Genomic DNA, 51855 nt, shown 5'->3' with positions numbered 1-51855 from the left:
TGTAAGCGTAGCGATACGTTGAGCTAACCAGTACTAATGACCCGAGAGGCTTAACCTTACAACACCGAAGGTGTTTTGGTGAGAGAGACGACGGTATTTGGCTTGTTCGATGGATTGGTTCCTGTGGTTGCACGGTAGTGTGACGGCGGGGATGAAAAGAATTTGCCTGGCGGCGACAGCGCGGTGGTCCCACCTGACCCCATGCCGAACTCAGAAGTGAAACGCCGTAGCGCCGATGGTAGTGTGGGGTCTCCCCATGCGAGAGTAGGGAACTGCCAGGCATCAAATTAGGGTGTAATAAGACACCGGTTATCGGATTGACTCCTCTGATAACGTACAGAATCGGTGGTGCGGTAGTTCAGTCGGTTAGAATACCGGCCTGTCACGCCGGGGGTCGCGGGTTCGAGTCCCGTCCGCACCGCCAACATATAAAAGCCCTGAGCATAAGCTCGGGGCTTTTTGCTATTATTTTTAACCCATCCTCTGATTGGCGATCGTTTTTACTACGTAATCGATCTTTTTAAAGCCATCATCTGCTGCATTACATACTATCATCCGCGATACCGAATTTTTCATCTGACGAGTTATACCCATTGAAACTCGAAGACAAAAACCCTATAACGATTAACAGTTCACCGGTTATAAGCAGGAGCAATGTGCGTAAGAAAACCTATGCCATGAGGTACGTTGCCGGGCAGCCTGTTGAACGTATCTTTCAGCCTGCAGCAATGCATTATTTAAAACAGCAGCCCGCATCTTCGGGGCCTCTGATGCCAACGGAGGATCGGTTGCGGGTTATGGTGTGGAATATTTTTAAGCAACAGCGTACGAATTGGCTCTCGGTCCTGAAAAATTTTGGCGAGAACACCCAACTGATGCTGTTGCAGGAAGCGCAATCAAGTCCTGAACTGATTCGTTTTGCCACTACGCATTATCTTTCCGCCGAGCAGGTACCTGCTTTTGTTCTTCCTTCTCATCCTTCTGGTGTGATGACGTTATCATCTGCGCAGCCTATGTATTGCTTTCCGTTGCGTGAGAGAGAACCGTTGATTCGGCTGGCCAAATCAGCGTTGATCACGGTTTATTCACTGAGCGATGGGCGTTTATTGATGGTCATTAATATCCATGCTGTCAACTTCAGCCTGGGTGTTGAGGCCTATACAAAACAGCTTGAAACTATTGGCGAACAGCTGAAGCGTCACAAAGGACCAGTGGTGATGGCGGGCGATTTTAATGCCTGGAGTCAGCCCAGGGTGAGCGCACTTTATCGGTTTGCCCATCGAATGGGGCTTGGCGAAGTGGTTTTTTCTGACGATCAACGGCGCCGTGCATTTGGCCGGCCGCTGGATTTTGTCTTTTATCGCGAGTTGGGGGTAGCAAATTCGTCGGTGCTGGTCACCAACGCATCTGATCACAATCCTTTGCTGGTAGAGTTCGATGTTTCCTGATTCCCTACTGCGACAATAAAAAAAACCGCCGTAATGGCGGTTTTTTTTATTATTTACCGGTATCAGGAGTCTGGTGATTGTCTGTTGGTGACATAAAGTGTCAGCCTATCGCCCGGCTGGAGGTTGGCATCTTTGATGACCGTATTCCAGCGCATGACATCAGCAATGTTAACGCCATGGCGTTTGGCAATGCTTGCCAGCGAATCACCCTTGCGAACCTGATAAACAATCGAGTTCGACTTGTTGCTGTTTGCTGCGATACCTGCCGTCACGGGTACCGTTGCTTTGGCAACCTGCAATGTTTGACCCACCTTCAGAGCGCTGCCCTTGAGGCGATTCCAGCTTTGCAGATCCTGCGTACGGACATTCATTCGCTTGGCGATGCTCGATAACGTATCACCAGAGCGAACTTTGTATCCAACAGAGCGAGTCGACACTACCGGCTGTACGGCTTTAGCCGGTTGGATGGCGGCAATGTCACCGTCTGCCAGCGAGTCTTTCAACTGTCCCACATGAGACTTGGGTACCATAATGTAATGCGGCCCGTTCGGCGCAGTGACATCACGTGTGTAACCCGTGTTGTAGCTCTTCAGCTTGGTAACAGATAACCCCGCCAGTTCAGCTGCTTGCGTCAACTCCATCTGCTGACCCAGATCTACTCGCGCCAGAGCACGATTCTCATTGGGTTTCGGCAGTTCAACTCCGTATTTTTTGCTGTGTTTGAGAATATCGCTCAGCGCCAACATTTTGGGCACATAGGTTGACGTTTCATACGGCAACGCCAGCGCCCAATAATTAGTTGGACGGCCTTTCGCTTTATTCGCTTTCACCGCTTGCATGATTCGCCCTTCACCCGCGTTGTAGGCAGCCACGGTCAGTAACCAGTCGCCGTCAAACATGCGGTTCAGGCGCTGCATCATATCCAATGCAGCGGTCGTGGATGCAACAACATCACGACGCCCGTCATACCATTGGGTGTGTTTCAACCCATAATTGCGCCCGGTGCCAGGAACAATCTGCCAAAGCCCTACGGCGTTGGATGATGACCTGGCGTTTGGGTCAAAAGCGCTCTCCACTATGGGTAGCAGTACCAGTTCCATCGGCATCTTACGTTCTTTAATCTGCCCGACTATCCAGTACATGTACGGCTCTGCCCGTAATGTTACATCGTGGAGATAGCTCTTATTTTTTAAGTAACGCTGTTTTTGCTCGCGGATCCGGATATTTTCCGGAACCTCCATCTTCAGCTCGTCGCCAATGAAGTTCCACAGATCTCGTTGCGCGATGCTTTCATCATCCAGCCACCGCGTCCCGGTCTCTCGACTATCTGTGTACTTTCCTGCTTCACTTTGACCAGCCGAAGACAGACTCTGTGCATGCTGTCTGGGTTGGGAGGTGTCGTTAGGCGGCACCTGGCACCCTGTCAGCACGACTGAGGCGATAAATATCGCTTTAGTCTTCATATATGTGTCAATAGTTGCTTAAAAGACAAACAATGATACTTTGATTGGCAATTCAGTACAACAAAAACCGTCAGAATCGGTCTTTCATGGCGCGTAAGTGCGCAAAAATATGCCAACCACCCTTGTGGTCCGTGTTAATGGACAATTTTCTTTGCAAATCAATGTCATGGTAACGTAAAAAAATATTTATTCTTCGTTCCTGCCCCAGTGTGGAAGGGAGAGATGATTCTCCTTTTTCATGTAATTGCCTGATTTTAAGTAGGTAATCATGAATATCCGCATCTTCTGGCCAAACGTGGTGCGCGAACTCCAGATTGGATAATGTGTACTCATGCGCACAACATACTTGGGTTTCATCGGGTAAATCAGCCAACTTGATCAATGATTCGAACATTTGTTGTGCTGTACCTTCAAAAATGCGACCGCACCCAGCAGAAAATAACGTATCGCCGCAGAACAAATATGGATGGCTATGATACGCGATATGTCCTGCGGTGTGCCCGGGCACGAAAAAAATAGAAAATTCCGAGCCGGCCGCAGCAATGATGTCACCTTCCTGTACTGTATGTGTCACGCCACACGGTTTGGTTTCCTGTGGACCGTAAATTTGTATGCCGGGGTAGTGTTCCGCCAGTTGGCGGACGCCGCCTGTGTGATCGTTATGGTGATGGGTCAACAGGATGGCTGCAGGGAACAATCTGTGATATTCCAACGCCTGTAGCACGGGGGCGGCTTCGCCTGGATCCACAATCACGCATTGCTTTTCATCGTTGGCCAGCAGCCAGATGTAGTTGTCTTTGAAGGCCGGTACACTGATAAGATTCATGCTGCATCCTCATTTTTTGCGATTAGCCTGCGGAAGATACTAAAACATGAAGCCAGCACAAACATCCCAGAAGATCGTAGCGCCTGATAGTTGGGAAGCGATTCCCTGGGGAGAGCACTATCTTCATACGCTGAATACGGCGCTGGCCCCCTGGTGGAGTCGGATTTTTGGCTTTCATCTGCTGAAAATCGGTCGGTTGAGCACGGCGATTGACAGCCAGATATGTACGATTCCGCATCAGGTCAACGTCAGTCGTGAGCCGCAGGCGGCGCATGTCATGGCTGACCCCTACCAACTGCCGTTTGTCGAGAAATCGGTGGATGCCTGTCTGCTGGCCCATGTACTGGCTTATTCCGCCGATCCTCACCGGATTGTGCGCGAAGTGGACCGAATCTTGATTAACGATGGCTGGGTCATCATCAGCGGGTTCAATCCGGTCAGTTTGGTTGGGCTGGGGCGTTTGGTGCCCGGTATGCGCCGGCGCCAGCCGTATTGCAGCCGGATGTTCAGCCAGATGCGGGTGATGGACTGGCTGAGCCTGTTGAATTACGAGATTGTACATCATAACAGTTTGCAGGTGCTGCCCTGGCGTCAACCCGGGCAAGGCAAGTGGAACAATACGCTGCCACTGCTGGGCTGTCTGAATCTGATTGTTGCGCGCAAACGCACGATTCCGCTGACGATGACGCCGACCAAATCCCGACTGAGGAAATCGCCGTTAAATCGCCCGGTGGGGGCGACGAAAAGCTATCGTTATCGGCATGACTGACCGCCGGTCGGGAGGCTGGTTTATTATGGTTGAGGCTACTCCGGTTGATAACCGGTGTCATCAAGGGTGGGTGCGCTGGCAGCCTGGCGAGCCAGTTCATCGCAGCGTTCGTTCTCCGGATGGCCGGCATGGCCTTTCACCCATTGCCAGTGCAAGGTATGACGCTGAATAGCTTGATCCAGCCGTTGCCACAGGTCGACGTTTTTCACCGGTTTTTTCTCCGCGGTTTTCCAGCCGCGCTTTTTCCAGTTGTGGATCCAACTGGTTATGCCCTGACGGACGTATTGGCTGTCGGTGCTGATGGTCACGTCGCAAGGTGTGGTCAGGGTTTCCAGCGCGACGATCGCCGCCATCAATTCCATCCGGTTATTGGTGGTGAGCCGGTAACCTGCGCTGAGGGTTTTTTCGTGCTGCTTGTAACGCAGCAGCGCCCCATATCCACCCGGGCCGGGATTGCCGAGGCAGGATCCGTCGGTGAAAATCTCTACCTGTTTTAGCATCTCTGGTAGACTCTTATTCATGGTCAAAAGTACAAGTCTGACATAAACGAAACCGATGAGCACTGCAATTACACGACAAATCGTTCTTGATACGGAAACCACCGGTATGAACAAACTGGGGGTTCACTATGAAGGGCACAAGATTATTGAGATCGGTGCGGTCGAGGTGATAAACCGTCGTCTGACCGGGCGTCACTTCCATGTCTACCTCAAACCGGACCGGCTGGTGGACCCGGAAGCCTATAACGTTCACGGCATCAGTGATGAATTTCTGGCGGATAAGCCGACTTACGGCGATGTCGTCGATGATTTTCTCGATTTCATTCGCGGTGCCGAGCTGGTGATCCATAACGCGACGTTTGATATCGGCTTTATGGACTATGAGTTTCGGTTGCTGAAGCGCGATATCCCGAAAACCGAGACGTTTTGCACCATCACCGATAGCCTGCAGATGGCGCGCCGGTTATTCCCCGGCAAGCGTAATAACCTGGATGCGTTGTGCGATCGTTACCAGATAGATAACAGCAAGCGTACGCTGCACGGCGCGTTACTCGATGCCGAAATTCTGGCCGAAGTTTATCTGGCGATGACCGGTGGTCAAACGTCGCTGGCCTTCTCGATGGAGGGAGATACCCAGCAGCAGACGGCGCAAACGGAAACCATACAGCGTATTGCACGCCCGGCGTCGGCTTTGGCGGTATTGTATGCCAGTGACGAAGAATTGGCGGCGCATGAACAACGTCTGGATCTGATTATGAAAAAAGGCGGCAGTTGCCTGTGGCGTAACTGAGTTTGTGGCCGTTGATCACAAAGACGGCGGCACGCTGAAAATGTAAGCAAACAGAAGTGGTTAGTGATAAAAAGCGTTGACGCAACCGATGGCGGACCGTAGTATGCACCTCGCTCACTGAGCACAGCGCGGTGCGGTAGTTCAGTCGGTTAGAATACCGGCCTGTCACGCCGGGGGTCGCGGGTTCGAGTCCCGTCCGCACCGCCAACCATTCCGAAGCCCTGAATCATCTGATTCAGGGCTTCTTCGTTTCTGGGACTTAGAAATCCCAGTCTTCGTCTTCGGTTTCCACAGCTTTGCCGATCACATAGGATGAACCGGCCCCGGAGAAGAAATCATGGTTTTCCTCCGCGCCCGGCGATAGGGCAGCCAGAATGGCCGGATTGACGTCGGTCATGCTGGCGGGAAATAGCGCTTCATAGCCCAGATTCATCAGCGCTTTATTGGCGTTATAGTGCAGGAATTTCACTACATCATCGCTCCAGCCGACGTCGTCATACAGCTCATGGGTGTAATCCACCTCATTGTCGTACAGGGTTTGCAGCAAATCGTAGGCGAAGGCCTGCAAATCCCGTTGTTGTTGCGTACCCACGCGTTTTAACCCTTGCTGGTATTTATAGCCGATGTAATACCCGTGCACCGCTTCGTCGCGGATGATAAGGCGAATCAGGTCGGCGGTATTGGTCAACTGGCCGCGGCTGGCCCAGTACATCGGCAGGTAAAAACCGGAGTAAAACAGGAAGGATTCCAGAAAGACGCTGGCGATTTTCTTTTTCAGCGGATCGTCATGCTGGTAATGCGAGAGAATCAGAGCCGCCTTGTTTTGCAACGGCTGGTTACGTTCGCTCCAGCTATAAGCGTCGTCCACTTCGCTGGTCAGGCACAGGGTGGAAAAGATGGCGCTGTAAGAGCGAGCATGGACCGCTTCCATAAAACCGATGTTGGAGAGCACCGCTTCTTCATGCGGCGTCAGCACATCGGCCATCAGCGCAGGGGCGCCCTGAGTATTCTGCAGCGTATCCAGCAGGGTCAGGCCGGTAAACACCCGCAGCGTGAGTTGACGTTCGATATCACTCAATTGCGCCCAGGACGGCATATCGTTGGACAGCGCGATTTTTTCCGGTAGCCAGAAATTGGTGGTCAGCCGATTCCATACCTCCAGATCCTTGTCATCCTGCGGGCGATTCCAGTTGATGGCCTTCAGGGGCAAAAGCGGACTCATGCAGTTATCTCCGATGTTCATATATTGCATTAGGCATATTGCATCAGGCGTGTATTACAGCGAGCAGGACACACAGCCCTGGATCTCGGTGCCTTCCAGCGCTTTTTGGCGTACGCGAATGTAGTACAGGGTCTTGATGCCTTTTTTCCAGGCATAGATCTGCGCTTTGTTGATATCGCGGGTGGTGGCGGTATCGGGGAAAAATAACGTCAGCGACAGCCCTTGATCGACATGGCGGGTCGCCACGGCGTAGGTGTCGATGATTTTCTCCGGACCGATCTCATAGGCGTCCTGATAAAAGCGTTGGTTGTCGTTAGTCATGTACGGGGCAGGGTAGTAAACCCGTCCCAGCTTGCCTTCCTTGCGGATCTCGATGCGCGAAACAATCGGGTGGATGCTCGCCGTGGCATGATTGATATAGGAAATCGAACCGGTGGGCGGCACCGCCTGTAGGTTCTGATTGTAGAGTCCGTGGCGCATCACCTGCGCTTTTAGCGCCAGCCAGTCTTCTGGTAAAGGCAGCGTAATGCCGGCGCAAGCGAATAGTTCGCGCACACGCTCCGTGACCGGCTGCCACTCTTGCGACAGATAACGATCAAAAAACGCGCCGCTGGCGTACTGCGAATCGGCGAACCCGGCGAAGGTTTGGTTACGCTCTTGTGCCAGCAGGCTGGAGGTGCGCAAGGCGTGATACGTCACGGCGTAAAAATAAAGGTTGGTAAAATCCAGCGCTTCTTCTGAACCGTAAAACAACCCTTCGCGCGCCAGATAGCCGTGCAGGTTCATCTGCCCCAGCCCGATGGCGTGAGACTCAGTATTGCCGTTGGCGATAGACGGCACCGCGCCGATATGGCTCATGTCGGACACCGCTGTCAGCGCCCGCACGGCGATTTCCACTGATCGGGCCAGGTTGCCGCCATCCATCACACGGGCGATATTGAGCGACCCGAGGTTACAGGAAATGTCCTTCCCGACCTGACGATAATTCAAATCCTCCTGATACTCGCTGGCGCGGCTGACCTGCAAAATTTCCGAGCACAGGTTGCTCATGGTGATGCGGCCGGCCACCGGGTTGTGGCGGTTCACGGTATCTTCGAACATCAGGTAGGGGTAACCGGATTCAAACTGGATCTCGGCCAGCGTCTGGAAAAACTGGCGGGCGTTGAGGGTCCATTTGCGAATACCGGGATGGCTGACCAGTTCATCGTATTTTTCGCTGACGCTGATTTCCGACAGCGGCATGCCATACACCCGCTCAACGTCATAGGGTGAAAACAGGTGCATATCCTGATTGGCGCGGGCCAGCCGCAGCGTAATGTCCGGAATGACCACTCCCAGCGACAGGGTTTTGATGCGGATTTTCTCGTCGGCGTTTTCCCGGCGGGTATCAAGAAAACGCAGGATATCCGGGTGATGGGCGTGCAGGTAAACCGCTCCGGCTCCCTGGCGGGCACCGAGCTGATTGGCGTAGGAAAATGCGTCCTCCAGCATTTTCATGATCGGAATGACGCCGGATGACTGGTTTTCGATGCGTTTTATCGGCGCGCCGGTTTCACGGATATTGGTCAGCATAAAGGCTACGCCGCCGCCGCGTTTGGAGAGTTGCAGCGCCGAATTGACCGCCCGGCCGATGGACTCCATGTTGTCCTCGATACGTAGCAGAAAGCAGGACACCAGCTCGCCGCGCTGCTGTTTGCCGCAATTGAGGAAAGTCGGCGTGGCAGGCTGGAAGCGGCCGCTCATCATTTCATCCACCAGTTGACGGGCCAGTTTCGTGTCGCCTTGCGCCAGCGTCAGCGCCACCATGCAGGCCCGGTCGTCATAGCTTTCCAGATACTGGCTGCCGTCGAAGGTTTTCAGCGCATAGCTGGTGTAAAACTTGAAGGCACCCAGAAAGCTTTGGAACTGGTAGCGATGTTCGGCCGCGCGCTGGAACAGTTCGACGATGAAGTCCAACTGGTAGCGTGCCAGTACCTGGGGCTCGTAATACCCTTCCTGTTGCAGCCAGCGTAATTTCTCTTCCAGAGACGGGAAATGGCGGGTGCGCGGCAGCACATGGTCGCGGAAATAGACCTGAATGGCCTGCCGATCCTGCTCAAACTGAATACGGCCGTCGGCGTCGTAGATGTTCAGCATGGCGTTGAGCGCATGGTAATCCAGCTGGCTGGAAGGCGCGTCGGTCAGGAATTCTGCTGTAGCCAAAATTGGTTCACTCCTCTGCGTACGTTGTTTACATCTTCCGGGGTGCCAGACAGCTCAAAGCGGTAAAGGCAGGGAACCTGGCATTTGGCGGCGATAATGTCGCCGGCGATGGCGTAGGCGGCGCCAAAGTTGCGGTTTCCGGCGGCGATGACGCCGCGCAGCAACGCACGACGCGATGATTGGTTGAGAAAGTGGATAACCTGACGGGGCACCGCCCCTCGGGTGCCGCCACCGCCGTAACTGGGCACCACCAGAATGTACGGACTGGCGATATCCGGCATCGGCGCATCGGCCTGCAGCGGTATCCGCATCGCCGGTAATCCCAGACGACAGACGAACCGATGCGTGTTTTCCGACTGGCTGGAGAAATAGATGATCGGATTCATCATCGTAATCTCAGGCGGTGACGGCGCGTAGAGAACTGAGTTTATCCGGACGGAAACCACACCAATGCGCCCCGTCGGTTTCCACCACCGGCACCTGACGGTAGCCGAGCGCCAGGACATGCTCCCGCGCCTGCTCATCGCAGGAGATATCGACCTTGCGGTAGGTCACGCCATAGTTATCCAGCGTGCGGCAGGTGGCGTCGCATTGAGGGCAGTCTGGTTTGCTGTAAACACTAATAGTCATGATTCGTATTACCTTTTTTTGAGTAAAAAAGGGGCGATAGCGTACTGTTCAAGAACCTGTACCTGATGAAGCACGTCGGCCAGTCTTGTCATGAATACTAGATATTGTGTTTTAAAATATCAACCACGCAATATATAGAGGTTTTGGTGAGGTGAACCCAATATGGGAAGATGGCGGTGAAGAAAGCCTGAGGGCGGGCGCCCTCAGGTGAATGGTCAAACGGTTGCGATGTTTCTGCCGTAATAGATTTCCTGCATCTCGCGATACAGCAAATCGGTAATACGTTTGCGCTCTTCTGGGCTCAGTTCTTCCGGACTGACGTTAAACAGGTAGTGCTTCAGGTCGAAATCCTTCAGCAGCATTTTGGTGTGAAAAATGTTTTCCTGGTAAACGTTCACGTCCATCAGGTGATAGAGCGATTTCATGTCGTCGGACATGAAGTTCTGAATCGAATTGATTTTGTGGTCGATGAAATGCTTGACGCCGTTGATGTCGCGGGTAAAACCGCGCACGCGATAGTCGATGGTCACGATATCCGATTCCAGCTGGTGAATCAGATAGTTGAGCGCCTTGAGCGGAGAAATGACGCCACAGGTAGACACTTCGATATCCGCACGGAAGGTACACAGGCCGCCGCCGGGGTGGCTTTCCGGATAGGTGTGCACACAAATATGGCTCTTGTCGAGATGCGCGACGACGGAGTTCGGCAGCGGACCGGGATGTTCGGAGGTATCCACATCGCGGGGGTCCATCGGTTCCTCGCTGACCAGAATAGTGACGCTGGCGCCCTGCGGTTCATAATCCTGGCGGGCAATATTCAACACATTGGCGCCAATGATGGAGCAGGTTTCACTCAGGATTTCTGTCAGACGGTTCGCATTGTACTGCTCATCAATGTACGCGATATAGCCATCGCGGTCGGCAGGCGTTTTGGCGTAACAGATATCGTAGATACAAAAACTCAGGCTCTTGGTCAGATTGTTAAAGCCATGTAGTTTCAGCTTTTGCAATTTAATTCACCCCCTTATGGATGCCGGTGATCAGCGTGCGGCTGACAGGGCATTCAGTAAATATTGCGGCAGGGCAAAGCTGCCGGTATGAATGGCCGGATTGTAATAGCGGCATTCGATTCCCGCGGCGTCAAACCGCTGCTGCAGGCTATTTTGATCGATGGTACGCAACGCCGGGTTGTTGCTGGCCCAGGCAAAGGTCATGATTCCGCCGTAGTAAGTGGGAATCGCGGTCTGATAAAAACTGACGTCGCTGAAATAGTGGCTCAGTTTCTGATGGCTATTGACCGCCTCATCCTGCTGCAGGAAGCAGACGCCGTTCTGCGCCACGAAGATCCCCCCGTCGTTCAGGCGGCGTGCGCATCCCTGATAGAAATCTGAGGTAAACAGGCTTTCGCCGGGGCCGATAGGATCGGTGCAGTCGGAGATGATGATATCGAACTTTTCCTGACAGGCATTGACGAAGTTAACACCATCGTCAATCACCAGACGAAAGCGCGGGTCATCGTAGGCGCCGGCGCTGTGATTGGGCAGATATTGACGGCAGAACGCCACCACGCCGGCATCGATTTCCACCATCGTGACCTGTTCTATGTTACGGTGACGGCAGACTTCGCGCAGCATGCCGCCGTCGCCGCCGCCGATGATCAGCACGCGTTTAGCGTTGCCGTGGGCCAGCAGCGGAACATGGGTCATCATTTCGTGATAGATGAACTCGTCGCGTTCGGTGGTTTGCACTACGCCATCCAGTGCCATAACTCGGCCTAGCGCAGCGTTTTCGAAGATGATCAGATCCTGATGGTCGGTTTTTTCATGATAGAGCACCTGGTCTATCGAAAAATACTGACCAAAGTTGGCATGCAGGGTCTCATACCAAATTTCTTTCCGGGACATGTTAGGGCTTCCTCCGCGATAACAGCCATGAAAATTGGCGCGCTATGATAGCTAACTCTCATGGTGCTTGCACGGTCAAATTTCACGCAATACGGAGGATTTTACGCTTTACTGCGTATTCGCGAGTAAACTGAGCGAGTTTCGTGCCAGATACTGGCATTTTTTCGGGGTGGGAATGGCGATCCCGCTCAGGTCGCGGTAACTGGCTTCGCCAAGGGCGATCATATCGAACTGATTGTAGTTGCTCAGATCCCAGCGATTTTGCTGGGCGAAGATCACCAGCGCCCGACGGATTTGCTCGTTGGGGAGATCTTTGTAGCCACAGTTGTTTTTCAGATAAACAAAAATAGCGGTCAGATCGGCGAGGTCTTCAGCCTCGAAATCATTCAATGCCTTACTGGCGGAGGAGAAGCCCAACAGCGAGAGCAGGAGCAGCACCAGCGCGGAATGTTTCATAATTCAACCTGTTTCATCTTTCATTAGATGACGTTATCACAGTTACCGGCCCGGATTTCAAGTTTTATTAAGAGCAGCGCGATATCCGCAAGAGGCGGAGAACCGCACCGGGCGGGGCAAACGGAGGGGTGTATGTTCAATGGCACAATTACCCGCTATTTATCAGCTATTGATACCATGACGCCAGCGTCTGGCTTTGATATTAATAGTGCAGTTTAAATTTATCTCACGATCTCTCATGACTTCAGGTATCTGGCGCATTAGTAGTGTGCTGTTGGCAGGAATGCTTCTATTCCCGCTGGTGACCATGGTTGGGATGGCGTTGTCCGCTCCTGGCGACGCGGTGTCGGCGTTATGGCATGCTCTGCCCGTTTATGGAATTAACTCGCTGATGCTGGTGGTGGGCTGCGTGCTGTTCAGCCTGCTGTTTGCACTGCCGTTGGCCTGGCTGATGTCGCGCTATCGTTTTGCCGGCCAGGTGTGGCTGCATCGGGCGTTATTGCTGCCGTTGGCGATGCCCGGTTATCTGCTGGCCGCGGTCTATGGCGACGCGCTGGGGTACGAAGGGCCGGTCAAGCAAACGCTTTATGCCTTGTCGTTTGATACCGACATTGTGCCTCAGACATTCTGGCAACAGGCGCTGATGGTAGTGTGCGCTAGCCTGTGTCTGGCGCTGGTGCTATTCCCGTATGTCTACCTGCTGGTTCGAACGGCGCTGATGTCGCAACCAGTCAGTTTGCAACAGGCTGCCCGGCTGATGAACCAGACTCGTGCGCAGGTATTCTGGCGTGTGGTGTTTCCCATGGCCCGCCCGGCGATCGCGCTTGGCATGGTACTGATGGCGTCGGAAGCGCTCGGCGATTACGGTATTTCCGCTTATTTCTCCTTACAAACTATCACTACGGCCGGTCTGGACTTATGGCGCGACAAGGCGCAACACGGTACGGCGGCATTATTGATGTCGTTGCTGCTGCCGCTGGTGTTCCTGATCTGGTTTCAGGGGCGTCGTAGTCGCGCCCGTCAGTTGCGTTATCAGAAAAGCAGTGGAGTCTACCCGCAAAACGTCCCGGTGCTGCGTGGATGGCCGCGTTTTCTGACCATGCTGTTTGGCGGCGCGCTGGTGGTGATTGCGTTTGTGGTGCCGGTCGGTCGGCTGGTGGGTTGGGCGATATTGTCCGAAGCGCCGATCTGGAGTTTGCCGTTCTTGCTGGCGTTTACCAGTAGCTTCATGGCGGCCGCCTGCGCGACATTGCTGGTGATTGGGCTGGCGGTTGTGTGCACGTTTGATTTTCGGGCAATCGGCAATCCGGCTTACCGTAATCCGTTGCGCTGGCTCAATCTCAACCGGTTATTGCCTTCGACGGCGTTAGGTATGGGCCTGCTGGTGCCGTTTCTGGGGCTGGACGCCTGGCACGCCACGGCCGGCGGTGTGGTGGATGACCCCTGGGCGGGGTCGGTGCTGGTGCTGATTCTGGCCTACTGCATGCGTTTTAGCGGTTTGCTGATTGACCGGCTGCAAATCCGCATGTCCCGCATGTCGGGCGCAATGAATCATGTCAGCCAGTCGCTCGGCTATACGCCAGCTCTGCAGGTACTGTGGGTCTATCTGCCGCAATTACGCCACTGCCTGATTGTCGGCGTCTTGTTGGTGTTTACCGAAAGCCTGCGTGAACTGAACGCCTCGCTATTGTTGCAGCCATTTGAAGTGGAAACCATGGCAACCTATGTGTTCCGTTTCATGATGGATGAACGGTTGCCGCTGGTGGCGACCCCCGCGCTGATGCTGGTTGGTGTGGGGATGATCCCGCTATTTGGGATAACCCGATTGATGAGAATGGAAGGATAGGTAAGTTATGGCGACCCCGGAGATTCTAACGATAGCCTCGCTCAGTTGCCGCTATCCGCAACTTTCCGTGTTGGAAAACGTGAGTTTTTCGGTGCATGAAGGCGAAATGGTATGCCTGCTTGGGGCCAGCGGTGATGGTAAAACCACGCTGCTGAAATCGATAGCGGGTTTGCTGCCGCAGGAACAAGGCAGAATAGCCATCGCCGGCCAGAGGACGGATGCTCAGGCGCAGGGCGCTGAGCCGCCGCCACGCGTGGTGGGGATGGTGTTTCAGGATGACGTGTTGTTTCCCCATTTGACGGTCATGGAGAACATCACCTTCGGGCTGCGCGGCAAGTCATCGGAAGAGGTCAGCACCCTGGCGATGGATGCGGTAGGGCTGATGCAACTGGAAACCTTTACCCGGTGTTACCCCCATGAGCTGTCCAGAGAGCAGAATCAGCGGGCGGCGCTTGCCCGCGCGCTGGCGTGTCAACCCAAACTGTTACTGCTGGATGAGCCTTTTTCCGCCGTTGACGGCCAGATTCGTTACCGCTTGATCAGCGAGCTACGCCAAATCCTGCGGCAGCGTCAGATTGCCACGCTGTTTGCGACGTCTGATCGGGAGGACGCCTTTGCCTTCGCCGATCATCTGATCCTGATCCATGATGGCGGCATTGTGCAGCAGGGTTTTTCCGCCGATCTCTACTACCGGCCGGTCAGCCGTTATGTAGCAAGTTTTATGGGTAATACCAATTACCTGCCGGTGAAGATCAGCGGAGATCGGCAATGGCAGAGTTTTCTCGGCGAGCATCAGGCGACGAGAGCGTTGAAACTGCCGCATGGCGCACGTTATGACTGGCTGATTCGTCCACAAGAGATTGCGCTGGCGCTGGATGAGGAAGGCTCGGGCGTAATCGAAGATCGGCTGTTTATGGGGACCAGTAATTTTTATCGCGTCCGGGTCAATGAGCTGGAACTGCAGGTGCAAAGCGGCAACTGGTTTGAGCCGGGGCAGCCGGTTCGGCTTAGTATTCGCACCGATCAACCGGTTCTGTTTCCACCTGAATCGACGGTAAGTTCACAGGACTAGCGGGCGTCAGGCCCGCTTTGTCTGCCAGAGTATCAATCTGCTGTTAATACCCTGTTCAACATTGGTACAACTCCGTTTTGTTCTGTTCCCCACTACCTGTGATTGGTCTGACCGTTGACGCTACATATGATGTTATCTGGTTGCAGTTGGCTGCGGTGGTTCTGGCGGGACTTCCCTTACGCTGATGCTGACTTCATAGGTTTTACCACCGCCTTGCGGTACGTTGGCGACCAGTTTATTAGCAGCCAATACCGGATCAGTCGCCTGCAATGATGCCTGATAAAGCGCAGGTATTGGTGGCGGCAACCTGAGCGGCGGCGGTGGGAACCCCGGTGGCGGCGGCATTATCTCCTGCCTGTCTGGCCCCCGCGGTTCCGGATTTTCCGGATTCGCAGACGCCACAGACAAGGCCGAAAGCAAGGAAATACCGGCAATCAGCGCCACAGTGCGGCAGGTTTTCGTTAGTGCTGTCATGTTACACCTCGTTTCGGTTGACCGAAGCCCATCAGAAACCTTTTACCGATACTGCGCAACGCGTTTTACCCTCTTTTATCCGCCGATAACGGAATCCTGACTTTCTTGCGAATATGTTGATATTTTCGCCACACTCGACACACTTCGCACAGACCTCAACGCTTCAGTGCGAGAATATCACCCGCCAGAATATGCCAGGCGCTGGGGTGCGTCTCAAAGCCGATTTTGGGGTAATAGTCCACGGCCTGGGGCGCGGCAATCAGAATCAGACGGCACTGCGGTTTGAGCTGCTGAGCGGTATGCGTGATAAGCTGACGACCGATGCCGCCGTGCTGACAAGTTTCATCCACCGCCAGGTCGGACAGGTAACAGCAAAAGTGATAATCCGTCACGCTGCGCGCCACGCCCACCAGTTCATCGCCTCGCCACGCCGTTACCAGCAGGTCGGTTTCGGTTAGCATGCCGGCGAGGGTATCGCGTTGATCCAGCGGCCGTCTCGGACCCAGTGAGGTTCGGTTAAGCAGGTGGATAAACTGATCGACATTGATGGGGTCGTTCACTTTATAGGTGATAACGTTGTCAGCCATTGAAGATGATAAGGTTGTCATGCTCTCTCCGCTATGGGATGGGTGAACCCAGGCTTTCTGTTATACTGCGCGCCGTGATGAATTGCGGCACAGCCTGGCTGTGTATCAGCATCGGAGTATGGCCCCAGCGGCCGATACTGGATACCTTTTTTCTGTGAGTTGTCAGTATGATGAAACATACGGTGGACGTTATGATCTCCGAACGGGAGGTCAAGGCGCGGGTGGCCGAGCTCGGACGCCAAATCAGCGAGCATTACCGCAACAGCGGCAGCGATATGGTGCTGGTGGGACTGCTGCGCGGCTCTTTTGTGTTTATGGCCGATCTGTGCCGCGCCATTGATCTTTCCCACGAGGTGGATTTTATGACCGCCTCCAGTTACGGCGGCGGCATGAATTCGTCCCGCGACGTGAAGATTCTGAAGGATCTGGATGAAGATATCCGCGGCAAAGATGTGCTGATTGTCGAAGATATCATCGACTCCGGCAATACCCTGAGCAAGGTGCGGGAAATTCTGCAACTGCGCGAGCCGAAGTCGCTGGCCATCTGTACGCTGCTGGACAAGCCGTCACGTCGTGAAGTTCCGGTGCCGGTAGAATGGATTGGTTTCTCCATCCCTGACGAATTTGTGGTGGGGTATGGCATCGATTATGCCCAGCGCTATCGCCACCTGCCGTTTATCGGCAAGGTTATCCCGCAATAACGTGTGAAATCGCGCCCATGCCGGCATGGGCGCAATGAAACGGATTACAGCAGCGACGAGATCGCCCGGCGATAACGCTGCTCCAGCGTTTCGCGGCTGGTGGCGGTGACTTCCAGGTCACGCAGACGCCCATCCTGAATCCCGTAGACCCAGCCATGAATCGTCACTTTCTGGCCGCGTTTCCAGGCCGACTGCATGATTGTGGAATGGCCCAGATTGTAGACCTGCTCCACAACGTTGATTTCACACAGTTTGTCAAAGCGCTGTTCGGGTGGCAATTCTCCCAGTAATGAGCTGTGCTTATACCACAGGTCACGGATGTGGAGCAGCCAGTTGTTGATCAGCCCCAACTCCGGGTTTTCAACCGCGGCTTGCACGCCGCCGCAGCCGTAGTGGCCGCAAATGATGATGTGCTCCACTTCCAGTACTTCTACGGCGTACTGCACCACGGACAGGCAGTTAAGATCGGTATGGATCACCAGATTAGCCACGTTACGGTGAACGAACAGTTCGCCCGGTTCGAGGCTGGTCAGGCTTTCGGCGGGAACCCGGCTGTCCGAGCAGCCAATCCACAGAAAGCGGGGACGCTGAGCTAATGCCAGCCGTTCGAAATAATCAGGGTCTTCTTTCACTATCGTTTCAGACCATTGCTGGTTATTGGCGATCAGCGTTTCTATTGTTTTCATGAAAGTAAAGGACCTGTAACAACAAAGGGGCGGTGCAGGGTAATATAGAGCAATCACAAGGGTTTTGAAATCGAAAACTGGGTCTGTTCTCGACCCGCTAACTGATAATAAGGCACGCTTTCAGCTATGACATATGCACTGGAATTGGCGAATGTGACCAAGACGTATCCGGGAGGCGTCCGCGCGCTGCGCGGCATCGACCTGCGCGTTGAGGCCGGGGACTTCTATGCCCTGCTGGGGCCCAATGGCGCCGGCAAGTCCACCACCATCGGCATCATCAGTTCACTGGTCAACAAGACCGACGGCAGGGTTCAGGTGTTCGGCCACGATCTGGACCGGGATATCGTGAACGCCAAGCGGCAACTGGGGCTGGTGCCGCAGGAATTCAACTTCAATCCGTTCGAGACCGTGATGCAAATTGTGGTCAATCAGGCCGGTTACTACGGCGTTCCCCGGCAGGAAGCGTTGCGGCGCGCCGAGAAATACCTCAATCAGCTCGACCTGTGGGGCAAGCGCAACGAGCGCGCCCGCATGCTGTCCGGCGGCATGAAGCGCCGCCTGATGATCGCCCGTGCGTTGATGCATGAACCCAAGCTGCTGATTCTTGACGAGCCGACCGCCGGGGTGGACATCGAATTGCGGCGCTCAATGTGGGGGTTCCTCAAAGAGCTTAACGGACAAGGCACTACCATCATCCTGACCACCCATTATCTGGAAGAAGCGGAAATGCTGTGCCGTAATATCGGCATCATCCAGTCCGGGCAACTGGTGGAAAACACCTCGATGAAGGCGCTGCTGGCCAAACTGCAATCGGAAACCTTCTTTTTCGATCTGGCGGCGAAGAGCGCCCTTCCCAGGCTGGAGGGTTATCAGCACCGGCTGGTGGATACCTCGACGCTGGAAGTGGACGTGAGACGTGAACAGGGGTTGAACGGCATTTTCAGCCAGCTCAGCGCACAAGGCATTCAGGTTCTCAGTATGCGTAACAAGGCCAATCGCCTGGAAGAACTGTTTGTCGCTCTGCTCAATAACAACGGAGATAAAGCATGATGGGGTTATACTGGGTGGCGCTGCAGAGCATCTGGAGCAAGGAAATCAACCGCTTCGCCCGGATCTGGATCCAGACATTGTTGCCGCCGGTGATTACCATGTCGCTGTATTTTGTCATTTTCGGCAATCTGGTCGGCAGCCGTATCGGCGAGATGAACGGTTTTAGTTACATGCAGTTCATCGTGCCGGGGCTGATCATGATGTCGGTGATTACCAACGCCTATGCCAACGTCGCGTCGTCATTTTTCAGCGCTAAATTCCAGCGTAATATCGAAGAGCTGCTGGTGGCGCCGGTGCCGACGCACATCATCATCGCCGGTTACGTCGGCGGCGGTATGGCGCGCGGCATCTGCGTCGGCGTGCTGGTTACTGCGGTGTCGCTGTTCTTTGTGCCGCTGCACGTGCATGCTTGGTGGATGGTGGTGGTGACATTGCTGCTGACAGCGATGCTGTTTTCGCTGGCGGGGCTGATCAACGCCGTATTTGCCAAAACCTTCGACGACATCAGCCTGATCCCGACCTTCGTGCTGACGCCGCTGACCTATCTGGGCGGCGTGTTCTATTCGCTGTCGTTGCTATCGCCGTTCTGGCAGGCGGTGTCCAAATTGAACCCGGTGGTTTATATGATCAGCGGCTTCCGCTTCGGATTCCTGGGCATTCATGATGTGCCGCTGGCATTGACGCTGGCGGTGCTGCTGGCGTTTATCGTGGTGTTCTACGGGCTGAGCTGGTGGCTGATTGAGCGTGGGCGCGGCTTGCGTAGTTAATCAGAGGGTTTTGTCGGATGTGAAGCGGGATGGCGTGTGCCGTCCCGCTTTTTTTATCGGCGCAATGATTCAGGCGATCTGCACCGGAATGGCTTTGGCGGTGCGCTGTAACTCGTTGTTGTCGCCAAAATAGGCGACCTTTGGGCGATGCTCGCGCGCCTGCTCATCCGGCATCTGCACATAGGAGCAGATAATCAGCTTGTCGCCGACGCAGGCGCAGCGCGCGGCGGCACCGTTGACGGAGATAATGCGGGAGCCACGTTCAGCGGCGATCGCGTAGGTGGAGAAACGGTGGCCGTTGTCCACGTTGTAGATGTCGATCGCTTCGTATTCAAGAATACCGGCGGCGTCCATAAAATCCTGATCGATGGCGCAGGACCCTTCATAATGTAAATCCGCCTGGGTTACCTTCACCCGGTGCAGCTTACCTTGCAGCATGGTTCGAATCATCGGTCTGTCACTCTGGTTGGAAAAATCAGGTGGTCAAATCCACCTGTTGGTTGTCAATCAGGCGCGCCTTGCCCAGCCAGGCCGCCATCAGCACCACGGCACGGGTACTGTCGATGGTCAGCGGCTGTAACGTAGCGGCGTCGCGAATAAATAGCTCATCGGGCGTGAATCCGGCGTCGCGCAGCGCCTCTGACGCTTTGGCGAGCATATCATCAACTTGCCGGTCGCCGTTGGATAATTGTTCTACCACGTCGTTCATGATGCGGCGAAGCTGCGGCGCCTGCTGGCGCTCTTCGGCGGTGAGATAACCGTTGCGTGAGCTGAGCGCCAGGCCGTCTTTGGCGCGCACGATGGGCACACCGACGATGCTGATATCGTAGTCCATGTCGGCCACCATTTGACGGATCAGCGCCAGTTGTTGGTAGTCTTTTTCGCCAAAGCAGGCCACATCCGGCTGCACCAGATTGAACAGCTTGCTGACGACGGTGGCGACGCCGCGAAAATGCCCCGGACGGCTTGCGCCTTCCAGCATCTGCGACAGCCCCGGTACTTCCACGAACGTCTGCTGTTGCAGGCCGTTAGGGTAGAGGGTGTCCGGCGCGGGCGCGAACACCAGGTCAACGCCGCGGCGCGTCAGCTTCTCGCAGTCTTCCTGCAGGGTGCGCGGGTAGCGAGCCAGATCGTCCGCCCGGTCAAACTGCAATGGATTGACAAAAATACTGACTATCACGATATCGGCCCGGGCCCGGGCTTCGTCCACCAGCGTCAGGTGGCCGTCATGCAGGTTGCCCATGGTGGGCACCAAAGCGATGCGTTTTCCTTCCAGACGCCAACGGCGGAGTTCGCGGCGCAGCAGCACCGGCGTTTCAATAATCAACACACGCTTGCTCCTGTGTTAAACAAAGCTGTATTTCTCATCGGGAAAGGTTCCCTGCTCGACTTCCTGCACATACAGGCGAACGGCGGCGCGGATATCCGCCGCTTCCGCCATGAAATTGCGGGCGAATTTCGGCGTATGGCCGCCGGTCACGCCCAGGGCGTCGTGCATCACCAGAATCTGGCCGTCGGTGACATTGCCGGCGCCGATGCCGATGACCGGAATACTGAGCGCATCGGTCACCCGCTGGGCCAGCGAAACCGGCACACATTCCAGCACCAGTAACTGCGCGCCCGCTTGTTCCAGCGCCAGCGCGTCTTCCAGCAGCTGGCTGGCGGCGGCTTCGTCGCGCCCCTGGACTTTATAGCCACCAAAGATATTGACCGACTGCGGGGTCAACCCCAAATGTCCGCACACCGGGACGGCGCGTTCGGTCAGCATACGCACGGTCGGCACGAGCCAACTGCCGCCTTCGATCTTGACCATATTAGCACCGGCGCGCATCAGCGCCGCGGCCTGCTGGCAGGCCTGTTCCGGCGTGGCGGCGCCCATAAATGGCAGGTCGGATAACAGCAAGCAATGCGGCGCGCCGCGCCGTACGCAGCGGGTGTGATAAACCATATCGTCAATGGTGACGGGCAGGGTCGAGTCGTGGCCCTGTACGGGCATACCGAGAGAGTCCCCCACCAGCATTACGCGGATGCCCTGTTCATAAAATAACTGGGCGAAGCTGGCGTCATAAGCCGTTAACGTGGCGAACTTTTTCTGTTCCTGTTTCCACTGGCGCAGATGAGAAATAGTCGTCGCTTTCATGGCAACCTTCCTGAGTCAACTCAAGGGCAGTTCAAGGGGAAATCATTCTAATGGAAGGCAGGCATCAGGAACAGCGATCTATTTCTATTTGTAAAACAAGAGACTGGCGTTTTATCCGGCGCCAGCCGCGCATCGCGGTCAGCAGGATGAGGGGGGAAAGGCTATTGTTCGTCCCACAGGGTCAGGCCGTTGCGCGGCACCTGTTGTAACCGCGTCGTTAGCGCTTCTCCATCGGGAAACACCAGTTCCGGCGCCAGTTCAGCCAGTGGGTAGAGCATAAACTCACGGTTTTTCATATCGTAGTGCGGAACCGTGAGCCGTTCGGTATGCAGCGTCAGGGAGCCGAACAGCAGAATATCGAGGTCGAGGGTGCGCGGCCCCCAGCGGTGATCCTTACGCACCCGTCCTTGTTCCTGCTCGATGCGCTGGGTGTGGTCCAGCAACGTTTCCGGCGATAACGTGGTCTGCAATTCGGCGACGGCATTGAGATAATCCGGCTGATCCTGCGGGCCGAGCGGGCGGCTGCGATAAAACGACGAGCAGCGCGCCAGCCTGGTGTGCGCAATGGCGTCCAGCGCGGTTAGCGCCGCACGCACCTGTTGCAATGGCTCGGACAGGTTGCTGCCCAGCGCCAGATAAACCTGGATCACCGGGCGTTATCCCGGCGGGCAGGGCGCTTGCGCGGGCGGCGTGAACGGCGATGCGGCGTCGGGCCGTCATCCAGCGTGTTCAGCATTACCTGCTGGCGCGGCGGCGCGGCGACCTGAAACTCTCCCCACCACTGCGCCAGGCGCTGTAGCTCCTGATGGTTTTCGATTTCCGCACGCAGGCAGAGCAGGTCGTAAGAGGCGCGGAATTTCGGGTGTTCCATCAGTTTAAAGGCGCGTTTGCCCTGACGGCGAGACAGGCGCAACTGCAATTGCCAGATATCGCGGATCAGCGAGGTAATGCGTTTGGGGATCGCCAGCGAGCGACACTGTTCGTCCAGCACGTCGTTCATGGCTAAGGCAAACGCCTCGAAGTAAGCCAGCCCGCTCTCCTGCGTCAGCTTCTGGGCATGTTCCACCAGCGGGTACCACAGCATGGCGGAGAACAGAAACGCCGGATTAACACGCATGTCGTTCTGGATGCGTTGATCGGTGTTTTTCAGCACCTGCACGATCATTCGTTCCATCGTGCTTTCGCCGTTAGCGGTGAAGTAGCGGCTGATCAGCGGAAACAGCGGCTGAAACAGCTGGTATTCGCACAGCAACTGATAGGTCGGATAGCCGTAACCCGCCTGCAGCAGTTTCAGCGATTCTTCAAACAGCCGCGCCGGCGGGATGTCGTGCAGCAGCGAGGCCAGGCGGGGAATCGGCTCGGCGGTTTCCGGGCTGATGCGCATACCGAGTTTGGCGGCGAACCGCACGGCGCGCAGCATGCGCACCGGGTCTTCGCGGTAGCGGGTTTCCGGTTCGCCAATCAGACGAATCAACCCCTGACGCAGGTCGTTCAGGCCGTTGGTATAGTCACGAACGGTGAAGTCGGCGATGCTGTAATAGAGGCTGTTGATGGAGAAGTCGCGCCGCTGGGCGTCTTCCTCGATAGTGCCGAAAATGTTGTCGCGCAGCAGCATACCGTTGTGGCCTTGCTGGGCGGCATTTTTCGTTTCCTGTTCCTGATGCTGTTCGTGGTGGCCGCGGAATGTGGCGACCTCAATGACTTCCGGGCCGAACATCACATGCGCCAGACGAAAACGGCGGCCCACCAGTCGGCAGTTGCGGAACAACTTGCGGACCTGTTCCGGGGTAGCGTTGGTGGTGATATCGAAGTCTTTGGGTTTTTTGCCCAACAGCAGGTCGCGGACGCCGCCGCCTACCAGATAAGCCTCATAGCCCGCTTTGCTCAGGCGATACAGTACTTTCAGCGCATTCTCACTAATGTCGCTGCGTGAAATGGCATGCTGGTCACGGGGAACGACCGTCATCGCCTGCGGCGGATTGTCCGCTCTGGCGGGCTCATTCTCACGATTCAGTACCTTGCGGCAAAAATTAGCTACCCGGGTAAAGATAATACACCTCGATAATCATTGGAAAATTAACGGCACAACAAAAAATAGCGGCTAATCATAGCTCACCCTCAGCCCTTTGAGAATGCTGATGTTATTTCCGGCGATGTACGGGCGGCTTCGACGGGAACCGTAACCAGTGACCAGTGCGCGACGGCCCATGCGAGCAATGCGTCGCGATCGAGGTCTTGCCAGTGCGCTGGCAATGGCTGGCGCAAAAAGGCCAGCGCCTGTGCCAGCACTGCCCGCGGGTCGCCGTCCGGCAGCGCCGGCGCGTGGTTCTGCTTGGAGAGTTTGTTGCCGTCGGAATTGAGCGCCAGCGGCAGATGCACGTAGGCCGGCGCCGGATAATCCAGCTGGTGGTACAGCGATAACTGGCGCACCGTCGGTTCGATCAGGTCCGCGCCGCGTACAATTTCGGTAACGCCCTGATCGTGGTCGTCCACCACCACCGCCAGATTGTAGGCAAACAGGCCATCGCGGCGATGGATAATAAAGTCTTCTCGCGCCAGCGTCGGGTCGGCGTCAATCTGCCCGCGCAAGCGATCGTGAAAGTGGATAACCGGCTGGCTCTGGCGCAGACGCAGCGCCGCCTGATTTGGCGGCAGGCTGAGATCGCGGCAGTGACCGTCATAGTGGCCGCCAATCTGCTGGATGCGTTGCCGGGTGCAGGTGCAGTAGTAACATTTCCCCTGACGCTGCAGGTCGGCCAGCACCGCGCGGTAAAGGTCGTGGCGACGAGACTGGTACGCCACGTCTCCGTCCCAGAGCAGGCCATACTGTTCCAGTTGGCTAAGAATGCGTGTGGCGGCGCCGGGGACTTCGCGCGGCGGGTCGATATCCTCGATACGCACCAGCCAGCGTCCGCGGCAGGCGCGGGCCTGCAGGTAGCTGCCCAGTGCGGCAATCAGGGAACCAAAATGGAGATCGCCGGATGGAGAAGGCGCGAAGCGTCCGACGTAAGGGCGTAATTCAGACATACGGCGACATCATGCCGGTTAAGAGTGATACTGGCTGGTCATAAGAAGCGAAAACCCGGCGGTAGGGCGGTAGGCTTTCCCGCCGGGCGGATATCATCCGGCCATCTGCTTTTCGCGGATTTCGGCCAGCGTTTTGCAGTCGATGCACAGATCGGCGGTGGGACGGGCTTCCAGACGACGGATACCGATTTCCACGCCGCAGGACTCGCAATAGCCAAAGTCCTCGTCTTCGATTTTCTGCAGTGTTTTGGCAATCTTCTTGATCAGCTTACGTTCGCGATCGCGGTTGCGCAGTTCAAGGCTAAACTCTTCTTCCTGCGCGGCACGGTCTACCGGGTCCGGGAAGTTAGCGGCTTCATCCTGCATGTGCGATACGGTTCGATCGACTTCGTCCCTGAGTTGATTGCGCCATGCTTCAAGAATACGCCTGAAATGAGCCAGCTGAGCGTCGTTCATGTATTCTTCGCCCGGCTTCTCCTGGTATGGCTCCACTCCGGCAATCGCGAGAATGCTCAGAGAGGATGTCTTACGGTTTTGCCCTTCTTGCATGTTGCTTCTCCTACATAAACACGACACGCAGTATCGACTCCCCCAGGGGGGAAAAACAGGCCGCTATAAATAACAGATGGAGGTTAGGTTGGCAATGATTCCCGACACCGGCCTGACAAAGTGTGAGAAACGGCATAATCCCATCAGATAATACATAACGCGTGGCAGAATTAGCTCGCTGTCGTCACGTTATTGAACGGTAACAACTCCCCCAGCGTCATGCCATCCGGGGTGATATGGGCACCGTAGCACAGAATTTCAACCCCCTGCTGCCGGGATAGTTGTAATAATTCGGCGTAATGTCGGTCAATGTGTTGCGCCGGCGAAATCCGGTCGATGCCGGAGTGCAGCGCGGCGAAACACAATACGGCACGACCACCCTGCGCCGCCACCTGTTGCAGTTCCCGCAGATGCTTTTGCCCTCTGAGCGTGACCGCATCGGGAAAGTAACCACATCCGTGTTGCAATAATGTGACTGATTTAACTTCAATATAGCAGTCCGCCCGGTCCTCCGCCTGCAATAACACGTCTATCCTGCTGTTTTCCGAACCATAGCGCACTTCGGCGCGGATAGTGGTGTAACCTGTAAAATCGGCCAGTCGGCCTGCTTGCAGCGCCTCAAGCACCAACTGATTAGCGCGCAGGGTATTCACGCCAATCCAGTGCCCTTGCGCGGTCTGCGTCAGTTCCCAGGTATGAGGGTACTTGCGTTTCGGGTTATCCGAGGTGGAGTACCAGACGGTATCGCCCGGCGTGCCGCAGCCGGTCATGGCGCCGGTATTAGGGCAGTGTAGCGTCAGGTTTTTTCCGTCTGGGGTCACCACATCCGCCAGAAATCGTTTGTAACGTTTGAGCAGCGTAGCGGGTTGCAGGCGTGGGGAAAATTGCATGAATGATGTCTCTCAGGAAGTCAGCAACGGCCAGTGGGCGACGGGGTGATAATGGGTTCGACCCGCTTCGGCGCGCGATTCGTACAGAAAAAACTGCTCGACCTGCACCGTCCAGCCGAATGTGGCGGCCGGCACCGGCACCGGACGGGTGGCGCCGCGCAGCAGCGTGATGTGCGGATAAAACGGCTGAGGGGGTTGATAGCAACCGTTGCGCGCCGCCTGCGAGCGTAACATCTCCGCCAGTTGCAGCAATCCGCGCGGCGCCTGACGGCAACCGAGCCACACCACGCCTGGGCGGGGCCAGTGGCCGGCGTCGTTGAGGTTAAGGGTAAACGCCGGCTGACGGATACGCCCGGCCAGCGTCTGCAAAACTTGCATTTTGGCGTCGCTGACCTCGCCGAGGAAGGCCAGTGTCAGGTGCAGATTGGCTGCCGCTACCGGGCGACCGGCTTCGGGAGCGAATTGCGCGGCGCGCCAGTGTACGATCTGCTGACCGATAGCGTCTGGCAACGACAGGGCAAAAAACAGGCGACGGGTCGGGGTCATGGCAATCTCTCCGTTCTGCGGGGTTCCGATGCTACAATGCCCGCCGGAGAAAGTTAAGGTTGCGTTCCGCCATTTGCCATGTGCAGACGCCGGCCGACGCGCCGTTTTTTATTCACTGAGATACTGCCTTTATATAGCGTCCGGCCAGGGTTGTGCCGCCGGATACAGCCATGATTACGGAGAGTTGTGTGAGTCTACCCCCCGTCAGCGCCGTACTGGATGACGTCATCCAGGCGTTGCATACCGCGCCGCAGGTGTTGCTGCATGCCCCGACCGGTGCCGGAAAGTCCACCTGGTTGCCGTTGCAACTGTTGCAGCGGAGCGGCTTTTCCGGCCGCATTATTATGCTGGAGCCGCGTCGGCTGGCGGCCAAAAGCGTGGCTTTCCGGCTGGCGGAGTGGCTGGGGGAAACGCCGGGGCAGACCGTCGGTTACCGCATGCGTTCGGAAAGCCGGGTCAGCAGCCAGACCCGGCTGGAAGTGGTGACGGAAGGCATTTTGACCCGGATGCTGCAACACGATCCGGCGCTGGACGGCGTCTCGCTGGTGATACTGGACGAGTTTCACGAGCGCAGTCTGCAGGCCGATCTGGCACTGGCGCTGCTGCTGGATGTCCAGCAAGGGCTGCGCGATGACCTGAAGTTGCTGATCATGTCCGCCACGCTGGACAATTCCCGGCTCTCTTCTTTATTACCGCAATCGCTCAGCGTGTCGTCGCAAGGGCGCTCCTGGCCGGTGGACCGGCATTACCAGACGGTTGGCTCGCAGGAGCGGCTGGAGGAGGCGGCGGCCCGGCTTATTTATCGCTTGTTGCAGGAGGAAACCGGCTCGTTGCTGGTATTTTTGCCGGGCGTGGCGGAAATCAAACGCTTGCAGACGCTGTTGGAAAACGCGGTGCCGACGGCGGTGGATATCTGCCCGCTGTACGGCGCGCTGACGCTGGCGGAGCAACAGAAAGCGATTCTCCCGGCTGCCGTCGGGCGGCGCAAAGTGGTGCTGGCGACCAACATCGCCGAAACCAGTCTGACCATCGAAGGCATCCGAGTGGTGGTGGACGGCGGCCTGGAACGGGTGGCGCTGTTTGATGTCAAAACCGGGCTGACTCGCCTGGCGACGCAGCGTATCAGCCAGGCATCGATGGTGCAGCGCGCCGGACGCGCCGGGCGTCTGGAGCCGGGCTTGTGCTGGCATCTGTTCGCCCGTGAGCAGGCGGAACGCGCCGTGGCGCAAAGCGAGCCGGAAATCCTGCACAGCGATCTGTCTGGGCTGCGGCTGGATCTGTTGCAATGGGGCTGCGGCGACGTTGCGCAGCTCTGTTGGCTGGATACCCCGCCGCAGCCCGCGTTGCTGGCGGCGGACCGCCTGCTGACGCAACTGGGTACGTGCGATGCGCAGCAACGGCTGACGGCGGACGGGCGTAAGATGGCAGAGCTGGGCAGCGATCCGCGGCTGGCGGCGATGCTGCATGCCGCCGGGCAGGATCCGGATGCGCTGGCGACGGCGGCGTTGCTGGCGGCGATCATCGAAGAACCGCCGCGCGCCGGGTCGCCGAATCTGTCCGACGCGCTGCATCGTCCCGCCAATCACTGGCAGCGCCGGGCGCAACAGTTGGCGCGCCGTGTCGGCAAGACGTCAGGCAAGGTGGATGCAGGTAAAGTGAATGCGGGCAAGGTAAATGAAAGCCTGGCTGCATGGTTGTTGTCGGCGGGATTCGCGGATCGTATCGCCCGGCGGCGCGGTCAGGATGGGCGCTATCAACTGGCGAACGGCTCCGGAGCCAGTCTGCCGCCGGAAGACGCGCTGGCGGCATCGGAATGGTTGCTGGCCCCGGTTCTGATGCAAAGCCCGAACAGCGCCGACGCCCGTATTTTACTGGCGCTGCCGGTGGATATCGATCAACTGGCGCGGCAGCGGCCGGAACTGGTGACAGAACAGAATCTGATGCACTGGGACGAAGAAAAAGGTACCCTGCGCGCCAGCCTGCGAACGCAGATCGGCAGCCTGACGTTATCGTCCCGGCCATTAGCCAAGCCGTCGGACGAGGTGTTGCAGCAGGCGATGCTTAACTGGTTGCGTGAGCAAGGGCTGTCGGTGTTGAACTGGGACGAACCGGCGTTGCAACTGCGCCAGCGGTTGCTGTGCGCCCGGCAGTGGTTGCCGGAGGTCGCGTGGCCGGCGGTGGATGACGATGCCCTGCTGGCGTCGCTGGAGCTATGGCTGCTGCCGTCGCTGAACGGTGTGCGGGATCGCCGTACGCTCAATCAGATCAACCTGAGCGACGCGCTGTGGCGTTTGCTCGACTGGTCGCAACGCCAGCGACTGGATAGCGCGCTGCCCAGCCATTACACTGTGCCCGGCGGCAGCCGCTTGCCGATCCGGTATGATGCCGATCAGCCGCCGGTGCTGGCGGTGCGGCTGCAGGAGATGTTCGGCGAACACAGCAGCCCGCTGCTGGCGGAAGGACGAGTGGCGCTGGTGCTGGAACTGCTCTCTCCGGCGATGCGACCGTTGCAGATCACCCGCGATCTGGCGGCGTTCTGGAACGGCGCCTACCGGGAAGTGCAGAAAGAAATGAAAGGTCGCTATCCCAAGCACGTCTGGCCGGATGATCCGGCGAATACGGCGCCGACCCGGCGCACCAGAAAATACCAGAATACCTAATTTCAGATGTTTCCCCCTTCCTTGTGCAGCGTGGGAGACACAGAGTAGACGGCCACGGTGGGTAATCCGACGGCCGTCAGTAACCTGATGGAGATGTCACTGTAATGTCTCGGGATGACCGCGAACCTATCGGGCGCAAACGTAGTGCGTCACGACACACTCCCCCTCGCAAGCAAGCGACGCGTCGCCGCAGGGATGATGACTACGACGACGATTATGAAGAAGAGTACGAAGAAGACTATGACGACGATGAGGACGACGAGGAAGAAGTCATGAGCAAGCGGCCGCGGAAGAAACGCCGCTGGCTGGGGTTGCTGATCCGGCTATTCCTGATTTTTGTGGTGGTGATGTCGATTTATGGCGTTTACCTCGACGGAGAAATTCGCAGTCGTATCGACGGCAAAGTGTGGCAACTGCCGGCGGCGGTGTATGGCCGTATGGTCAACCTTGAGCCGGGCATGGCCTACAGCAAGAAAGAGATGACCAATCTGCTGGAAGGCATGCAATACCGCGAAGTCAGCCGTATTACCCGGCCGGGCGAATTCACGGTACAGGCTAACGGCATTGAAATTCTGCGTCGTCCTTTCGACTTTCCGGACGGCAAAGAAGGCCAAATCCACGCCAAAATGATCTTCAGCAACGACCGGTTGTCGCAGATCCAGAACATGGACAATCAGCGCAATTTCGGTTTCTTTCGGCTCGATCCGAAACTGATCACCATGTTGCAGTCGCCGAACGGCGAGCAGCGGCTGTTTGTGCAGCGTTCCGGTTTCCCCGACCTGCTGGTGCAAACGCTGATCGCCACCGAAGACCGTCATTTCTACGAGCATGACGGCATCAGTTTCTACTCCATCGGTCGCGCGATGCTGGCCAACCTGACGGCGGGCCGGGCGGTGCAGGGCGGCAGTACGCTGACCCAGCAGCTGGTGAAAAACCTGTTCCTGACCAACGAGCGCTCGCTGTGGCGTAAAGCCAACGAAGCCTACATGGCGTTGATCATGGATTACCGCTACAGCAAGGATCGCATTTTGGAGCTGTATCTGAACGAGGTGTACCTCGGCCAGAGCGGCAACGATCAGATCCGCGGTTTTCCGCTCGCCAGCCTTTACTATTTCGGTCGGCCGGTCAACGAATTGAGCCTCGACCAGCAGGCGATGCTGGTGGGGATGGTGAAAGGGGCGTCGCTCTATAACCCGTGGCGCAACCCGCAGGTGACGCTGGAACGCCGTAACCTGGTGTTGAAACTGCTGCAGAACCAGCAGGTCATCGACGAAGACCTTTACAACATGCTGAGCGCCCGCCCGCTGGGGGTTCAGCCGAAAGGCGGGGTGATCAGCCCGCAGCCGGCCTTCATGCAGATGGTGCGCCAGGAGTTGCAGCAGCGGCTGGGCGACAAGGCCAACGATCTGTCCGGGGTAAAAATCTTCACCACGTTGGATCCGGTATCGCAGGATGCGGCGGAAAAAGCGGTGGAAGACGGTATTCCGGCGCTGCGCGCGGCGCGCGGTGTCAAGGATCTGGAATCGGCGATGGTGATTGCCGATCGCTTTAGCGGCGAGATTCGGGCGATGGTGGGCGGTTCCGACGCGCAGTTCGCCGGTTTCAACCGCGCCATGCAGGCGCGCCGTTCGGTCGGTTCGCTGGCGAAACCGCCGACGTATCTGACGGCGCTCAGCATGCCGGATCGCTACCGCCTCAATACCATTCTGGCGGATGAGCCGATTTCGCTCAAACAGCCGAACGGTACCGTTTGGGAGCCGAAAAACTACGATCGTGAGTTCCGTGGCCGGGTGATGCTGGTGGACGCGTTGGCGAATTCGCTCAACGTGCCGACGGTTAATCTGGGGATGGCGGTGGGGCTGGATCAGGTCAGCGATACGTTGCAGAAGCTGGGGATCCCGCAGAACCAGATTCAGGCGGTGCCGGCGATGCTGCTCGGTGCCATCAGCCTGACGCCGATGGAAGTGGCGCAGGAATACCAGACTATCGCCAGCGGCGGTAATCGCGCGTCGCTGTCTGCGCTGCGTTCGGTGATCGCCGAAGACGGTAAGGTGCTGTATCAGAGCTTCCCGCAGGCCGAACGGGCCGTGCCGTCACAGGCCGCCTATCTGACGCTGTACGGTATGCAACAGGTGGTGGAGCGCGGCACCTCGCGCTCGCTGATGGTGAAATTCGGCAATTACCACCTGGCGGGGAAAACCGGTACCACCAACGACCTGCGCGACAGCTGGTTTGCCGGCGTCGACGGCAAGGAAGTGGTGATCACCTGGGTTGGCCGCGACAACAATGGCCCGGCGAAACTGACCGGCGCCAACGGTGCGCTGACCATCTATCGCCGCTATCTGGAAAACCAGACGCCGTTGCCGCTGATGCTGACGCCGCCGGAAGGCATTACCACCATGTCGGTGGACAGCAGCGGCAACTTTATCTGTAACGGCAGCGCCGGCCGGGCATTGCCGGTGTGGACCGATAACCCGCAGGCGTTGTGTCAAGCCAGCCAGCAAGCGGTGCAACAGCCGGCCAATGCGCCGAACGGTCAGCCACAACAAAATCAGCAGGAAGGCGGCAGCGTTCCCGACTGGATCAAGCAGATGTTCGGGCAGTAAGCGCCTACCGACATTTCAATGTCATACTCACGCCCGGTTCGCCGGGCGTGCTTTTTCCCCCGCGCTATTTTTTCTGCGCCCGTATTTCATCCGCTGGCGGCTAAATTGGTTGCGGATAGCCTCGGCTTACGCCTATCATTCAATCTTTATAAGAATCATTATCGTTTTCATATTCGCCCACCGTGATAACTGGCGGGCGAACCGAATACCTTCAACGCACGAACTCATGATGCAAAACGCTATGATGCCGCCGGAGATCACCTTCCGGCTGAATGAGGTCAGCTTTTCCGTGGCTGATCGGGTACTGCTGCATCCGCTAACACTGACTTTTCCGGCGGGAAAAGTCTGCGGCTTGCTCGGTCATAACGGGTCCGGCAAATCCACCCTGTTGAAAATGCTGGGTCGCCATCAGGCGCCTTCCGGCGGCTCGGCGCTACTGGCGGAAAAACCGCTGTCGGCGTGGGGCGGCAAGGCGTTCGCCCGCCAAGTCGCCTACCTGCCGCAGCAATTGCCCGCCGCCGACGGCATGACGGTACGCGAACTGGTGGCGGTCGGCCGCTACCCGTGGCACGGCGCGCTGGGGCGTTTTGGACCGGACGACCAGCAAAAAGTGGATGACGCCATTGAACTGGTGGGGCTGTCGGCCTTTGCCCACCGGCTGGTGGACAGCCTGTCCGGTGGCGAGCGGCAACGCGCCTGGCTGGCGATGACCGTGGCGCAGGACAGCCGCTGTTTGTTGCTGGACGAACCGACGTCGGCGCTGGATATCGCTCATCAGGTGGAGGTGCTGTCGCTGATCCGCCGCATGAGCCAGCAGCGCGGTCTCACGGTGATTGCCGTGCTGCACGACATCAACATGGCGGCGCGTTACTGCGACGCGTTGGTGGCGCTGCGTCAGGGGCGGATCGTCGCGCAGGGAACGCCGCAGGCGCTGATGCAGGCGGAGGTACTGCAGGCTATTTACGGTATCCCTATGGGGGTGCTGCCTCATCCGGTCGAAGGGACGCCGGTCAGTTTTGTGTGTTGAATGAGTGCCGTATGCTGAACAAGATGATGGGTAACCCAAACGAGCCGGATGCGCTCCGGCGCCGCCTGCTGGCGGCGATGCTGGTTGCCCCGTGGTTTTCTCCTTTTGCTACCCGCGCGGCCGCGGTGGATAGCCAGCGCGTCGTGGCGCTGGAATGGCTGCCGGTAGAGTTATTGATGGCGCTGGGCGTCACGCCAATGGGCGTGGCGGATATCCACAACTACCGATTGTGGGTGCAAGCGCCGGCGTTGCCGACCAGCGTGGTGGACGTCGGCCTGCGCACCGAACCCAACCTCGAACTGCTGGCGCGGCTCAATCCCTCGCTGTTGCTTTATTCGACGGGCTATGGCCCGGCGGCGGAACAGCTGGAACGCATCGCGCCGTCGCTGGGCTTCGCGTTTAGCGACGGCAGCGGCAAGCCGTTGCAGGTCGCCAGACAGTCGCTGGCGACGCTGGCGGAACGCCTGGAGATGAACGCCGCCGCTGAACGCCATCTGGCGGCATTCGATCAGTTTATGGCGGAAGCCCGCGTCAGATTGCGGCCCTATACCCGGCGTCCGCTGTTGCTGTTTTCGGTGCTGGATGAGCGTCATGTGCTGGTGGTGGGAAAAAACAGCCTGTTTCAGGACGTGCTGGATCAGCTTGGCATCGAAAATGCCTGGCAGGGCAGTACCAACTTCTGGGGCAGTACGGTGGTTGGCATGGAACAACTGGCGTCCGTCGGCCATGCCAATGCCATTTGTTTCGAGCACGGTAACGAGGGGTTGATGTCGCGGGTCAGCGCTAATCCTGTCTGGCAGTCGTTGCCGTTTGTTCGTGACCGGCGCTGGCAGCGTTCCGAAACCGTCTGGCTGTATGGCGCGACCCTGTCGGCGATGCGTTTCTGCCGGTTGCTGGACACGGCGATGGAGCGGATAACATGACCGCGGAGAGCGCCGTGACGATGCCAACACAGCGTACGTCAAGATCCGGTTTGCTGACGGGCGGGGTAGTGGCGGCGCTGTCGCTGCTGGTCGTGCTGATGGCGTTTTATAACCTGCAACAACAGTTGCCGCTGGCGTTGTGGTGGCAGGGCGCGCTGTCGCCCGACGTTGCCGACCTGCGTCAGTTGCTGTTCCATTACAGCCTGCTGCCGCGCCTGACGCTGGCGTTGCTGATCGGCGCCGGGCTGGGGCTGGTGGGCGTGCTGTTCCAGCAGGTGCTGCGTAATCCGCTGGCGGAGCCGTCAACGCTCGGGGTGGCGAGCGGCGCGCAACTGGGCCTGACGGTAGCGACGCTGTGGGCGTTGCCCGGCGGCTGGCTGACGTCGCAACTGGCGGCGATGGCGGGTGCGTTGCTGGTCGGTGCGCTGGTGTTTGGCGTGGCCTGGGGCAAGCGTCTGTCGCCGGTCACGCTGATTCTGGCCGGGCTGGTGCTGAGTTTGTATTGCAGCGCCGTCAGTCAGTTGCTGGCGCTGTTTCACTACGAGCAATTGACCAACCTGTTTTTGTGGAGCAGCGGTTCGCTTAACCAGCAAGACTGGCGCAGTGTCGTGTGGGTGCTGCCGGTACTGATTATTGGCGTCGTGTTGACGGCATTGCTGGCGCGCCCGCTGATGTTGCTGGGGCTGGATGACGGCGTCGCCCGCAATCTGGGTCTGGGGCTATCGACGGCCCGCATTGGCACGTTGCTGCTGGCGATTTTTCTCAGCGCACAGTGGGTCAACGCCGCCGGTATCATCGGGTTTATCGGTCTGTTTGCGCCGTTGATGGCGAAAATGCTGGGCGCGCGCCGGCTGGGACAGCGGCTGTGGCTGTCGCCGTTGCTGGGCGCATTGCTGCTGACGCTGACCGATCAGCTACTGCTGTGGCTGGCGGGCGTCTGGCGCGAGGTGCCGACCGGCGCCGCCACTGCGCTGGTTGGCGCGCCATTATTGCTGTGGTTGTTGCCGCGCCTACGCTCCACCGCGCCGCCGGTATTGCAGGAAGGGCAGAAGGCGTTAACCGAACGTGCCAACTGGGGCGGATGGTGGCTGGCCGGTTTCATACTGCTGCTGGCGACGACGACGGTCGCGCTGTGCCTGGGGCGTGAGCCTGCCGGCTGGTACTGGGCGAGCGGTCAGGATTTGGCGGCGCTGTCGCCCTGGCGCTGGCCGCGCGTGACGGCGGCGCTGAGCGCCGGGGTCATGCTGGCCGTGGCCGGCAGCCTGATTCAGCGTCTGACCGGCAACCCGATGGGCAGCCCGGAAGTGTTGGGGATCAGCGCCGGCGCGGCGTTTGGCGTGGTGGCGCTGCTGTTTCTGGTTTCCGGCGACGCGATGGCGTGGATGCTGCCGGCCGGTACGTTAGGGGCGGCGATCACGCTGTTGTTGATCATGGTGGTGGCCGGGCGCGGCGGTTTTTCGACGCAACGTATGCTGCTGGTGGGGATTGCGCTGGGCACTGCGTTTACCACCTTGATCAGCTTGTTGCTGGCCAGCGGCGATCCGCGCGGCGGGCGCCTGCTGACCTGGTTGTCCGGCTCGACTTATCAGGTGACCGCTACGCAGGCGTTCACCTCTGTAGCGGTGGCGCTGCTGGCGTTATTGGTGGTGCCGCTGTGCCAGCGTTGGCTGCGCATGCTGCCGTTGGGCGTGACCACGACCCGATCGCTGGGCGTGCCGGTGACGCCGGTCCGGCTGCTGATTCTGCTGCTGGCCGCGGTATTGACGGCGGTGGCGACCATGACGGTGGGGCCGATGAGCTTTGTCGGGCTGATGGCACCGCACATGGCGCGTATGCTGGGGTTTAATCGCGTGATCCCGCAGTTGGCCTGCTCGGCGCTGGTCGGCGGTGGTTTGATGGTACTGGCGGATTGGTTCGGTCGGATGCTGCTGTTTCCAAACCAGATTCCTGCCGGTTTGCTGGCGACCTTCATCGGCGCGCCGTATTTTATCTGGCTGCTGCGCCGTCAGGCGAGGTAACGCGGGAAGGAATATCCGGTGGGACAGCGCCCCACCGGCACAGGGCTGGCTTACAGTTTGGCGAAGCAGCGGCGGGCGGCGTCAACGGTATGTTCAATATCTTGCTGGCTGTGCGCCAGCGACATGAAACCCGCCTCGAACGCCGACGGCGCCAGATAGACGCCTTCCTCCAGCATCATATGGAAGAAACGTTTGAACCGTTCCACATCACACTTCAGCACATCCTGATAGCAGGTCACCCGATCGGCATCGGTAAAGAAAATCCCGAACATCGCGCCGACATGGTTCACCACCAGCGGGATCTGCTGGGTTTTCGCCGCCGCCAGCAGGCCTTCCGCCAGTTGGGTGGTCAGCTCGGCCAATTTCTGGTGGACGCCGGGCTTGGCGACTTCGCTCAGGCAGGCGAAACCGGCGGCCATGGCAATCGGGTTGCCGGACAGCGTTCCCGCCTGATACACCGGACCGGTCGGCGCCAGCGCTTCCATCACGTCGCGGCGGCCGCCAAACGCGCCCACCGGCATCCCGCCGCCGATAATCTTGCCGAGGCAGGTGAGGTCGGGGCGCACGCCGTAGTGCGCCTGCGCGCCGCCCAGCGCCACGCGAAAGCCGGTCATCACTTCATCGATGATCAGCAACGCGCCGAATTCGTCGCACAGCGCGCGCAGCCCCGGCAGGAACGCCGGCTGCGGCGGAATGCAGTTCATGTTGCCCGCTACCGGTTCGACGATAATCGCGGCGATGTCTTGCGGATACTGTTCGAATGCGGCGCGTACCGAAGTCAGATCATTGTAGGTGCAGGTCAGGGTATGGCGGGCGAAATCGGCCGGCACGCCGGGAGAATTGGGTTGCCCCAGCGTCAGCGCGCCGGAACCCGCTTTCACCAGCAGACAGTCGGCGTGGCCGTGATAGCAGCCTTCGAATTTGATGATTTTGTCGCGGCCGGTGAAGCCGCGCGCCAGACGGATGGCGCTCATGGTGGCTTCGGTGCCGGAGTTAACCATACGCACCATCTCCATGCCCGGCACCAGCGAGGTAACCAACTGCGCCATCTTCACTTCCATCTCGGTGGGGGCGCCGAAGCTCAGACCGCGCTCTGCGGCGTCGATCACCGCCTGACGAATGGCGGGATGGTTGTGGCCGAGAATCATCGGCCCCCAGGAGCCTACGTAATCGATATAAGATTTGCCGTCCGCGTCATAGAGTCTGGCACCTTCCGCCCGTTCGATGAACAGCGGCACGCCGCCTACGCCGTTAAACGCGCGCACCGGCGAGTTGACCCCTCCGGGAATCAGTTGGCGGGCGGCGGCATACAGACTTTCAGATTTATTCATTACGGCTTCCTGATTGGATTTGCATAGCGAGTGGCGTCCATTCTAATCATCTGATCCGCGTTATGAAATCGTCAGACACATTTTAGGCTGTGGCAGCCGGGATTGAAGCTGGGCAAGTCAGCGGCGATGGGACTAGAATAGTCGCCTTGTCCGTTATGTTAACCCTGATATTGTTGTCATGCCTTCTTCCTTTTCTCTACCGGCTGCGGTACGCAGCGCCGCTATCCGACAACTTGTCCGCCGTGACAAAACACCGGCCTACATATTGGTGATGGCCGCGTTGACCGGTACGCTGGTCGGCTTGATCGGCGTGGGGTTCAGTCAGGCAGCGAATGCGGTGCAGCACTGGCGGCTGGCGTTGTTGTCGTCTCAGTCGGGAAGCGGCTGGGTGTGGCCGTTGAGTATCCTGATATCGGCCGGGTTGGCGATGGTCGGTTACTGGCTGGTGCGACGGTTCGCGCCGGAAGCCGGTGGTTCCGGTATTCCTGAAATCGAAGGCGCGCTGGAGGATTTGCGTCCGGTGCGCTGGTGGCGGGTGCTGCCGGTGAAATTTTTTGGCGGCATGGGGACGCTGGGCGCGGGCATGGTGCTGGGGCGGGAAGGTCCGACGGTGCAGCTGGGCGGAAACGTCGGCGGCATGGTGGCGGATCTGTTCCCGGTACGCAAACCGGAAGTGCGCCATTCGCTGCTGGCGACCGGCGCCGCCGCCGGGTTGACGGCGGCGTTCAACGCGCCGCTGGCGGGAATTCTGTTCATCATTGAAGAGATGCGCCCACAGTTTCGCTACAACCTGATTTCCATCAAAGCGGTGTTTATCGGCGTCATCATGGCCAGTGTGGTTTACCGATGGCTGGAGGGGGAGCAGGCGGTCATCGATGTGGGGCAGTTGCCGTCCGCGCCGGTCGGCACGCTGTGGCTGTATTTGCTGCTTGGCATTTTGTTCGGCGCGGTAGGGGTATTGTTCAATGCGCTGGTGTTGGGGGCGCAGGCGCGTTTCCTGCGTTTTCACGGCCATTCCATGCCGCGTTTTTTGCTGGTCGGGCTGGTGGCCGGCGGGGTGTCCGGCCTGTTGACGCCGGCGTTCAGCGACGCGACCGGCGGCGGTTTTTCGCTGATTCCGGTGGCGGCGGCGGAGCATTATGGCGTGGGGATGCTGCTGACGATTTTTCTGGCTCGGGTCGGCATGACGTTACTTTGCTTCTGCTCCGGCGCGCCGGGGGGCATTTTTGCGCCGATGCTGTCGCTGGGTACGTTGCTGGGCGCGGCGTTCGGCATGGTGTGCGCGCATCTGTTTCCTGCCTGGGAATTGGGCGCCGGCACGTTTGCCGTGGCGGGGATGGGCGCGTTGTTCGCCGCGTCGGTCCGCGCGCCGTTGACCGGCATTGTACTGGTGCTGGAGATGACCGATAACTACCAATTGATTTTGCCGATGATCATCACCTGCCTCGGCGCTACGCTGGTGGCGCAGTTCCTCGGCGGCAAGCCGCTCTATTCCTGTATTCTGGCGCGCACGCTGGCGCGTCAGGCGCAGCAGACGTCATCCGCCGCCGTGCCGATAGACGGCATCAAATCTTGAACGTTGCCGGGGGCTGTTGGATAATAAAACGATAACGAGGGCTGTTGAATACCGCCCGATATTGGATTGGGAGTAAAAAAATGAGCGATGATATAGCACTGCCCCTGCAGTTTACGGATGCGGCGGCTAACAAGGTGAAACTCCTGATTGCTGATGAAGATAATCCGGAACTGAAACTTCGGGTTTACATCACTGGCGGCGGCTGTAGCGGCTTCCAGTACGGTTTTACCTTTGACGATCAGGTTAACGACGGTGATATGACCATTGAAAAACAAGGGGTATCCCTGGTGGTCGATCCGATGAGTCTGCAATACCTGATCGGCGGTTCGGTGGATTACAGCGAAGGGCTGGAAGGCTCCCGTTTTGTGGTGACCAACCCGAACGCGAAAACCACCTGCGGCTGCGGTTCGTCTTTCAGCATCTGACGGCATTCTGCGTTAAGAAAAACCCGTGGCCTGACCGGCGCACGGGTTTTTTTATGTGTTGTTGACAGCGCGTCAGCGCCGCCACGCGGCCAATTGCCGACACAGTTGCTCTGCGGCTAGCATCAGCCGCGGGCCGGTGCGGCTAAACCAATCTTCGTTGACCGCTATCACCTCGGGGTTCAACTGCGGCTGCCAGAATGCCCTGACCTGCTCCGCTGCGCCGGGCGGCCCGCCGATGACGATCACCCGCGGCTGACGCCGGATGACCTGCTCGCGGCTCACCTGCGGCCAGGGCACCGGGCTGTCGGCGAACACGTTGTCGCCGCCGCATAGGCTGACTACCTGGCTTTGCAGCGTCGCCCGCGACGAGGTAAACAGCGGCTGACTGCCGAACTGCAGAAACACCGGTACCGGCGTGCTGTGCCCGTACTGCTGCGTCAGCGCCTGTTGCTGCTGGCGGAATCGCAGCGCCGCTTCCCGCGCCTGCTCCGGGTGCGGGCTGTACTGCGCCAGCATCTCCAACTGGCGCGGAATGTCGTCCAGCGTAGCCGGGTCGAGGTACAGGATATGGATGCCGAGTGACGCCAGTTGGTCCATTGGCCGCTGCGCATTTCCCTCTCGCCAGGCCAGCACCAGATCCGGTTTCAACGCCAGAATGCGTTCCAGATTGATGCCTTGCCAGGTGGCGACCTGCTCGATGCGTTCGGCTTCAGGCGGATAGTTAGACCAGGCGCTGACGCCCACCAGCCGTTCGCCCAGCCCGGCGGCGAACGCCATTTCGGTGACATGCGGCGCCAGGCTGACGACGCGCTGCGCCACCGGCTCGGCCCGGCACAGCGGCAGCCATAACAGCGTCAGCAGCCACAGGGTAGGAAAATAAACGGATTTCAATGGGCGAGTTCCAACCAACGACAGGAGAACCGGGGTTGAGCACCCCGGCTATGCGCGAGTTAGCGCTGCTGCGCCAGCGACCGCAGCATGGTTTCCACCATCCGGGTGGATTGCTGGGCGGCGGTAACCAGAAATTCGTCGAAACTGAGGTGAGACTCCTGATCCGCCACGTCAGAAATGGCGCGAACGACCACAAACGGCACGCCAAACTGATGGCAGACGTGTCCGATAGCGGTGGCTTCCATTTCCACGGCGATGGCCTGCGGGAAGGTCTGACGAATACGCGCCAGCGGCGCTTTGCCGTTGATGAAGGCATCGCCGCTTACCACCAGCCCGCGTACTGCGTTCAACTGCAACTGGCCGATGGCGTCCTGCGCCAGCGCGATCAGTTTTTCATCGACGGTAAACGCGGCCGGGCAACCCGCCATCTGGCCGGGTTCATAGCCAAATGCGGTAACGTCGGCGTCGTGGTAGCGCACCTCGTCGGACACCACGATATCGCCGACCTTGAGCGACGACGCCAGACCGCCGGCGGAACCGGTATTGATCACTACGTCCGGCTGGCAGTGTTCCAGCAGCAGCGTGGTGCCCAGCGCGGCCGATACTTTGCCGATGCCGGATTTCAGCAGCGCGATCTCCACGCCGTGCAACTGGCCGCTGTAGATCTCGCAGCCCGCGCGCTGGAAGGTCTGGCGGTTCTGGATCTGTTCTCTCAACAGCGTCACTTCTTGTTCCATTGCGCCAATAATGCCAACTTTCATAGGATTCCCCACCGATTTGTCCGAAATAACAAAAATATGCCATCTGGCAGATTACTGACAAACACCTTAATTATAGGTGAGTGGTTTTTTCTGGCGTCAAAAACTGTGCTGAGGTGGACGACTTCGCCGGGTGAGCGGCAGGGAAGCCGCGAAAGCCCGCGCCGCGCATGGAGCGCGTCACGGGCGGCCCGAACAGCGAAGTCGAATGCCGAAGGTAGCGCGTAGCGCCACAGTTTAGCCACCAGCCAGTGGTCAAGGAGAGGCGGCGTTTGAGCCTCTCCTTGTCGTGCGTGCGATGATGTTGCAAAGAAAGGGCACCGTTTATTCCGCACGAAATCATTCACTGATTCAGACAGATATCTCCGTCTATAAAAACACTCGGCTGTTTGTCAACAGTCCCTAGTCTATCACGGCTTAGGCCGAGCAGCGATTGTGCCCCCGCCGGGGACGTGCTATGACTGAGTCGGCGCCCCGCCTGTCGGCATCAACGCCCGCGGTACGACGTTCAGGCGCGTGGTTCCGCCTAATCAGGGCATTACATGGAGATCAGTATGTCTGATATCGATTTTTCGAAGAAAATCAGTTTTCAGCGGCCTTTCAGTAAACCGAAAGACAAAAAGGATGCCTATGCCATTGAGAGGGAGTTCGAAAGCGACCGCGGGCGTATCATCAATTCAGCCGCTATCCGTCGGCTACAGCAGAAAACTCAGGTCTTCCCGCTGGAGCGCAACGCCGCCGTGCGATCCCGTCTGACGCACTCGATGGAGGTGCAGCAGGTCGGGCGCTATATCGCCAAGGAAATCCTCGGGCAACTGCGCAAAAGCGGCCAACTGGGCGCGCTGGGGTTGGGAACGCTGGAAACGCCGTTTGAAAGCCTGATCGAAATGGCCTGCCTGATGCATGATATCGGCAACCCGCCGTTCGGGCATTTCGGCGAGGCGGCGATCAATAACTGGTTTAGCCAGCGACTGGCGCCGGAAGGTAAACCGCCGGGCGCCGGCGAGGATCCCTGTCAGGTGGCCTGTCTGCGGCTGGATGACGAGGGGGAGGCGGAACTGAATGCGCTGCGCAGCCGTATCCGCCATGATCTGAGCAATTTCGAAGGTAATGCCCAGGCGATCCGATTGGTGCATTCGCTGCTGAAACTCAATCTGACCTATGCCCAGGTCGGCTGCATTTTGAAATACACCAAACCGGCTTACTGGGCGCAGCCCATTCCGCACGAGTACAGCTACCTGATGAAAAAAGCCGGCTTTTACCTGTCGGAAGAGACGTTTGTCCGGCAATTGCGCAGCGAGCTGGAGATGGGCGAGTTTCACCGTCATCCGCTGACCTACATCATGGAAGCGGCGGATGATATCTCCTACTGCATCGCCGATCTGGAAGATGCGGTGGAGAAGAAGATCGTGACTTACCAGCAACTGTACGAGCGGCTTGAGGATGCCTGGGGAACGCGGGCGGAGAAGGACGTTTTCAGCCGCACTATCGAACGGGCGTATACCGAACGGCAGCATATGCAAGGGCGCAGCGAGAGTGACCAGTTTTTCATGAAACTGCGCGTGAACACCGTCAACACCATGGTGGGATACGTGACGCGGCGTTTTATTGAGCACTTGCCGGCGATTTATGACGGTAGCTTCAACCGTTCGCTGCTGGAAGAAGACAAGGACGACTACGGGCGATTATTAAAGATCTTTAAAGATGTCGCCAGAAAGTTCGTGTTTAATCACCATGAAGTTGAACAACTGGAGCTGCAGGGCGATCGCATAATCAGCGGCCTGCTGGAGATCTACAGCCCGTTGCTGAACATGCCGTACCACGATTTTTGCCAGTTGGTGAATGACGATACCCACAAGCGTTATCCGATCGAAACCCGGTTGTACCACAAACTCTCCAGCAAGCATTGCCACGCCTACCGCGAGGCGACTTGTGCCTTACCGGCATTACCCGCCGCCGAACAGGAGGTGTGGGAGTATTACTACCGCGCCCGGTTGATTCTCGATTACATCAGCGGTATGACCGATTTATACGCCTATGATGAATACCGCCGGCTGATGGCGGTGGATTGAATGCGGTTGTCGAGAAGGGAATATGTTTTGTAAATATGGTCAATATTTCCTTACTCTTCACCACCTTGCACAGAACGTGCGCTGCTGCGCATAGTGATTTCATTCCACCTGATCGCTGAACGCAGCCGTCAGAGTTCGCACGTTGACTGAATGTGAGACATATCGCTATGAAAAGAAAATCATTGATGCTGAGTGCGTTGGCGTTGAGTCTGGCGATGGCCGTGGGCACGTTGCCTGGCACCGCCGCCGCCGCAGAGTCGGTGTCTGCGTCCGGCGCGCAGATGCCCAGCCTGGCGCCGATGCTGGAAAAGGTGATGCCGTCGGTGGTCAATATTTCGGTTGAAGGTCATACCACCGCCAGTCGTGGCGCCAGCGTACCGCCGCAAATGCAGCCTTTCTTCGGCGAAAACTCGCCTTTCTGTCAGGAAGGATCGCCTTTCCAGTCTTCACCGATGTGTCAGGGCGAAGGCGACGATGACGAGGGCGATGGCGAGGGGGAAGCTGCGCCGCAGCAGGCATTCCAGGCGTTGGGGGCCGGGGTCGTGATCAACGCGGCCAAAGGGTATGTGGTGACCAACAACCACGTAGTGGAAAACGCCGACAAGATTCAGGTGCGTCTCAATGACGGACGTAAGTTCGACGCCAAGGTCATCGGCAAGGATCCGCGCTCGGATGTGGCGCTGATCCAATTGAAGGATTTCCGTAACCTGACCGAGATTAAGATGGCGGATTCCGATCAACTGCGCGTGGGGGATTACGCGGTGGCGATCGGCAACCCTTATGGTCTGGGGGAAACCGCCACCTCCGGGATTATCTCCGCGCTGGGTCGCAGCGGGCTGAACATTGAAAACTATGAAGACTTTATCCAGACCGACGCCGCCATCAACCGCGGCAACTCCGGCGGCGCGCTGGTCAACCTGAATGGCGAGCTGATTGGCCTGAATACCGCGATCCTGGCGCCGGGCGGCGGCAACATCGGCATCGGTTTCGCTATTCCCAGTAATATCGTGAAAAACCTGGTCAGCCAGATTGTCGAATACGGTGAGGTCAAACGCGGCGAACTGGGGATTTTGGGCACCGAGCTGAATTCCGATATCGCTAAAGCCATGAAAGTGGATGCCCAGCGCGGGGCTTTCGTCAGCCAGGTGCAGCCGGATTCCGCCGCCGCCAGAGCCGGTATCAAGGCCGGTGATGTTATTGTGTCGATGAACGGCAAGCCCATCAGCAGTTTCTCCGCGCTGCGCGCCCAAATCGGTTCGTTGCCGGTGGGCAGCAAGCTGACACTGGGGCTGATTCGCGAAGGGAAACCGGTGACGGTGGAGGTAACCCTGCAACAGAGCACGCAATCGCAGGTGGCGTCTGGTAACCTGAATTCCGCGATCGAAGGGGCTGAGTTGAGCAATACCCAGGTTAACGGTCAGAAAGGTATCAAGGTTGATAAGGTGAAACCGGATTCTGCGGCGGCGAAAATCGGCCTGAAACCGGATGATGTCATCCTCGGCGTGAACCAGCAGCCGGTAGAAAATATTGGCGAACTGCGCAAAATCATCGACAGTAAACCACCGGTATTGGCGCTGAGCATCCGACGCGGCAACAGCGATCTCTACCTGTTGATTCAATAACCTGACGCTGTTGATTCAATCACTTGTCTATGGGCATGGCCGGGCGCGCTGACACCCGGTCATGTCATTTCCCGCCTGTTTTGTGAGTTCTTCCACAGATTCTGTGTGATTCCCCGGTTTTTGTTCGTTTGCACAATGTATGACGCGATACCCGGCGTTATGCTGGTGCGGTTGTCTCTATCCCTTGAGGTTGAAATGGCGTCATACCACCTGAATAACAAACTGGCACAGGAGATCGTCGCACGTACCATGAAAATCATTGATAGTAATATCAATGTGATGGACGCGCGTGGGCGGATTATCGGCAGCGGCGATCGGGAGCGTATTGGGGAATTGCATGAAGGCGCGCTGCTGGTGCTGTCGCAGGGACGGGTGGTGGACATTGATGACGCGGTGGCGCGCCATCTGCACGGCGTCCGGCCGGGCATCAACCTGCCGTTGAAGATCGACGGCGAAATCGTCGGCGTGATTGGCCTGACCGGCAACCCCGGTCAGTTGCGCCAGTACGGCGAACTGGTGTGCATGACGGCCGAGATGATGCTGGAGCAGGCGCGATTGCTGCACATGCTGGCGCAGGACAGTCGTTTGCGGGAAGAGCTGGTGCTGAACCTGATCCGTACCGATGATCTGTCGCCGGCGCTGATGGAATGGGCGCAGCGCCTCGGCATCGACCTCAATCAGCCGCGTGTGGCGGCGGTGGTGGAGGTCGACAGCGGTCAACTGGGGGTGGACAGCGCCATGGCCGAGCTACAGCAGTTGCAGACGTTGCTGACGACGCCGGAGCGCAACAATCTGATTGCGATAGTCTCGCTGACCGAGATGGTGGTGCTGAAACCCGCATTGAACAACCACGGCCGCTGGGATGCGGAGGAGCACCGTCGCCGTGTCGACACGCTGCTGTCGCGTATGGAAGAGAGCAGCCGGCTGCGGGTGCGGGTGGCGCTGGGCAACTATTTCACCGGCCCCGGCAGCATCGCACGCTCCTACCGTACCGCGCGCACCACCATGAGCGTCGGCAAACAGCGCATGCCGGCGCAGCGCAGTTATTTCTATCAGGATCTGATGCTGCCGGTACTGCTCGATAGCCTGCGCGGCGGCTGGCAGGCTAACGAACTGGTGCGCCCGTTGGCCAGACTGAAGGCGATGGACAGCAATGGTCTGCTGCGTCGTACCCTTAACGCCTGGTTTCGCAACAATGTGCAGCCGGGGGCGACAGCCAAGGCGTTGTTTGTGCATCGCAATACGCTGGAATACCGGTTAAACCGCATATCCGAACTGACCGGACTGGATTTGGGCAACTTTGACGATCGGTTGTTGCTGTACGTTGCGCTGCAGCTGGATGAAGAACAGTAATTCCGATGTTGATGGCGACGAGAAGCGGCAGGCCTGCCGCTTACCTTAGATTCAAATGCACTGTTAAGCCGTCAATAATATAACCCGAGAGTATAAATTATCTCGAAACAGTATTTTTTCCCTCCCGCCTTATCCACTATTGTCCCTTCCACAGATAAAACCGGATACAGTTGTGCTGTTTAGCCGCTGTTCCGGTTGCATGATGACAGGCCGCCGGACTCTGGGGCTCTTTTGATCGCCCGTGCAGGCCTTTTGATCGCTCGCGCAGGCAACGGGCAGACTTTGAGGGGAGTAATAATAATGTCAATGCGTCGTTTGGGATGGTCGCTGGCTACTGCCGCGTTGTTATTTTCCGGTATGGCTTCGGCTGCCACGGAATTGTTGAATGTGTCCTATGACCCGACCCGCGAATTTTATCAGCAATATAACGCGGCGTTTATCAAACACTGGAAAGAAACCACCGGCGAAACCATTTCGGTTAAAAACTCTCACGGCGGCTCCGGCAAGCAAGCGCGCTCTGTCATCGACGGGCTGCAGGCGGATGTCGTGACGCTGGCGCTGGCGGGCGATATCGATGCGCTCAATCTCAATCAGCCGCTGATCGACCCGAAATGGCAGGCGCGTCTGCCGGATAACAGCACGCCTTATACGTCCACCATTGTGTTTCTGGTGCGTAAAGGCAACCCGAAACATATCAAAGACTGGGATGACCTGATTAAACCGGACGTACAGGTGATCACGCCGAACCCGAAAACCTCCGGCGGCGCGCGCTGGAATTTCCTGGCGGCCTGGGCTTATGCCAGGCATTTGCCGGGCGGAAGCGATGAAAGCGCGCAGAAATTCGTGACCGAGCTCTACAAACATGCGCCGGTGCTGGATACCGGTGCGCGCGGCGCGACCATCAGTTTCGTTCAGCGTCAGTTGGGCGACGTGCTGATTGCCTGGGAAAACGAGGCCTATCTGTCGCTGAAGGAGCAGGGCGGCGACCAGCTGGAAATTGTTACGCCATCGCTGTCCATTCTTGCGGAGCCGCCGGTAGCGGTGGTCGACAAAGTAGTGGAGCGCAAGGGAACACGCAAACAGGCGGAAGCTTATCTGAACTATCTCTACAGTGACGAAGGGCAGCGTATCATCGCGCAAAACTTTTATCGTCCGCGCAATGCTAAAATCGCCGAAGAGTTTAAATCTCAGTTTGCGCCGGTGAAGCTGGTGACGATCGATGGCGAGTTTGGCGGCTGGAAAAGCGCACAGCCCAAATTCTTCGATGACGGCGGGGTGTTCGACGCTATCTTCAAACAGATTAATAAATAAGTTGTATTCTGACCGTCAAAACCGCCTCCATCGGGCGGTTTTGCCACGTTGGTTGCCTGAGTCGGCAATCCGTGTTTCATCATTGAAAGGCTTGTTATGTCGCGACGTATTTCACCGGTCATTCCCGGATTTGGTCTGACGCTGGGCTTTAGCCTTACCTATCTGGGGCTGCTTGTCTTGATCCCGCTGGCGGCGATGTTTCTGTACGCCAGCCAGCTGACGCTGACCCAGTTCTGGGAACTGATCACCAGTCGCCAGGTACTGTTTTCCCTGCAATTATCCTTTGGTTCCGCGCTGACGGCGGCATTCGTCAACGGCGTGCTGGGGACGCTGCTGGCCTGGGTGCTGGTGCGTTATACCTTTCCCGGCAGGAAGATTATCGACGCGATGATCGATATGCCGTTTGCCTTGCCTACCGCCGTGGCGGGGATTGCGCTGACGTCGCTGTATGCGCCGAATGGGCTGATTGGTTCGCTGTTTCCTTTCCGTATCGCCTACACGGGGATTGGCATCACGCTGGCGCTGATTTTTGTCACCCTGCCGTTTGTGGTGCGCACGCTGCAGCCGGTGTTGGCTGATTTTCCCAAAGAAGTGGAAGAAGCTTCCGCCTGTCTGGGCGCCAGCCCGTGGCAGACCTTTCGCCATGTCCTGCTGCCGGCCATTCTGCCCGCCTGGCTTACCGGTTTTGCGCTGGCGTTCGCCCGTGGCGTGGGGGAGTATGGTTCGGTGGTATTTATTGCCGGCAACATCCCGTTCAAGACGGAAATTCTGCCGCTGCTGATTGTTTCAAAACTGGACCAGTACGATTACAAGGGTGCGACCGGTATCGGCGTGTTCATGCTGGTGGTCTCTTTCATCATGCTGTTGCTGATTAACCTGTTGCAACGGCGTATTCAATCGAAGTTATAAAGGATGAGCATGGATCACAGTATTTCCGAGCCTGTGGCGGTGCGTCCGTCCTCCGTTAAACGCCCGGTTGCCTTTTATGTGCTCACCACGCTGGCGTGGGCGGTGTTCTTATTGATTCTGGTATTGCCGCTGATCATGGTGGTGACCCAGGGATTGCATAACGGCATTGGCGCATTCTGGAATGCGATCACCGAACCGGATGCAGTGTCCGCGCTCAAGCTGACGCTACTGGCGACGGTTATTTCAGTGCCGCTGAATATGGTATTCGGGCTGGCGATCGCCTGGTGCGTGACCAAGTTTGAATTCCGCGGTAAATCGCTGCTTCTGGCATTACTGGACTTGCCGTTCTCTGTGTCGCCGGTGGTAACCGGCCTGATGTATGTGTTGCTGTTTGGTGCCCAGAGCAAGCTGTATCCGTTCCTTACCGAACATAATCTGGAAATCGTCTATGCCGTACCCGGCATCGTGCTGGCGACCATGTTTGTCACCTTGCCGTATGTGGCGCGTGAACTGATTCCGCTGATGGAGCAACAGGGCAGCCAGGAAGAAGAGGCGGCCAGATTGCTGGGCGCGAACGGCTGGCAGATGTTCTGGCACATCACATTGCCGAATGTGAAATGGGCGCTGATTTACGGCGTGGTGTTGTGCACCGCCCGCGCGATGGGCGAGTTTGGCGCCGTGTCGGTGGTGTCCGGTCATATTCGTGGTCTGACCAATACCTTGCCGCTGCATATTGAGATTCTTTACAACGAATACAACATCGTCGCTGCGTTCAGCGTGGCGATTCTGCTGCTGGTGATGTCGCTGGTGGTGCTGTTGCTGCGCCAGTGGAGCGAAGCGCATTTGTCGAAACAACAAGAGAAACAACAGGAGCTGGCCGGTAATGAGCATTGAGGTTCACAACGTTAACAAACAGTTTGGTCAGTTCCGGGCCCTCAATCAGATCAATTTATCGATCCAGAGCGGTGAGCTGGTGGCGCTGCTGGGGCCGTCCGGCTGCGGCAAAACCACGCTGTTGCGCATTATCGCCGGTCTGGAAACGCCGGACAGCGGCAGTATCGTCTTCCACGGCGAAGATGTGTCGGGGCATGATGTGCGCGATCGTCATGTCGGCTTTGTTTTCCAGCACTATGCGCTGTTCCGGCATATGACGGTGTTCGATAACGTGGCGTTCGGGCTACGCATGAAACCCAAAGCGATACGGCCGTCAAAGCGGGATATCGAAAAAAAGGTGCGCGAATTGCTGAACATGGTGCAACTGGAGTGGCTGGCGGATCGCTACCCGGAGCAGTTATCCGGTGGTCAGCGCCAGCGTATCGCGCTGGCGCGGGCGCTAATTGTGGAGCCGCGCATTCTGCTGCTGGACGAACCGTTCGGCGCGCTGGACGCCAAGGTGCGTAAGGAACTGCGCCGCTGGCTGTCGCGCCTGCATGAAGACATTAATCTGACGTCGGTGTTTGTCACCCATGATCAGGAAGAAGCGATGGAAGTGGCGGACCGCATCGTATTGATGAACAAAGGCGTCATCGAGCAGATCGGTACGCCTGATGAGGTATATAACCGCCCGGCCACCGAGTTTGTCTATAACTTCCTGGGGGACAGCAATCGATTGAAACTGGCCGGCCATGATCAGACTATTCAGTTCCGCCCGCACGAGGTGACGCTGTCGAAACAGACGCAGGCTGACTTCCAGCCGGTGGTGGTCAAGGATATCCGCCCGCTGGGCGCGTTGACGCGGCTGGTGCTGAAGGTTGATGGCAACAATGAACTGATCGAAGCGGAAGTGGCGCATGATGACGAGGTGTTGACCGGGTTGCATCGCGGCGATGTGGTGCAATTCAAGCCGAAACGCTATAACCACGATTGGGAAATCTGACCATAAAAAAACGCCCGTAAGGGCGTTTTCTTCAAGCGTACGCGGATATTACCGGTAGTCTTCGTTAGAAACCACGGAGTAACGGCCGCTACCCACCAGCACAATCACCAGACTGCACAGGAAATAGAATGCTTCCCCTTCCAGTCCCCATGCGCCCACATTGGTGATGGTGAATAATTTGCCCATGGTGACCAGCAGTGTCGCGACCAGCAGGTTAAATGCCACTACTGCGGCAGAAATACGGGTTAGCACGCCGAGAATAATCAGGATCGGGGCCAGTACTTCGCCGATGTAAGCGCCGTAGGCGATAAACCCAGGCAGGCCGTGTTGCGCCAGCATGCCGGCGATCCAACCCACGCCGTTTTCGATTTTCGCGACGCCGTGGAACAGCAGCAGAATACCGACGGTCAAACGCAACAACAGTTTGCCGCCATCAGGATGGTCGGTTAAACCGGTAAAGAATTTATTGGCTTTAGCTATCATCGTCTTACCCTTATAAGAATACGTTTTATTACGATGTTAGTGTCGTTGTTTGGCGACGGAATAAAAAACCAATACATTTGACGTTCCTTATCAAAAAATTTGCGTGATGCATGGCGGATTTTTGAACATTGGAGAAAGCAGATAAGGTTTGATAAGTGTTTAACCACGAAAAGCGTGTTGCGTTTAACGAGAAGACAATCTGGAGATAACGAGAATAGAACGTAAAAAACGGCGCGAGAAATCAGGAGTTACCCTGCGCGATAGCGCACACAGTCTCATGATTCTTAAGGAAATGACCGAACTGGTCTGAGTAATTGGTGGGTCGTGCAGGATTCGAACCTGCGACCAATTGATTAAAAGTCAACTGCTCTACCGACTGAGCTAACGACCCGCAGAAGTGGTGGGTGATGACGGGATCGAACCGCCGACCCCCTCCTTGTAAGGGAGGTGCTCTCCCAGCTGAGCTAATCACCCACTTCTGTACTTCAATTTCTGTATTTCATTTTCGTAAGAAGACAGCTGGTATGAGAATGGTGGGTGATGACGGGATCGAACCGCCGACCCCCTCCTTGTAAGGGAGGTGCTCTCCCAGCTGAGCTAATCACCCAATCTCAATTCTTCTTACTTCACACAGCGCGGCACTCTAAAGAGTGGTGGGTGATGACGGGATCGAACCGCCGACCCCCTCCTTGTAAGGGAGGTGCTCTCCCAGCTGAGCTAATCACCCCCGCTGTGTGGAGTCGCATTATAGGGATCCTTGAATATGAGTCAACGCTTTTTAAAACGAAAATAGTCGTTCGTTGTAAAATTAGTCGATGTGCCGTATTTATGGGCGTTATCGTTGAATCCCTGCGCATTTTACCGGAGTTAGGCCTGAGTCGACGCGGTTATGGCGTTGAGGAATCGGGGGGGAGTGATAGAATATTGCCCACTTTAAGCAGGCTGTGCCGCGCGCTGACGGCGCTCACCCTTGATGGCGGGGCACAGTCCGGAATCCTGGTTGGTGTTGACCGACCGTTGCTGTCTAATGAAGGCCGTAATCCCAATGAAAATCAAAACCCGCTTTGCGCCCAGCCCGACTGGCTATCTTCATGTTGGCGGTGCCCGTACCGCACTGTATTCCTGGTTGTTCGCCCGCCATCATGGCGGCGAGTTTGTTCTGCGCATTGAAGATACCGATCTGGAGCGTTCGACCAAAGAGGCGATTGACGCCATTATGGACGGCATGAACTGGTTGAATCTGGGCTGGGATGAAGGCCCGTACTATCAGACCAAACGTTTTGATCGCTACAACGCGGTTATTGACCAGATGCTGGAAAATGGCACGGCGTATAAATGTTATTGTTCCAAAGCGCGTCTGGAAGCCCTGCGTGAGCAGCAGATGGCTGATGGCGAAAAGCCGCGTTATGACGGTTGCTGCCGTGACTCTCACGAACATCACGCGGATGATGAACCGCATGTGGTGCGTT

49 protein-coding genes, 6 tRNA genes and 1 rRNA gene (1 of these 56 running past the window's edge) are annotated in these 51855 nt (G+C 57.5%); 26 read left to right on the top strand and 30 right to left on the bottom strand.

Going from position 1 to position 51855, the window contains the following annotated elements; all coding sequences use genetic code 11:
• Positions 1–165 precede the first annotated feature (165 nt).
• The 3 genes from rrf (at position 166) to DDA898_RS16245 (ending at position 1448) form a co-directional block, all read left to right on the top strand.
• A 5S ribosomal RNA gene (gene rrf, locus DDA898_RS16255) occupies positions 166–281 on the top strand.
• A gap of 66 nt (positions 282–347) precedes the next feature.
• Positions 348–424: transfer RNA gene (locus DDA898_RS16250), tRNA-Asp, on the top strand.
• Positions 425–656: 232 nt separating this feature from the next.
• Positions 657–1448 carry an endonuclease/exonuclease/phosphatase family protein gene (locus DDA898_RS16245; RefSeq protein WP_071604556.1) on the top strand — a complete coding sequence of 264 codons (792 nt, stop codon included), beginning with the start codon at positions 657–659 and terminating at the stop codon, positions 1446–1448.
• Between the two features lie 62 nt (positions 1449–1510).
• Here DDA898_RS16245 and mltD read toward each other — a convergent pair whose 3' ends face one another.
• Both mltD and gloB read right to left on the bottom strand, forming a co-directional pair.
• Positions 1511–2911: a murein transglycosylase D gene (mltD, locus tag DDA898_RS16240; RefSeq protein WP_013319071.1), complete on the bottom strand. Its 1401-nt coding sequence runs from the start codon at positions 2909–2911 to the stop codon at positions 1511–1513.
• A gap of 70 nt (positions 2912–2981) precedes the next feature.
• Positions 2982–3737 (bottom strand): hydroxyacylglutathione hydrolase, encoded by a 756-nt coding sequence (gene gloB / locus DDA898_RS16235; protein ID WP_038911733.1) that lies wholly within the window; start codon positions 3735–3737, stop codon positions 2982–2984.
• A 46-nt stretch (positions 3738–3783) separates the two neighbouring features.
• Between gloB and DDA898_RS16230 the strand changes: the two genes are divergently transcribed.
• Complete coding sequence (locus DDA898_RS16230) at positions 3784–4506, top strand: class I SAM-dependent methyltransferase (protein WP_038901856.1); 723 nt, start codon at positions 3784–3786, stop codon at positions 4504–4506.
• A gap of 35 nt (positions 4507–4541) precedes the next feature.
• On the opposite strand, the gene rnhA is transcribed toward DDA898_RS16230, so the two are convergent.
• Complete coding sequence (rnhA, locus tag DDA898_RS16225; protein ID WP_161624729.1) at positions 4542–5108, bottom strand: ribonuclease HI; 567 nt, start codon at positions 5106–5108, stop codon at positions 4542–4544.
• Here rnhA and dnaQ point away from each other — a divergent pair.
• On the top strand, positions 5062–5796 hold the full coding sequence (gene dnaQ, locus DDA898_RS16220) for a DNA polymerase III subunit epsilon (protein ID WP_038911731.1): 735 nt from the start codon (positions 5062–5064) through the stop codon (positions 5794–5796). The genes rnhA and dnaQ overlap by 47 nt on opposite strands.
• Positions 5797–5926: 130 nt before the next feature.
• Positions 5927–6003 (top strand) — tRNA-Asp (locus tag DDA898_RS16215).
• A gap of 52 nt (positions 6004–6055) precedes the next feature.
• Here DDA898_RS16215 and nrdF read toward each other — a convergent pair.
• The 7 genes from nrdF to DDA898_RS16180 all read right to left on the bottom strand — a co-directional run bounded on the left by nrdF (position 6056) and on the right by DDA898_RS16180 (position 12210).
• Positions 6056–7018 carry a class 1b ribonucleoside-diphosphate reductase subunit beta gene (nrdF, locus tag DDA898_RS16210; protein WP_038912616.1) on the bottom strand — a complete coding sequence of 321 codons (963 nt, stop codon included), beginning with the start codon at positions 7016–7018 and terminating at the stop codon, positions 6056–6058.
• Between the two features lie 54 nt (positions 7019–7072).
• Positions 7073–9220: a class 1b ribonucleoside-diphosphate reductase subunit alpha gene (nrdE, locus tag DDA898_RS16205; RefSeq protein WP_038911730.1), complete on the bottom strand. Its 2148-nt coding sequence runs from the start codon at positions 9218–9220 to the stop codon at positions 7073–7075.
• Positions 9199–9606 carry a class Ib ribonucleoside-diphosphate reductase assembly flavoprotein NrdI gene (nrdI, locus tag DDA898_RS16200; protein ID WP_038902747.1) on the bottom strand — a complete coding sequence of 136 codons (408 nt, stop codon included), beginning with the start codon at positions 9604–9606 and terminating at the stop codon, positions 9199–9201. The genes nrdE and nrdI overlap by 22 nt, the downstream gene beginning before the upstream one ends.
• A gap of 10 nt (positions 9607–9616) precedes the next feature.
• Positions 9617–9850 carry a glutaredoxin-like protein NrdH gene (nrdH, locus tag DDA898_RS16195; RefSeq protein ID WP_038911729.1) on the bottom strand — a complete coding sequence of 78 codons (234 nt, stop codon included), beginning with the start codon at positions 9848–9850 and terminating at the stop codon, positions 9617–9619.
• 215 nt (positions 9851–10065) lie between these two features.
• Positions 10066–10860 carry an adenosylmethionine decarboxylase gene (gene speD / locus DDA898_RS16190; protein ID WP_013319062.1) on the bottom strand — a complete coding sequence of 265 codons (795 nt, stop codon included), beginning with the start codon at positions 10858–10860 and terminating at the stop codon, positions 10066–10068.
• A 30-nt stretch (positions 10861–10890) separates the two neighbouring features.
• Positions 10891–11754 carry a polyamine aminopropyltransferase gene (gene speE, locus DDA898_RS16185; RefSeq protein WP_013319061.1) on the bottom strand — a complete coding sequence of 288 codons (864 nt, stop codon included), beginning with the start codon at positions 11752–11754 and terminating at the stop codon, positions 10891–10893.
• 108 nt (positions 11755–11862) lie between these two features.
• On the bottom strand, positions 11863–12210 hold the full coding sequence (locus tag DDA898_RS16180) for a YacC family pilotin-like protein (protein ID WP_013319060.1): 348 nt from the start codon (positions 12208–12210) through the stop codon (positions 11863–11865).
• A gap of 238 nt (positions 12211–12448) precedes the next feature.
• Here DDA898_RS16180 and DDA898_RS16175 point away from each other — a divergent pair, with 238 nt between their 5' ends.
• Positions 12449–14056 (top strand): ABC transporter permease, encoded by a 1608-nt coding sequence (locus tag DDA898_RS16175; RefSeq protein WP_038911728.1) that lies wholly within the window; start codon positions 12449–12451, stop codon positions 14054–14056.
• A gap of 7 nt (positions 14057–14063) precedes the next feature.
• Complete coding sequence (locus tag DDA898_RS16170; protein WP_038911727.1) at positions 14064–15128, top strand: ABC transporter ATP-binding protein; 1065 nt, start codon at positions 14064–14066, stop codon at positions 15126–15128.
• Between the two features lie 132 nt (positions 15129–15260).
• Here DDA898_RS16170 and DDA898_RS22490 read toward each other — a convergent pair whose 3' ends face one another.
• Together DDA898_RS22490 and DDA898_RS16165 are read right to left on the bottom strand one after the other, a co-directional pair.
• Entirely contained in the window at positions 15261–15602 is a 342-nt protein-coding gene (locus DDA898_RS22490) for a hypothetical protein (RefSeq protein WP_013319057.1), read from the bottom strand.
• A 155-nt stretch (positions 15603–15757) separates the two neighbouring features.
• Positions 15758–16210 (bottom strand): GNAT family N-acetyltransferase, encoded by a 453-nt coding sequence (locus tag DDA898_RS16165; protein ID WP_038911726.1) that lies wholly within the window; start codon positions 16208–16210, stop codon positions 15758–15760.
• 149 nt (positions 16211–16359) lie between these two features.
• On the opposite strand from DDA898_RS16165, the gene hpt reads away from it, so the two are divergent.
• A complete protein-coding gene (gene hpt, locus DDA898_RS16160; RefSeq protein ID WP_038912615.1) occupies positions 16360–16890 on the top strand; it encodes a hypoxanthine phosphoribosyltransferase in 531 nt (176 codons plus the stop codon).
• Positions 16891–16934: 44 nt separating this feature from the next.
• Here the strand turns inward: hpt and can are convergent, their stop codons facing one another.
• A complete protein-coding gene (gene can / locus DDA898_RS16155) occupies positions 16935–17576 on the bottom strand; it encodes a carbonate dehydratase (RefSeq protein WP_038911725.1) in 642 nt (213 codons plus the stop codon).
• Positions 17577–17702: 126 nt separating this feature from the next.
• On the opposite strand from can, the gene DDA898_RS16150 reads away from it, so the two are divergent.
• Together DDA898_RS16150 and DDA898_RS16145 are read left to right on the top strand one after the other, a co-directional pair.
• Positions 17703–18626, top strand: a complete 924-nt coding sequence (locus DDA898_RS16150) for an ABC transporter ATP-binding protein (protein ID WP_013319052.1) — start codon at positions 17703–17705, stop codon at positions 18624–18626.
• On the top strand, positions 18623–19393 hold the full coding sequence (locus DDA898_RS16145; protein WP_038911724.1) for an ABC transporter permease: 771 nt from the start codon (positions 18623–18625) through the stop codon (positions 19391–19393). The genes DDA898_RS16150 and DDA898_RS16145 overlap by 4 nt, the downstream gene beginning before the upstream one ends.
• A 69-nt stretch (positions 19394–19462) precedes the next feature.
• On the opposite strand, the gene panD is transcribed toward DDA898_RS16145, so the two are convergent.
• The 9 genes from panD to thpR form a co-directional block, all read right to left on the bottom strand.
• On the bottom strand, positions 19463–19843 hold the full coding sequence (panD, locus tag DDA898_RS16140; RefSeq protein ID WP_038901848.1) for an aspartate 1-decarboxylase: 381 nt from the start codon (positions 19841–19843) through the stop codon (positions 19463–19465).
• A gap of 25 nt (positions 19844–19868) precedes the next feature.
• Positions 19869–20723: a pantoate--beta-alanine ligase gene (gene panC / locus DDA898_RS16135; RefSeq protein WP_013319049.1), complete on the bottom strand. Its 855-nt coding sequence runs from the start codon at positions 20721–20723 to the stop codon at positions 19869–19871.
• 15 nt (positions 20724–20738) lie between these two features.
• Positions 20739–21533: a 3-methyl-2-oxobutanoate hydroxymethyltransferase gene (gene panB / locus DDA898_RS16130; RefSeq protein WP_038901846.1), complete on the bottom strand. Its 795-nt coding sequence runs from the start codon at positions 21531–21533 to the stop codon at positions 20739–20741.
• A gap of 161 nt (positions 21534–21694) precedes the next feature.
• Entirely contained in the window at positions 21695–22183 is a 489-nt protein-coding gene (folK, locus tag DDA898_RS16125) for a 2-amino-4-hydroxy-6-hydroxymethyldihydropteridine diphosphokinase (protein WP_038911723.1), read from the bottom strand.
• Positions 22180–23583 (bottom strand): polynucleotide adenylyltransferase PcnB, encoded by a 1404-nt coding sequence (pcnB, locus tag DDA898_RS16120; protein ID WP_013319046.1) that lies wholly within the window; start codon positions 23581–23583, stop codon positions 22180–22182. Before pcnB ends, folK begins: the two co-directional genes overlap by 4 nt.
• A 68-nt stretch (positions 23584–23651) precedes the next feature.
• Positions 23652–24560, bottom strand: coding sequence for a tRNA glutamyl-Q(34) synthetase GluQRS (gluQRS, locus tag DDA898_RS16115; protein ID WP_038911722.1), 909 nt, complete (start codon positions 24558–24560; stop codon positions 23652–23654).
• Between the two features lie 93 nt (positions 24561–24653).
• Positions 24654–25109, bottom strand: coding sequence for an RNA polymerase-binding protein DksA (dksA, locus tag DDA898_RS16110; protein ID WP_012768782.1), 456 nt, complete (start codon positions 25107–25109; stop codon positions 24654–24656).
• 170 nt (positions 25110–25279) lie between these two features.
• Complete coding sequence (gene sfsA / locus DDA898_RS16105) at positions 25280–25999, bottom strand: DNA/RNA nuclease SfsA (protein WP_038911721.1); 720 nt, start codon at positions 25997–25999, stop codon at positions 25280–25282.
• 12 nt (positions 26000–26011) lie between these two features.
• Positions 26012–26545: an RNA 2',3'-cyclic phosphodiesterase gene (thpR, locus tag DDA898_RS16100; protein ID WP_038911719.1), complete on the bottom strand. Its 534-nt coding sequence runs from the start codon at positions 26543–26545 to the stop codon at positions 26012–26014.
• Positions 26546–26733: 188 nt separating this feature from the next.
• Between thpR and hrpB the strand changes: the two genes are divergently transcribed.
• The 5 genes from hrpB to fhuB all read left to right on the top strand — a co-directional run bounded on the left by hrpB (position 26734) and on the right by fhuB (position 35779).
• The gene (gene hrpB, locus DDA898_RS16095; protein ID WP_038911718.1) at positions 26734–29205 is read left to right on the top strand and encodes an ATP-dependent helicase HrpB; all 2472 of its coding nucleotides are present in this window, start codon (positions 26734–26736) and stop codon (positions 29203–29205) included.
• Between the two features lie 104 nt (positions 29206–29309).
• Positions 29310–31811, top strand: a complete 2502-nt coding sequence (gene mrcB, locus DDA898_RS16090) for a bifunctional glycosyl transferase/transpeptidase (protein WP_013319040.1) — start codon at positions 29310–29312, stop codon at positions 31809–31811.
• 229 nt (positions 31812–32040) lie between these two features.
• Positions 32041–32838, top strand: a complete 798-nt coding sequence (gene fhuC / locus DDA898_RS16085) for a Fe3+-hydroxamate ABC transporter ATP-binding protein FhuC (protein WP_038912614.1) — start codon at positions 32041–32043, stop codon at positions 32836–32838.
• A gap of 11 nt (positions 32839–32849) precedes the next feature.
• Positions 32850–33761 carry a Fe(3+)-hydroxamate ABC transporter substrate-binding protein FhuD gene (fhuD, locus tag DDA898_RS16080; protein WP_038911717.1) on the top strand — a complete coding sequence of 304 codons (912 nt, stop codon included), beginning with the start codon at positions 32850–32852 and terminating at the stop codon, positions 33759–33761.
• Positions 33762–33781: 20 nt separating this feature from the next.
• Positions 33782–35779 carry a Fe(3+)-hydroxamate ABC transporter permease FhuB gene (fhuB, locus tag DDA898_RS16075; RefSeq protein WP_071604605.1) on the top strand — a complete coding sequence of 666 codons (1998 nt, stop codon included), beginning with the start codon at positions 33782–33784 and terminating at the stop codon, positions 35777–35779.
• Between the two features lie 50 nt (positions 35780–35829).
• Here fhuB and hemL read toward each other — a convergent pair whose 3' ends face one another.
• Positions 35830–37110 carry a glutamate-1-semialdehyde 2,1-aminomutase gene (gene hemL, locus DDA898_RS16070; RefSeq protein WP_038911715.1) on the bottom strand — a complete coding sequence of 427 codons (1281 nt, stop codon included), beginning with the start codon at positions 37108–37110 and terminating at the stop codon, positions 35830–35832.
• A gap of 178 nt (positions 37111–37288) precedes the next feature.
• Between hemL and clcA the strand changes: the two genes are divergently transcribed.
• On the top strand, positions 37289–38686 hold the full coding sequence (gene clcA / locus DDA898_RS16065; protein WP_038911714.1) for a H(+)/Cl(-) exchange transporter ClcA: 1398 nt from the start codon (positions 37289–37291) through the stop codon (positions 38684–38686).
• A gap of 80 nt (positions 38687–38766) precedes the next feature.
• Positions 38767–39111, top strand: coding sequence for an iron-sulfur cluster insertion protein ErpA (gene erpA / locus DDA898_RS16060; protein WP_013319034.1), 345 nt, complete (start codon positions 38767–38769; stop codon positions 39109–39111).
• 72 nt (positions 39112–39183) lie between these two features.
• On the opposite strand, the gene btuF is transcribed toward erpA, so the two are convergent.
• Positions 39184–40002: a vitamin B12 ABC transporter substrate-binding protein BtuF gene (btuF, locus tag DDA898_RS16055; protein ID WP_081639259.1), complete on the bottom strand. Its 819-nt coding sequence runs from the start codon at positions 40000–40002 to the stop codon at positions 39184–39186.
• Positions 40003–40061: 59 nt separating this feature from the next.
• Positions 40062–40763 (bottom strand): 5'-methylthioadenosine/S-adenosylhomocysteine nucleosidase, encoded by a 702-nt coding sequence (gene mtnN, locus DDA898_RS16050; protein WP_038911713.1) that lies wholly within the window; start codon positions 40761–40763, stop codon positions 40062–40064.
• 551 nt (positions 40764–41314) lie between these two features.
• Here mtnN and dgt point away from each other — a divergent pair.
• The 7 genes from dgt to DDA898_RS16015 all read left to right on the top strand — a co-directional run bounded on the left by dgt (position 41315) and on the right by DDA898_RS16015 (position 49903).
• The gene (gene dgt, locus DDA898_RS16045) at positions 41315–42832 is read left to right on the top strand and encodes a dGTPase (protein WP_038912612.1); all 1518 of its coding nucleotides are present in this window, start codon (positions 41315–41317) and stop codon (positions 42830–42832) included.
• 167 nt (positions 42833–42999) lie between these two features.
• Positions 43000–44454, top strand: coding sequence for a serine endoprotease DegP (gene degP, locus DDA898_RS16040; protein ID WP_038901832.1), 1455 nt, complete (start codon positions 43000–43002; stop codon positions 44452–44454).
• Positions 44455–44649: 195 nt separating this feature from the next.
• Positions 44650–45807 carry a CdaR family transcriptional regulator gene (locus tag DDA898_RS16035; protein ID WP_038666661.1) on the top strand — a complete coding sequence of 386 codons (1158 nt, stop codon included), beginning with the start codon at positions 44650–44652 and terminating at the stop codon, positions 45805–45807.
• A 300-nt stretch (positions 45808–46107) separates the two neighbouring features.
• Positions 46108–47118, top strand: a complete 1011-nt coding sequence (locus tag DDA898_RS16030) for a sulfate ABC transporter substrate-binding protein (protein WP_038911712.1) — start codon at positions 46108–46110, stop codon at positions 47116–47118.
• A gap of 96 nt (positions 47119–47214) precedes the next feature.
• Positions 47215–48027, top strand: coding sequence for a sulfate ABC transporter permease subunit CysT (gene cysT / locus DDA898_RS16025; protein ID WP_038911710.1), 813 nt, complete (start codon positions 47215–47217; stop codon positions 48025–48027).
• Positions 48028–48036: 9 nt separating this feature from the next.
• Positions 48037–48921 (top strand): sulfate ABC transporter permease subunit CysW, encoded by an 885-nt coding sequence (gene cysW / locus DDA898_RS16020; RefSeq protein ID WP_013319025.1) that lies wholly within the window; start codon positions 48037–48039, stop codon positions 48919–48921.
• Positions 48911–49903, top strand: coding sequence for a sulfate/molybdate ABC transporter ATP-binding protein (locus DDA898_RS16015; protein ID WP_038911709.1), 993 nt, complete (start codon positions 48911–48913; stop codon positions 49901–49903). Before cysW ends, DDA898_RS16015 begins: the two co-directional genes overlap by 11 nt.
• Before the next feature lie 48 nt (positions 49904–49951).
• On the opposite strand, the gene DDA898_RS16010 is transcribed toward DDA898_RS16015, so the two are convergent.
• The 5 genes from DDA898_RS16010 to DDA898_RS15990 all read right to left on the bottom strand — a co-directional run bounded on the left by DDA898_RS16010 (position 49952) and on the right by DDA898_RS15990 (position 51113).
• A complete protein-coding gene (locus DDA898_RS16010) occupies positions 49952–50386 on the bottom strand; it encodes a DoxX family protein (protein WP_013319023.1) in 435 nt (144 codons plus the stop codon).
• A 315-nt stretch (positions 50387–50701) separates the two neighbouring features.
• Positions 50702–50777, bottom strand: a tRNA-Lys gene (locus tag DDA898_RS16005).
• A 7-nt stretch (positions 50778–50784) separates the two neighbouring features.
• A tRNA-Val gene (locus DDA898_RS16000) sits at positions 50785–50860 on the bottom strand.
• A gap of 57 nt (positions 50861–50917) precedes the next feature.
• Positions 50918–50993 (bottom strand) — tRNA-Val (locus DDA898_RS15995).
• Between the two features lie 44 nt (positions 50994–51037).
• Positions 51038–51113: transfer RNA gene (locus DDA898_RS15990), tRNA-Val, on the bottom strand.
• A 318-nt stretch (positions 51114–51431) separates the two neighbouring features.
• On the opposite strand from DDA898_RS15990, the gene gltX reads away from it, so the two are divergent.
• Positions 51432–51855: the beginning of a glutamate--tRNA ligase gene (gene gltX, locus DDA898_RS15985; protein ID WP_038911708.1), read on the top strand. It continues 992 nt past the right edge of the window; 424 of the gene's 1416 nt are visible here — the first part of the coding sequence; its start codon is at positions 51432–51434; its stop codon lies off the right edge, out of view.

The organism is Dickeya dadantii NCPPB 898 (assembly GCF_000406145.1).
In the GTDB taxonomy this organism is placed as follows: Bacteria; Pseudomonadota; Gammaproteobacteria; order Enterobacterales; family Enterobacteriaceae; genus Dickeya; species Dickeya dadantii.
The sequence above is the reverse complement of the archived record's forward strand: the minus strand, read 5'-3'. Positions and strand labels throughout refer to the sequence as shown.

What these genes read in the sequence shown, in the direction of transcription:
- mltD (WP_013319071.1), bottom strand. Translation starts at nt 2,911, where the DNA reads ATGAAGACTAAAGCGATATTTATCGCCTCAGTCGTGCTGACAGGGTGC.
- gloB (WP_038911733.1), bottom strand. Translation starts at nt 3,737, where the DNA reads ATGAATCTTATCAGTGTACCGGCCTTCAAAGACAACTACATCTGGCTG.
- DDA898_RS16230 (WP_038901856.1), top strand. Translation starts at nt 3,784, where the DNA reads ATGAAGCCAGCACAAACATCCCAGAAGATCGTAGCGCCTGATAGTTGG.
- dnaQ (WP_038911731.1), top strand. Translation starts at nt 5,062, where the DNA reads ATGAGCACTGCAATTACACGACAAATCGTTCTTGATACGGAAACCACC.
- nrdF (WP_038912616.1), bottom strand. Translation starts at nt 7,018, where the DNA reads ATGAGTCCGCTTTTGCCCCTGAAGGCCATCAACTGGAATCGCCCGCAG.
- nrdI (WP_038902747.1), bottom strand. Translation starts at nt 9,606, where the DNA reads ATGAATCCGATCATCTATTTCTCCAGCCAGTCGGAAAACACGCATCGG.
- nrdH (WP_038911729.1), bottom strand. Translation starts at nt 9,850, where the DNA reads ATGACTATTAGTGTTTACAGCAAACCAGACTGCCCTCAATGCGACGCC.
- speE (WP_013319061.1), bottom strand. Translation starts at nt 11,754, where the DNA reads ATGTCCCGGAAAGAAATTTGGTATGAGACCCTGCATGCCAACTTTGGT.
- DDA898_RS16180 (WP_013319060.1), bottom strand. Translation starts at nt 12,210, where the DNA reads ATGAAACATTCCGCGCTGGTGCTGCTCCTGCTCTCGCTGTTGGGCTTC.
- DDA898_RS16175 (WP_038911728.1), top strand. Translation starts at nt 12,449, where the DNA reads ATGACTTCAGGTATCTGGCGCATTAGTAGTGTGCTGTTGGCAGGAATG.
- DDA898_RS16170 (WP_038911727.1), top strand. Translation starts at nt 14,064, where the DNA reads ATGGCGACCCCGGAGATTCTAACGATAGCCTCGCTCAGTTGCCGCTAT.
- DDA898_RS22490 (WP_013319057.1), bottom strand. Translation starts at nt 15,602, where the DNA reads ATGACAGCACTAACGAAAACCTGCCGCACTGTGGCGCTGATTGCCGGT.
- DDA898_RS16165 (WP_038911726.1), bottom strand. Translation starts at nt 16,210, where the DNA reads ATGACAACCTTATCATCTTCAATGGCTGACAACGTTATCACCTATAAA.
- hpt (WP_038912615.1), top strand. Translation starts at nt 16,360, where the DNA reads ATGAAACATACGGTGGACGTTATGATCTCCGAACGGGAGGTCAAGGCG.
- can (WP_038911725.1), bottom strand. Translation starts at nt 17,576, where the DNA reads ATGAAAACAATAGAAACGCTGATCGCCAATAACCAGCAATGGTCTGAA.
- DDA898_RS16150 (WP_013319052.1), top strand. Translation starts at nt 17,703, where the DNA reads ATGACATATGCACTGGAATTGGCGAATGTGACCAAGACGTATCCGGGA.
- DDA898_RS16145 (WP_038911724.1), top strand. Translation starts at nt 18,623, where the DNA reads ATGATGGGGTTATACTGGGTGGCGCTGCAGAGCATCTGGAGCAAGGAA.
- panD (WP_038901848.1), bottom strand. Translation starts at nt 19,843, where the DNA reads ATGATTCGAACCATGCTGCAAGGTAAGCTGCACCGGGTGAAGGTAACC.
- panB (WP_038901846.1), bottom strand. Translation starts at nt 21,533, where the DNA reads ATGAAAGCGACGACTATTTCTCATCTGCGCCAGTGGAAACAGGAACAG.
- gluQRS (WP_038911722.1), bottom strand. Translation starts at nt 24,560, where the DNA reads ATGTCTGAATTACGCCCTTACGTCGGACGCTTCGCGCCTTCTCCATCC.
- dksA (WP_012768782.1), bottom strand. Translation starts at nt 25,109, where the DNA reads ATGCAAGAAGGGCAAAACCGTAAGACATCCTCTCTGAGCATTCTCGCG.
- sfsA (WP_038911721.1), bottom strand. Translation starts at nt 25,999, where the DNA reads ATGCAATTTTCCCCACGCCTGCAACCCGCTACGCTGCTCAAACGTTAC.
- thpR (WP_038911719.1), bottom strand. Translation starts at nt 26,545, where the DNA reads ATGACCCCGACCCGTCGCCTGTTTTTTGCCCTGTCGTTGCCAGACGCT.
- mrcB (WP_013319040.1), top strand. Translation starts at nt 29,310, where the DNA reads ATGTCTCGGGATGACCGCGAACCTATCGGGCGCAAACGTAGTGCGTCA.
- fhuC (WP_038912614.1), top strand. Translation starts at nt 32,041, where the DNA reads ATGCAAAACGCTATGATGCCGCCGGAGATCACCTTCCGGCTGAATGAG.
- fhuD (WP_038911717.1), top strand. Translation starts at nt 32,850, where the DNA reads ATGCTGAACAAGATGATGGGTAACCCAAACGAGCCGGATGCGCTCCGG.
- fhuB (WP_071604605.1), top strand. Translation starts at nt 33,782, where the DNA reads ATGCCAACACAGCGTACGTCAAGATCCGGTTTGCTGACGGGCGGGGTA.
- hemL (WP_038911715.1), bottom strand. Translation starts at nt 37,110, where the DNA reads ATGAATAAATCTGAAAGTCTGTATGCCGCCGCCCGCCAACTGATTCCC.
- clcA (WP_038911714.1), top strand. Translation starts at nt 37,289, where the DNA reads ATGCCTTCTTCCTTTTCTCTACCGGCTGCGGTACGCAGCGCCGCTATC.
- erpA (WP_013319034.1), top strand. Translation starts at nt 38,767, where the DNA reads ATGAGCGATGATATAGCACTGCCCCTGCAGTTTACGGATGCGGCGGCT.
- mtnN (WP_038911713.1), bottom strand. Translation starts at nt 40,763, where the DNA reads ATGAAAGTTGGCATTATTGGCGCAATGGAACAAGAAGTGACGCTGTTG.
- dgt (WP_038912612.1), top strand. Translation starts at nt 41,315, where the DNA reads ATGTCTGATATCGATTTTTCGAAGAAAATCAGTTTTCAGCGGCCTTTC.
- degP (WP_038901832.1), top strand. Translation starts at nt 43,000, where the DNA reads ATGAAAAGAAAATCATTGATGCTGAGTGCGTTGGCGTTGAGTCTGGCG.
- DDA898_RS16035 (WP_038666661.1), top strand. Translation starts at nt 44,650, where the DNA reads ATGGCGTCATACCACCTGAATAACAAACTGGCACAGGAGATCGTCGCA.
- DDA898_RS16030 (WP_038911712.1), top strand. Translation starts at nt 46,108, where the DNA reads ATGTCAATGCGTCGTTTGGGATGGTCGCTGGCTACTGCCGCGTTGTTA.
- cysT (WP_038911710.1), top strand. Translation starts at nt 47,215, where the DNA reads ATGTCGCGACGTATTTCACCGGTCATTCCCGGATTTGGTCTGACGCTG.
- cysW (WP_013319025.1), top strand. Translation starts at nt 48,037, where the DNA reads ATGGATCACAGTATTTCCGAGCCTGTGGCGGTGCGTCCGTCCTCCGTT.
- DDA898_RS16015 (WP_038911709.1), top strand. Translation starts at nt 48,911, where the DNA reads ATGAGCATTGAGGTTCACAACGTTAACAAACAGTTTGGTCAGTTCCGG.
- DDA898_RS16010 (WP_013319023.1), bottom strand. Translation starts at nt 50,386, where the DNA reads ATGATAGCTAAAGCCAATAAATTCTTTACCGGTTTAACCGACCATCCT.